Genomic DNA, 53,722 nt, shown 5'->3' on the forward strand with positions numbered 1-53,722 from the left:
TCGCTCGTCGCCGCGTTGATCACCGAGACGCGCAGGATGCGCTTGCCGGCCCAGGCCGCGCCGCCGACGTAGCAGACGCCCTCGCGCTGGATGCGGGCGATGGTCCGGTCGGTCAGGGCGTCGGCCCGCGCGTCGTCCAGATCTGAGCCCAGGCGGACCGCCACCTGGTTCAGCACCACGTCGTTCAGGATTGCGATGTCGGGTTCGGCCCCGAGGCGCTCGGCCATGCGCCGCGCCTGGGCGCAGTTGCGGCTGACCAGGTCGGCGACGCCCTTGCGGCCCAGGCTCCGGATCATCGCCCAGGTGGCGAAGCCGCGCGCGCGGCGCGACAGCTCCGGCACGAAGTCGGCGGGATTGGCCTCGCCCGCCGGCAGGTAGCTGGCGACGATGCTCATGGCCCGGCGATGGGCGGCCCGGTCGCGCACGATCACGTAGCCGCAGTCGTAGGGCGTCTGCAGCCACTTGTGGCCGTCGGTGGCCCAGGAGTCGGCCAGCTCCACGCCGCGGGCCAGGGGCGCGCGGTCGGGCGCCGCGCGCGCCCATAGGCCGAAGGCGCCGTCCACGTGCAGCCAGGCGCCCTTGGCGCGGGCGGCCTCGGCGATCTCGGGGAAGGGGTCGAAGGCGCCGCTGTTGATCTGGCCGGCCTGGGCCACGGCGATGACCGGGCCGTCCAGGTTGCTCAGCGCCTGGGCGAAGGCCTCGGGGCGCATGCGGCCCTGCGCGTCCACCGCCACGCGCACCACGCGCTGGTCGCCCAGGCCCAGATAGCGCAGGGCCGAGAACACGGTGGAGTGCGCCTCCTCGCCCAGCACCACGTGGATGGGCGGCGCGCCGAACAGGCCGTTCGCCTCCACGTCCCAGCCGGCGCGGCGCAGCACCTCGCTGCGCGCTGCGGCGAGCGCGGTGAAGTTGGCCAGGGTGGCGCCGGTGACGAACCCCACGCTGGCCTCGCGCGGCAGGTCCAGCAGGTCCAGCAGCCAGCCCGCCGCGACATGCTCCGCCGCCGAGGCCGCCGGCGTCGCCGCGGTCATGCCGACGTTCTGGCCCCAGGCGCTGGTCAGCCAGTCGGCCGCGACCCCGACCGGCGCGCTGCCGCCGATGACGAAGCCGAAGAACCGGGGACCTGTGATGTTGGCCAGGCCCGGCTCGGCCAGGGCCGCGAGTTCGGCGATGACGGCGGGCGCGGGCGCGCCGTCTTCCGGCGTCGGCGCCTCGAACGCGGCGCGGGACTGCGGATAGTCGCGCAGCGGCGCGTGCGGCCGCTCCGCCGCGCCGGCGCGGAACGCCGCCGCGCGGGCGGCGACGTCGGCCAGCAGCGCTTCGAGCGGGTCGCGCGGGGGCGGCGGCTTGCGACCGGACCTCCGGGAGATCGAGCCCAACCCGAACGCGGCGACGGCGCCTGCCGCCACGTAGCCGACCGTGTCCCAGGCGAGGGGGAAGGGCGGGTTCCAGCCGAACCGGAGCGCGCTCCACAGGCCCAGCGCCCCCAGCAGGACGACGACGCAGACGACGACGAACCGCACCAGTTGGTCCCCCCGAAGCTTTCAGGCGGCACCATGGGGTGGCGGCGGCGTCGTGGCAACTTGCGGGGGAGGGGCGCCTTTTGGCGCTCCGAAGAAGTCGTGCGTGTCCATGCTTTCCGCGGGGTGTCCGGGAGCTCACGGACACTCTGTGGGAATGGACGGAACGGCGGTGAATAGAAGGCGGGACGGGTGGCTCGGTTCGCGCGAGTGACGTTGTGACGACAGCTTTGGATTGATATGTGTCGGCCGCACTGAAGCTTGGCCGTTGGGCGCGGTCGCGCCCCGATCTTCTATCGGGTCGCGGTAATGGGGGGATTTATGAGGGCTCTACTACTCGGCGTCGCCGGGGCGGCGTTGGTCGCTGCGGGCACGGCTCAGGCCGCAGACGGGTACTCCGCTCGCGGCCGGCAGGCTGACGAAGCGATCAAGGCCGGGCGCTTCTTCGAGGCGACAACCTATCTGGAGCCCGAGATCTTCAATTTGGGGGATCGCGATCATAACGCCGCGCTACGCCGCTTCCAGAAGAGCAAGACCTTCGCCGCCGGCTTGGTAACCGAAGCGGCGACTTGGCAGGGGACGTCCGTGAGCGCCTTCGAGAAGGCGGCTGACACGCTCGAGAAGCTGACGCCCGGCGCGCTCTCGCCGACCCAGAAGGGCGAGGCCCTGGCCGCCCTGGCGGCGACTTACGGCCGGCTGACCGAGACTGGCGCCCTCAAGCCGACCGTTCGCACGAGCGAGGCCCTGCTGAAGCTGCTCGACCAGGAGACCGTGAACAAGGCGATCATGGCCAACACGGTCGCCGAGTTGAAGGCCAGCAACGCTGTGACCCTGGAGGCCTGGAATCGCGCCGAGGCGTTCGCGCGCGATCGGCAAGGCTCCGATGCTCTGAAGTCCATGCTCTACGGGGCCATGCCGCAGTTCCGCATGACCCGCGCGGTCCTGAGCGGCCCCTTCACGCGGCAGTACCCGCAACTCGCCCCGAGCGCGTTGGATTCGATCACCACCGACGTCTTCTTCGACGGTGAGATCGGCGACGGCCTGCTCGCGCTCGACCTGAAGAGCGCCCTGGCGGCCAATGAGAACATCCACCTTGTGGACGCTCCGGGCGAGGCGGAGGTCATCGTCAAGGTCAAGCAGATCGCGTTCGAGATCACGCCCCGCCCCGAGACCCAGCAGGTCGTGACCTTTTCCCGGGGGCAGGTCGACTTCTGGCAGGGCGCGCTGCTGATGCCGGACTACTCGAGCTATCAGTATGACCTGCGCCAGGGCGGCACCGACTACGAGTACGCCTTCGAGGTGTCGTACCAGCGTTCAAAGTCGGGTCCGTTCAAGACGATCATCCGCGACCAGGGCGCCGCCACCTGGAACCAGTGCAGCCCGGGGCGGGTGGTCAACGCCTTCGGTGGCGCGCAGCCCGCCAACTGGATGGCGAACGCGGCGATGAAGTCTCAGTGCACCGCGGCCGGCGTGCCTGTCGACAAGGGGGCCATGCGGCGGCAGATCGGCGCCAAGCTCGCCGACGCCATCGCCGGTTCGGAAATGCACGAATAGTCGTCGGTCGCGGTGGTTCGCGCGTCGCGTCTCCTGGGGCGCAGAACCCGGCTTAACCCCATGGCGGCATTGAAGCTCTCGGGACCAGGCGGCTCAAGGACGCGCCGAAGGCGCGCCGCGGCGCGGCCGGCCCGCCGGGCCGGTCCTTGACCCGCCCGGTCCCGAGAGCAGGCTCGCCTGCATGGGTTTTAGGCGCGGGGTGTCCTGACGGACGGGGGAGAAGGGCTTCGCCGTGGCGCCTCCAGCGTTCGGCGAACGAAGCTACACGATTGGCGTTCAGGGTGATTAGAGGTCGTACGCGTTTAGGTCGACCCGCAGTCCGCGAAGGACTTCTGCCGCTGCCGGCTTGCTGCTGCCCTCCGCTGCTTTGATGCTGCCGTCCAATAAAGCCGACAACTCGCCGTCTTCGAATTTTCCGGAGACGTAGAGGTACTTGAGGAGGTTTCGCGTGAGGAGGAAGTTGGCTTGGGCGACCGCAGTCGCGTCGTCAAACTCGTTTGTCATAGAGCACTCCTCAAGGCTTGTTCGCCGACAATAGGCGCAGTAGCGGCAGTCGCGCCGGTGTCCAAGTCCTCCACCGAGCAGTCCCCGAAGCTCCCCACCCAGGTGCCCGACTCGCGCTTGCCTAGCAATGTTAAGTGTTGCCCCTCGCGGGGGCCGGCCGAGATCGCCCCCGACCAGTTTGCGACGAAACCGGCCGCCTGACCCCCACCGTTACAACTCCGTAACGTGCCGCTAGCAGCCTTCGCTGCTAGCCCTTGTCCCCGAAACAACGCACGCGCGCCCGCGGCTCTGCCGTTAAGGTGGCGGCAAAACGATTCAGAGTCGGGGACGGAAGATCATGAAACGCGTGTCTCTCGCCGTGCTGGCCGCGGCGGCGTTCGGTGCGGCGGCTTCGCTGGCGCACGCCCAGGCGGCGGCTCCGGCCCCGGCCGTCGAGGCCAAGGCTGACGCCAAGAAGTCGGACGAAAAGCCCAAGTGGGACGTCAACAACCCGCCCGGGCCGCACCACGACGTGACCATCGACACCACCACCGGCACCTGGCTGTCGCTGGACGTCAGCCCGGACGGCAAGGAGGTCGCCTTCGACCTGCTGGGCGACCTCTACGTCATGCCGATCGGGGGCGGGGAGGCGAAGGCGCTGACCTCGGGCGTCGCCTGGGACATGCAGCCGCGCTATTCGCCGAACGGCAAGTGGATCGCCTTCACCTCCGACCGCGGCGGCGGCGACAACATCTGGATCATGGACCGCGACGGCTCGAACGTGCGGCAGGTCACCAAGGAGACCTTCCGCCTGCTGAACCAGGCCGACTGGTCGCCGGACAGCGAATACATCGTCGCGCGCAAGCACTTCACCTCGGCCCGTTCGCTGGGCGCCGGCGAGATGTGGCTGTACCACCGCTCCGGCGGCGACGGCCTGCAGCTGACCAAGAAGCGCACCGAGCAGAAGGACACCAACGAGCCGGCCTTCTCGCCGGACGGCCGCTACGTCTACTTCTCCGACGACGCCACGCCGGGCGGGCAGTTCGAGTACTCCAAGGACCCGAACAGCCAGATCTACGTGATCCGCCGCCTGGACCGCGAGACCGGCGACGTCGAGCCGTTCGTCACCGGCCCGGGCGGCTCGATCCGCCCGACCCCGTCGCCGGACGGCAAGTCCTTGGCCTTCATCCGCCGCGTTCGCTACAAGTCCGTGCTGTACGTCATGGACCTGGAGAGCGGGCGCGAGACGCCGGTCTATGACGGCCTGGACCGCGACATGCAGGAGACCTGGGCGGTCCACGGCGTGTACCCGGGCATGTCCTGGACCCCGGACAACAAGTCGATCGTGTTCTGGGCCGGCGGCAAGATCAAACGCATCGACGTCGGCTCCAAGAAGGTCGCCGACATTCCCTTCCACGTGAAGTCGACCCGCCAGGTCGAGGAGGCCGTGCGCGCCAAGGTCGAGGTCGCGCCGGACACCTTCGACGTGAAGATGCTGCGCTGGACCGCCCCGTCGCCGGACGGCTCCAAGGTGGTCTACGAGGCGCTGGGCAAGCTGTGGATCAAGGACCTGAAGGGCGGCGGCGAACCGAAGCGCCTGACCAGCCAGAAGGACCACTTCGAGCTGTATCCGTCCTGGTCGCGCGACGGGAAGTCGATCGTCTACACCACCTGGTCGGACACCGATTACGGCACGGTGCGCGTGGTTTCGGCCGCGGGCGGCGCGGGCCGCGTGGTCACCGAGAAGCCCGGCCACTACATCGAGCCCAGCTTCTCGCCGGACGGCAAGACCATCGCCTACCGCACCTCGGCCGACGGCTATCTGCGCCCGGCCGTGTGGGGCCGCCAGGACGGCATCTGGACGGTGCCGGCCGCGGGCGGCAAGCCGACCCTGGTCACCAAGGACGGCGTGCTGCCCCAGTGGGGCGCGCGCAACGACCGGCTGTTCTTCATGACCTACGAGCCGGAGCAGAAGCGCGCCCTGCGTTCGATCGAGGTCGACGGCTCGGACGCCCACACCTGGCTGATGACCACCGCCGCCACCGAGTTCGCCGTGGCCCCGGACGAGAAGTACGTGGCCTGGACCGAGCGCTACAACGCGTTCGTGGCTCCGTTCCCGGCCACCGGCAAGACGGTCGACATCGGCCCGGACAACAAGTCCATGCCCGTCACCCGCGTGTCGAAGGACGCCGGCGACTGGCTGCACTGGTCGGGCGACGGCAAGGCGCTGTCCTGGTCGACGGGGCCTGAGTTCTTCACCCGCGAGCTGAAGGACGCCTTCGCCTTCGTCGACGGCGCGCCCAAGGACCTGCCGGGCGTCCAGGACAAGGGCGTCAACATCGGCTTCAAGGCGACCTATGCGAAGCCGCAGGGCAAGTACGCCCTGGTCGGCGCCCGCATCATCACCATGAAGGGCGACGAGGTCATCGAGAACGGCGTCATCGTCGTCGACGGCAACCGCATCGAGAGCATCGGTTCGCTGGCCGCCACGACCCTGCCGGCCGGGATGAAGACCATCGACGTCTCGGGCAAGACCATCATCCCGGGCCTGATCGACGCCCACTGGCACGGCGCGATGGGCTCGGACGAGATCATCCCGCAGCAGAGCTGGGTGAACTACGCCGCGCTCGCCTTCGGCGTGACCACGCTGCACGACCCGTCCAACGACACCTCCGAGATCTTCGCGGCCTCGGAACTGTCCAAGGCGGGCGAGATCGTCGCGCCGCGCATCTTCTCGACCGGCACCATCCTGTACGGCGCGACCGCGGCCTACACGGCCAAGATCGACAGCCTGGACGACGCCCTGTCCAACCTGCGCCGCCTGAAGGCGGTCGGGGCGTTCAGCGTGAAGAGCTACAACCAGCCCCGCCGCGAGCAGCGCCAGCAGATCATCGAGGCCGCGCGCGAGCTGGACATGAGCGTGGTGCCGGAAGGCGGCTCGCTGTTCGAGCACAACATGACCATGGTCGTGGACGGCCACACCACGCTGGAGCACTCGCTGCCGGTCGCCAAGATCTACGACGACGTGAAGCAGCTGTGGAGCAAGGCCGGCGGCACCGCCTACACGCCGACCCTGATCGTCGCCTACGGCGGCAACTCCGGCGAGAACTACTGGTACCAGGAGACCGACGTCTGGGCCGACCCGATCCTGTCCAAGTACGTGCCCCGGCGCATCCTGGACGACCGTTCGCGCCGGCACGTCGAGGCCCCGCTGGACGAGATGAACCACATCGACATCGCCAAGGCCGCCAAGGAGCTGAACGACCTGGGCGTGTCGGTGCAGATGGGCGCCCACGGCCAGCGTGAGGGCCTGGGCGCGCACTGGGAGCTGTGGATGATGGCCCAGGGCGGCATGAGCCCCATGCAGGTCCTGCGCGTCGGCACCATCAACGGCGCCCGGGCGCTGGGCATGGACAAGGACATCGGCTCGCTGGAGCCGGGCAAGCTGGCCGACCTGGTGGTGCTGGACGCCAACCCGCTGGACGACATCCGGAACACCCACACGATCCGCTACACGATCGCCAACGGCCGGGTGTTCGACACCGAGATGAACGAGATGGGCAAGCCGGCGCACAAGCCCTTCTGGTTCACCCAGGACGGCGGCGAGGCGTGGAACCGCTCCAACGCCAACACCGAGGCCTCCACCGGGGCCCACGGCGAGGCCCACGGCCACGACGGTCACGTGGACTGACGACGGACGGCTCAGCCGGACGCGACGGGGAAGGGGGCCTGCGGGCCCCCTTTTTCTTTTGCTCCGTCGTCCCGGCCGGAGCGCGAAGCGCTTGCTGGGGCCGGCTCTCCGCTACGCTTCGCTGCGCTGACGCCGGGTTAGAAAATAACGTGAAAACCGCAGCTTAGGCGTCCCTCCCGCCACGCCGCGGGAACCTAATCAGCAGCCGGCGATTTCGAATTCGAGCCCAGCGGCGCAAGCATGAGCCGGCCCACCGAACCCGCCCCGTTCGAACCTTCGCCCCGCCCCGCCACGCGCGAGGCGGAACGGCGGATCGACGAGGGCGCCGGGCGCGAGGAGCTGGCCCGGCGGCTGCGCCAGCAGGCGGTGGTGTCCGACTTCGGCGGGCTGGCGCTGGAAGCGCGCGACCTGGACGCCTTGCTGCAGCAGGCCTGCGCCCTGTGCGCCGAGGGCCTGGGCGCGCGGTTCGCCAAGGTGCTGGAATGGCGACCGGCCGAGAAGCGCTTCCTGGTCCGCGCCGGGGTGGGCTGGAGACCCGGGGTGGTCGGCTCCGCCACGCTGGGGGCGGACCTCGAGAGCCCGGCCGGCTTCGCCTTCCATACCGGCAAGCCGGTGATCTCCAACCACCTGAGCGAGGAGACCCGGTTCCGCACCCCCGAACTGCTGCGCGAGCACGGGGTGAAGCGGGCGATCAACGTGCTGATCCGGGTCGGCGAGACTTCGCCCTACGGCGTGCTGGAGGCCGACAGCCCCGACCCGGGCGCGTTCGAGGAGGCCGACGTCGCCTTCCTGCAGGGACTCGCCAACCTGCTGGGCGGCGCGCTCGAGCGGGCGCGGGTGGAGGCGGAGCTTGCCGAGACCCAGGAGCGCCTGCACGCGGCGCTGGACGCCGCCGAGATGGGGGCGCTGGACTTCGACCCGCGCAGCGGCGAGCTGCACCTGGACGAGCGCTGCATGCGCCTGCTGGGCCTGCCGCCCGACGCCGAGATGAGCTTCGAGCGCCTGCTTCAGCGCGTCGGCCCCGACGACCAGGCGGCGATCCGGAAGGCGGTGGCCCAGTGCCTGGACCCGAACGGGACCGGCGAGTTCTACGTCGAGATCCAGGTGCCTTCGCCGCAGGACCGGGACGTTCACTACATCGCCGCGCGCGGACGCGTGCTGATCCGGCCACGAAGGGCCGCGCGGGTGGTCGGCATCGCCTTCGACGTCACCTACCGCCGGCGGGCCGAGGACCTGATGCGCGAGGCGCTCGAGCACAAGGACATGCTGGTGCGCGAGGTCAGCCACCGGGTGAAGAACAGCCTGCAGCTGGTGGCCGGCGTGCTGGCCCTGCAGGCGCGCGGGGCCCAGCACGAGGAGGTGCGCCAGGCCCTGACCGTGGCCCAGACCCGGTTGCAGACCATCGGCCAGATCCACGACCAGCTGTGGCGCCAGCCCGACGTGCAGGAGGTGGAGCTGGCGGCCTTCCTGCGCTCGCTGTGCGAGAAGCTGCAGGAGAGCGCGCCCGGCCACGTCCTGTCCTTCTCGGGGCCGCCGATCAGCATGACCACCGACCGCGCCGTGCCGGTCGCCCTGCTGGTCAACGAGCTGGTCACCAACGCCGTCAAGTACGCCTATCCGAACGGCGGCCCGGTGGAGGTGCTGCTGTCGGCCGACGGCGAGCGGCTGACCCTGGAGGTCGCCGACCGGGGCGTGGGGCTGCCGCCGGACCTGGACCTCAGCGAGCCGCGCGAGAGCCTGGGCATGCGGGTGGTCTCCGGCCTGGTCCGCCAGCTGGGGGCCGAGTTCGAGGCGCGCGACAATGCGCCCGGCGCGAGGTTCGTGCTGAAGTTCGATCGCGTCGAGCCTGCAGGCGAAGCAATCGCGGGCGTCTAGGCGAGCGGCCGCACCGCCGCGCCCGAGAAGCGCAGCCGGCCGCGGCGGTAGCCGCTGGCGGCGATGCGGAACTCCAGCGGCTCGTCGCCGTGGTCGTGGCGGAAGCGCAGGCTGCGTTCGGCCGCCCCCACCGGCGGGCGGCCGGCGAAGCGCCGCTCGGCCAGCAGGCGGGGGCCGGCCAGCACGTCGAAGGTGAGCTCGCCGCAGCCGTCCTCGACGTCCTCCCAGGCCAGGTCGAACAGCACCTCCCACGCGCCCGAGGGCAGGCGCTGGTAGGGGCCGTACACCAGAAAGCCGGCCGCCTCGGCCAGGTCGCGCCGGGCCGGCCCCGGCGCGGCGTGCGCGCCGCCGCGGGCGAACTGGAAGCGTTCGGCCGGAAACCAGCGCGCCTTCAGGCCGGTCGCCAGCGTCGCCGCCGGGCCGTCGGCGGCCAGCGTCCCCGCCGCCTTCAGCGCGCCGTCCAGCCGCTCGATCACCGCGTCGCGCGTGCGGGCGACCAGCGGCGCCAGCGGTTCGATGCGCCCGGCCGAGACCGCCTCCACCAGCGGCCGCCAGGGCCGCTCGATCGCACAGGTCGGCAGGTGGTCTTCCAGGAACCGGCCCAGCGCCCGGGCCTCTTCGGCCGGGTCGGCCGGCGGCGCGGCCAGGGCCAGGCGGTAGACCGTCTCCAGCGCACGGATCTGTCCGGCAAGGCCGGCCTCGGCCCGCAGGCGCGCGCTCACCTGGGCGGCGTCGGCGGGGTCGTAGGCGGCGATCGCCCGGGCGAAGCCGTCGGCGTCGGGCGGCCAGGCCAGGGCGGCGCGGCCGAAGTTCTGCGCCCGCCATCGCGGCAGGACGCGGGTGGTCAGCAGGCCCGCCAGGCCGCGCTGGTCGCCCACCACCACGGCGCAGCCGACGAAGGCGGCCTCCAGCGCGCTGCGGGCGGCGGCGAACACCAGGTCGTAGCCGGCCAGCCGCTCGCCCAGCTTTTCTGAGATGTCGCCGACCCCGGGGCCCAGCTCGTCCAGCGGCACCCCGGTGCGCCGGCAGGCGGCGCGCACGGCGCCCAGGTGTGCGGCGTTCTTGGCCACGGCCAGGGCGCGGGTGGGGCGTGCGGCCAGGCGCGCGCGGGCCGGATGGAGCGCCTCGTCCACCGCGTTGGGCATGAGCTGGACCGTCCCGGCCGGCACGCCGTCGGCGACCAGCCGGTCGCGGCACAGCTCGTCCACCGCCAGCCAGGCGCGCACCCGCGGATGGCGCGGGGCGGCGTCGAACGGGGCGGTCGCGTCGTGGCAGGTGTAGACCGCCGGCACGCCGGGCAGGGCGGCCAGGGCGGTCAGGGTCATGACGTTGTGGTGGCCGTGGATGACGTCGGGCCGCCAGGGCAGGTGCTCCAGCCGCTCGACCACCACGTGGCCGCGGTCGCGCATGGCCTCGGCCTGCGTCCCGGCCTTCGACACCCAGACCGCGGCTCGGTGACCGGCCCGGCGCAGGCCGTCGGCCAGCTGCTCGGTCACCACCTCGGTGCCGGAACGCTCGGCGAGCAGCAGGTTGGTGACCAGGACGTCCAGCGGCACGCTCCCTCGACCTTCAGGGAACGTACGGTGCAGCTTCGAAGTTCCTGGCCCCATGACAGCGTCGCCGATCCTGATCGCCGCCCATCCCGGCCACGAACTGGTGTTGTTCCACTGGCTGGAGCGGGTCCGGCCCACCGTCTTCGTGCTGACCGACGGGTCGGGCGGCGGCGGGGCTTCGCGGCTGACGCACTCGCGCGCCTGCCTGGCGGCGGCCGGGGCGCGGGCCGGGGCGGTGTTCGGCCCCATGCCCGACCACGCCTGGTACGCCGCGCTGGCGGTGGGCGACGCGGGGCCGTTCGAGGCGGCGGTCGAGGGCGTACTGGGGGCGCTGTCCGCGCCGCCGCCGCTGATCGTCGCCGACCCGGTGGAGGGCTACAATCCCATGCACGACCTGGCCGCCGCGGTGGCCGGGGCGGTGCGCCGCCGCCTGGCCGGGCGAGGGCCGGCGCCGGTGCTGGCGACCTATTCGCTGACCCGCCCGGCGGCGGGGCGGCTGATCGAGGCGGCGCCGCTGTCGCCGTCGGCGCGGGCCCGCAAGCGCGCGGCGATCGCCGCCTACGGGCCGTTGCGGGGCGAGGCGGCCGCCCTGCTCGCCGAACGGCCGGACAGCCTGAGCGTGGAGATGCTGGTCGAGGCGCCCGACCTGACCGCCTGGCCGGGGCCGATGGCGCTGCCGCCGGAGTACGAGCGGCTGGGCCGGCTGCGGGTGGCCGAGGGCCGCTATCCCGCGCCCCTGACCTACGCCGACCACATAGCCCCGGTCGCGCGCCGGCTGGAGCGGGTCAGCGCGGCGGAGATGGCCTGAGCCCGTCCGCGGACGTCAGCACTCGATGTGCTGGCTGGTCGGCTGCGCCGCGCCCGGCATCCAGGTGATGTCCGAGTACTCGCCCGCCACGGCGTAGGCGGTGCGGGTGGCCCCGGTCGAGTAGGAGATCGTGTAGGTCTGCTCGGTCGGCCCGACGTTGTGGAAGCGGATGTAGGTCTGGTTGCTCGCCATGCCGTACTCGACCGTGTACGGGCAATTCTCGTTGCTGTGGTCGTCGCTGTAGCTCTGGTCGTAGTAGGTCACGCCGTTCATGTCGTCGGCGGCGGCCGCCAGGCCGGTGGCGATGTCGCCCATGGACTCGCAGCCGGCCAGCGCCGGCGCGGCCAGGGCCAGGACGGCGACGATCGGAGTCAGACGTTGGATGTGCGCGCGCATTTCGAATCTCCCCCCGGAGATTCGGAAGGCTAGGCGCCCGGCCCGCGTCGCGCGTCTGCAAAATTGTATAGGCGGACCGTCTCAGGCCCGCGCCAGGGCCATCTCGCGCAGGCGGTCCGGGGCCAGGACGCGCACGCTGTCGCGGCCCCAGTCGACCACGCCGGCGCGGCGCAGGTGGGCGGCCAGACGCACCACGTGCTCGGTCGTCAGGCCCACGGCCGCCGCCGCCAGGCTGCGGCTGAGCGGCAGCTCCGGGCTGGTCTCGCCGTCGTCGCCGAGCTGGGCGGCGCTGCAGGCGCGTTCGTGCAGGTCCAGCAGGACGCCGCACAGCTTGGCGGCCGGGGTGCGGGCGTTCAGCGCCAGCAGCCGCCGACGGGCGCGTGAGGCCTGGTCGGTCAGGCTCTGCACGTACACCTGGCGGAACTCGGGGTCGGCGTTGAACAACTCGCCCCAGCGCGACCGGGGCACGGTCAGCACCCGCACCGTGGTCAGCGCCACGACGGCGTAGTCCGAAACACCCGCCTCGGCGTCCAGCCCGAACACGTCGCCCGGCATCAGCAGGTCCAGCAGGGTGGCCTCGCCCACGGTCGTGCAGGTCCGCGCCGCCCAGCCGGACAGCAGCACGTGCAGGGGCGTGGCGCCCGCGCCCTGGCGGACCAGGCGCATGCCCTTGTGGCCGACCGTGTCGGGCTCGGCGAAGTCGCGGATGCGCGTGCGGGTCAGCAATCGCTCGACCGCCGCCGGCCGTGCACGGAAGGCGAGGGGGGCTGGCGCGTCCGCGCCGGGCTCGAGGTTCATGTCCCTTCTCCGTCGTCGAACGGACCGCGCGCGCGTGGGTGGCGCGGCGGCTCAAGACCTGAGGAAATCGGACGAAACGCGTACTAGGGCGCGATAGCCGAAGGCAGACGCCGGTTTCGGCGGCTATCGCGCTCTAACACTAAGAATTTCAGAGCCTTCTTGTCCGCTTCGGAGACGCATCCGAAGCGGGAAGGCTCTGGGACGCAAAAGGCGGCGGTGGGAGCCGCGACGGACGAGAGGTTCGCCATCGTCGCCGCCCGCGCGCCAGCCCGTAAGTTAACGGATGCGGCGTGGCTTGGCACGCGCGGAACGCTGTCCGGTCTCGAACGTTAGCTCGGCTGGTTTCGCAGGAAACTCAGCTGTGAACGGGTCTCAGCTGTGAACGGGTCCGCCCGCGGCCCGGCGCCCGCCTTTCTCGCCGGCGGCGGCGAGATGGGCGCCCGCATGCGCGCTCTGGACTGGTCGACGACGCCGCTCGGCTCCGCCCAGGACTGGCCCGCCTCGCTGCGCACCGCCGTCAGCCTGATGCTGAACTCGCTCTACCCCATGTTCATCGCCTGGGGGCCGGAGCTTACCCTGCTCTACAACGACGCGTACCGCTCGGTGCTGGGCGCGCGCGACCGGAGGGCGCTGGGGCGGCCGCTGTCGGAGGTGTGGAGCGACGTCTGGTTCGAGGTCCGCGGCATGATCGAGCGGGCGCTCGCCGGGGAGGCGACCTTCCGCGAGGACCTGCACCTGGTGATCGAGCGCCACGGCTATCCCGAGGACAGCTGGTGGACCTTCTCCTACAGCCCGGTGCTCGACGAGCGCGGCGACGTCAGCGGCATGTTCTGCGCCCTCTCGGAGACCACCCGGCAGGTGCAGAACGAGCGGCGCCTGACTTTCCAGATCGAGCTGGCCGACCGGCTGCGCGGGGCCGACAGCCCCGACGCGGTCAAGCGGGAGGCGGCGCGCATGTTGGGGGAGGCGCTGCACCTGGGCATGGTCGGCTTCGCCGACGCCAGCCTGCAAAACGGCGAGATCTGGTTCGAGATCGACCCCGACTGGGGCGACGGGAGCATGGCGCCGGCGGGCGGGCGCTTTCGGCTCTCCGACTTCGGCCCGGCGGCGGAGGAGCTCAGCGCGGGACGCGACCTGCGCATCGACGACGTGGCGCACGATCCGCGCGTCGCCGAGTACAGGGCGGCCTTCGCCGGCCTGGGGGCAGGCGCGGTCGTGGCCGTGCCGCTGCTGCACGGCGGCGTCCTGCGGGCCGGGGTCTCGGCGCTGACGGCCGGGCCGCGCCGCTGGAGCGATTTCGACCTCCTGCTGATGCGCGACGTGGTCGAGCGGACCTGGCCGGAGGTGGAGCGCGCGCGGGCCGAGGCGGACGCGCGCCGCCTGGCGGCGGTGTTCGAGCAGTCCTCCAACTTCATCGCCACCAGCGCCGCCGACGGGGCCGGCGTCCGGCTCAACGCCGCGGGCCTGGCCATGGTCGGCCTGCCGCCCGACACCGACACCTCGCGCATGTCGTTCGGCGACTTCCTCGCCCCGCTGGAGCGCACGCGCATCGAGACCGAGATCGCGCCGGCCCTGCGCGAGACCGGCCAATGGACCGGCGAGGCCGAGTTCCGGCGCTTCGACGGCCCCGGCACGGTGCCGGTGGCCTGCCGCGCGTTCACGCTCCGGGACGGCGAGGGCGCGACCGTCGGTTTCGCCACCGTCTCGCGCGACGTCACCGAGGAGCGCCGCCAGGCCCAGGCGCTTCGCGACAGCGAGGCGCGCTACCGCGAGCTGGCCGACGCCATGCCTCAGGTGGTCTGGACCGCCGATCCTGACGGCCGGGTCGACTACTACAACCGCCGCCGCGAGGAGTACGCGGGCTTCACCCTGAAACGGGACGGCTATTACGACTGGGAACCCGTCGTGCACCCCGACGACCACGATCTGACGGTCGAGGCCTGGACGCGCGCCGTGACCACCGGCGAGCCGTACGAGTGCGAGCACCGGATACAGCGCGCCGGCGGCGACTACGCCTGGCACGTCAGCCGGGGCGTCCCCGCGCGCGACGCGGCCGGGCGGATCGTCAAATGGTACGGCACCGCCACCGACATCGACTTCGTCAAGCGCATGGAGCAGGCCCGCGAACTGCTGATCCGCGAGGTCGACCACCGGGCCAAGAACGTGCTGGCGGTGGCGCAGTCCATCGTCAAGCTGACCCGGGCCGATGACATCGCCGCTTATGTCGCCTCGGTCAGCGGCCGGATCGGAGCCCTGGCCCGCGCTCACACCCTGCTGGCGCGCGAGGGCTGGAGCGGCGGGGGCGTGCGCGCTGTGGTCGACGACGAGCTGCGGGCCCTGGCCAAGCCGGGCCAGTACACCGTGAGCGGGCCGGACGTGACCCTGGACCCCGGCGCGGTGCAGGCCCTGGGCATGATCGTGCACGAGCTGGCCACCAACGCCGTGAAGTACGGCGCGCTGAGCCGCACGGGCGGCTGCGTGCGGCTGACGTGGGCCCGCACGGCCGGCGGCGGCCTGGCGCTGGACTGGACCGAGACCGGCGGCCCGTCGGTGGCCGCGCCGGAACGGCCCGGCTTCGGCTCGACCCTGCTGAACGAGCTGGCCGCGCGCCAGCTGGGCGGGCGGCTGGACCTGCACTGGCGTCCCGAAGGCCTGGCCGCGCGGCTGGAGCTGCCGCCGGCCCTGCTGCGCCGGGGCGCGCCGGAGGAGGAGGGCGAGGCCCCGATCGAGGGACCCGCGCGGGCCGGCCCGGGCAAGCCCCGGCGCGGGACGGTGCTGCTGGTCGAAGACAACGCCCTGATCGGGCTGGACGCGCACGCGGTGCTGACCGCCGCGGGGCTGGACGTGATCGGGCCGGTGGCCGACGTCGCCACCGCCCTGCAGGTGATCGCCCACCGCCCGCTGGACGCCGCCTTCCTGGACGTCGACCTGCACGGGCGCACCTCGTTCGAGATCGCCGACGCCCTGTCCGCCCGCGGCGTGCCCTTCACCTTCTCCACCGGCTTCGGGCGCATCGATGCGGACAGCGGCCACGCCGGCCGCCCGGTCCTGCGCAAGCCGGTCAGCGACGAGGCCCTGCTGGGGGCCTACGACGCGATGGTGGAGAGCTGGGTGATCTAATCCGCCCCAAAGGGGGGGATTTGTCACGCCAGATTCAGCTGCCAGCTCACCCCGAAGCGGTCCGCCACCCAGGCGAAGCGCTTGCTGAAGCCGTAGTCGCCCAGCGGCATCAGCACGCCGCCGCCTTCGGCCAGCGCGCCGGCCAGGCGCTCGATCTCGGCCGCGTCCCCGACGTCCACGAACATCGACAGCGACGGGGTGAAGGTGAAGGCGTGCTTCACGAAGCTGTCCGAGCACATCACCTGCTGGCCGGCGATCTCGAAGAGGGCCTTCATCACCGTGCCTTCCGGGCCGGGCTGGCCGGGGCCGTAACGCACGACGTCGACCACCCGGCCGCCGAACTGGGCGACGTAGAAGGTCATGGCCTCCTCGGCGCGGCCTTCGAACATCAGGAACGGGCGGATCCGGGTCATGCGGAAAAGCGTAGTGGAGCGCACGGGGCGAGGCGAGCCCTGAATAGGGAAACGCCCCCGGTCCAGGCGGACCGGGGGCGTCGCTTACGCACCCTGGAGGGGTCTCTAGAAGTTGGCGGTCAGGCCGATGAAGAAGTGGCGGCCCAGCGCGTCGTAGACCTGCGGGAAGGTGTTGCCGTTGCCCAGGCCCGTGGGGACCGAGGTGCTGAGCGGCGGATCCTCGTCGAACAGGTTGTTGACGCCGAAGCGGAGCGTGAAGTTGTCCTCGACGTCCCAGCTGGCGGACAGGTCGATGTAGTTCTGGCTGTCCAGCTTGCTGTCGACGAGGGGCGCGCTGGGGTCGTTCAGCAGCGGATTGTCGTCCAGCCCGTCGAGGGTGACCTCGCCGATGTAGCGCCAGGACAGGGACGCATCGACGTTCCACGGCGTGTTCCAGACGATCCAGAGCTTGTTGCGCCACTCGGGCAGCGGCACTCCGCAGGTCGGGCCGTAGAGGCCGGCGCAGTCGTAGGTCCCCAGGCCGGGCACCGGCTCGACCTCGAACTTGTCCAGCCAGGTGCCGACGAAGTTGATGGTCACGTCGCCCGGGCCGCCTTCCCAGATGGTGTCCAGGTCGAAGCGGTAGTTGACGTTGACGTCGACGCCGGAGGTCTTGATCGAGCCGAGGTTCTCGTTCACCGCCGAGACGAAGCCGTTCGGATCGATCCACAGGCTGCCGCCGGCGCCGCGGTTGATGCGGTCGCAGAAGAACGCGTCGCCGGTCTCGCCGCACTGGCGCAGGGCCAGGTCGGGGGCGACGAAGCCGATCACGCCGTCGACCTCGATGTCGAACCAGTCGATCGAGCCGCTCAGGCCCGGCAGGAAGGTCGGCGTGAACACGACGCCCGCCGACCAGGTGTCGGAGGATTCCGGGCCGAGGTTCGAGGTGCCGCCGAACAGGGCGTTGAACTGGCCGGCCGGGTTGTCGGCGATCAGGCCGTACTGGGCCGGCGTCACCCCGGTGTTGACGCACTGCGCCAGGGTGAAGGTGGGGGTCGCGCCGGCGCACGGGTCGGCGTTCATGTCGAACAGGCCGACCGCCCGGGTGGAGAACAGCTCCTTCACGTTGGGCGCGCGCACCGCCCGCTGGTAGCTGGCGCGGAAGCGGAAGTCCTCGGTCGGGGCCCAGTTGGGGCCGATCTTGTAGGTGTCGGTGTTGATGCCGGTGGAGTAGTTCGACCAGCGGTAGCCGAGGTCCAGCGACAGCTCCTGGGCCCAGGGCTGGTCCTCCATGAACGGGACGCTGGCCTCGAAGAACAGGTCGTAGACGTCGAACGAGCCCGACACCCCGATCACCGGGCCGCCCTGGCCGGCCAGGTCGCCGCTGGCGAAGGCGGCGTCGGTCTTCAGGTCCAGGGCCTCGTAGCGGTACTCGGTCCCAAAGGCGACCTGCACCCCGCTGGCGGCCCACGGGAACTTCACGCCCAGGTCGGTGAGGTCGCCGGAGATCGAGGCGTTGACCACCTGCTGGGTGGTCGAGCCTTCCTGGAAGCCGGGCACCTGCAGGTAGTCCAGCGCCGCCTGGGTGACGCCGCCGTTCTGCCAGATGTTGTAGGGCACGCAGTTCGGGTCGGAGCCGTCCAGCACCGAGCGGCAGACGGCCGCGCCGGTGACCGGGTCGGCCACCACGTCCAGCGCGCGCCGGCCGCGGGTGATCGAGAAGTCGTTGCGGAAGTTCTCGGCGAACACCACCGAGCCGTACTGGGCGTAGATGTCGTAGTTCCAGGCCGGGCTCAGGTCCCCGCGCACGCCCACCACGCCGCGGTAGGAGGTGTGGCGCAGGTCGTCCAGGCGTCCGCCGCCCTCGACGTTGCGCCGGCCGATCTGCACCTGGGCCAGGCCCTGGTTGCCGGGCGCCAGCGGATCGGTGTCGACCACGCCGGTGCCGGTGCACAGGGTGGCGACCTGGTCGGCCGACAGCAGCGGGTTGTCGCAGGGCACGGCGAACTGGTTGATGAACAGACCGCTGGGCGCGACCTGCGCCTGGGTGTGGTCGTCCATGAACATCAGCTGGGCGTAGACCTCGGCCTGGTCGTTGACCTGGTAGGTGCCGAAGCCGCCGAAGGTGTAGCGCGTGTCCGGGCGCTGGAAGAAGTTCAGCGGGCCGTAGTTGAACAGGTCGGTGTCGAAGTCGAACGGCCGGAAGGTGTTGCCGGTGGCCGAGTCGATCGTCAGCGGGTCGCCGACCGGCAGGTCGGTGGCCGCGTCCACCGGCTGGAAGTAGCCCGGCACGCTGGTGGCCGAGCCGGCGCAGGTGAAGGCGGTGCCGTCGTCGTTGGTGCCCAGCGCGCAGGCGCTGAAGTCGCGGTCCGCCTGGATCACCGGCTCGACGTTGCGATAGCCGGCGTAGAGCTGCATCGAACCGCGGCCGTCGCTCGACCGGATGCCCATGATGCCGGTGAGGTTGGTGGTGGCGCCGTCGCTGCGGTCGCCCGGCACCGGCACGCCGGAGTCCTCCAGCAGGCCCTGGATGCCGTTGTCGTTGTTGTGCTGGTACCAGTCGTACTGGGCGTCGAGCTGCAGGCCCTCGAAGCTGTCGTTCATGATGAAGTTGACGACCCCGGCGACGGCGTCCGAGCCGTAGACCGCCGAGGCGCCGCCGGTGACCACCTCGATCCGCTTCACCAGCTGGGCGGGGATCTGGTTCAGGTCGGGGGCGATGTCGTCGGCGCTGGTGCCGCCCGGCGTGCCGCCCGGCAGGCGCCGGCCGTCGACCAGCACCAGGGTGCGGGTCGGGCCCAGGTTGCGCAGGTTGACCGTGGCCGTGCCGGTGGCGTCGTTGGAGATCGACCCGCCCTGGTTGGCGAAGGCCTGCGGCAGCTGGTTGACCAGGTCCTCGATCCGGGTCGTGCCGGTGAGCTCGATCTCCTCTTGGCCCAGCGTGGTCACCGGGCTGACGCTGGTCAGGTTCTTGCGCGGAATGCGCGAGCCGGTGACCACGATCTCTTCAACCTCGCCGCCCGGCTCTTCCTGTGCGGCCGGCGGCTCCTGGTTCGGGTCCTGCGCCCAGGCGTAGGCCGGCGCGAACGTCACCATCGTCGCCAGCACGGCGCACGAGGCGCCGCCCAGCAACACGCGTTGCAGCGGTTGCATGTAAATCCCCTCGAGATTTCAGACTACGCGGCGAGCTCCGTGACCGCGGCGGCGGCCGAAGCTTCACGGAAACGCGCGGTCAACCGGGGAGCTGAGCCGTTTGTTCCAATTCCCTCCGGACAAACCCGCAGGGGCGTGGGCGCAGGGGATCGCTACGCGGGGACAGGATGTCCGCCGGGGGATTTGCGGAGGGGAGGGGGCGCAGCGCAGCGGCGCGCGTTCGCAGCCTCGAGGTCGAGTTGCTGGGGCCCGGATCAGCGCGGACGCGCTGTCCGGAATGACGGCCAGATCAAGCCTACTGGATGCTGACCTTGCAGGTCTCGATCGGGCAGCCGGCGCGGGCGTACATCTCGCGCATGGCCGCCTGGCGACGGGCCCGGTCGGCGTCGGCCTTGGCCTCGTTGTCGGCGATCTGGGCGCGGATGCGGGCCCGGTCGGCTTCGATGGCGGCGGTCACCCGGGCCTGGGCGGCCGCGGCCTCGGCGTCGCGCTGGGCCTTCTGCGCGCGGCAGGTCGCGTTGCAGATCTCCTCGATGATCAGGGCGCCGGCCGAGCCGGACCCGGAGCCGCCGCTCGAGCCCCCGCCCGAGCCGCCGCCCGAGCCCCCCGAGCCGCCGCCGTCGCTGGCGCCGCCGTCATAGCCCCCCGAACCGCCGTCGGAGCTCCCGTACCCGCCCGAGTCCCAGTCGTAGCCGCCGGAAGACCCGCCGGACCCGGACGAGCCGCCGCTCGAACCGCCGCCGGAACCGGAGCCGCTGTCGTTCGAGGCGTAACTGCTGGACCCGCCGCCAGAGCCTCCGCCGGACCCACCGCTTTCCCCGCCGCCTGAGGACGAGGATCCGCCCGACAGGCCGTAGTACTCGTCGAGCTTGCCGGTCGCGTAGAGGGCGCCGACGTAGTCCACCTGGTTCTGCAGCTCGGCCTCGCGGGCCCGGTTGATCTCCTCGGCCGCCTCGCCGAAGGCGACCAGCACGTCCAGCGCGCCGTTCATGAACTCGGCCAGGCGGTCGCGCTGCTTCACGCCGGCCGCTTCCCAGTGGGCGAGGGTCTGCTGGGCCGGGCCGTAGCCCTGGGCGGCGGACTTGCGCAGCCAGGCGATGGCGTCGGGCGCGCCCTTGAGCTGGTTGAGCACCAGGGCCAGTTCGAACTGGCCTTCGGGGTCGTTCTGGGCGGCCGACTTGCGCGCCCACTTCTCCGCCTGGGCCAGGTCCTGAGGCACGCCGAAGCCTTGGTAGTACAGGTAGGCCAGCATGTCCTGGGACTTGGCGTGGCCCTTCTCCGCGGCGATGCGGTAGTGCTGGGTCGCCAGCTTCAGGTCCCCGGCGTCGACCCGGTCCATGTCCTTGACGAAGCGGGACACGGCCAGGGCGTAGTGGGCTTCCGGCCGGCCGGTCTCCAGGGCCTTCACGAGGAAGTCGTCGCGGTCGAACTCGGTCCAGCGCTTGACCTTCTGACCCGCCAGCATCGCCGTTCCGACCAGGTAGGCCGCCTCGGCGTCACCCTTCTGGGCGGCGTAACCGTAGGCCTCGAGCGCGCCAGGCTTGTCGACCGCCCCGCCCAGCCCCTTCTCGCGCAACACGCCCAGACGGCGGGCGCAGACGGGGTCGTACTGCATGCACAGGTCGTACCAGCGACGCGCCTTGGCGTAGTCGCGCGGCAGGCCGCGCCCGGACTCCAGGGAGCCGGCCACCTGCCTGGCGAAGGCGGGGTCGAAACTGTTGAGGGAGGCCCAGATGTATTCGAAGGCGCGGTCCACGTCCAAGCGGACCAGCCGGCGCGAGTACAGTTGGGACAGGACCCTCGCCGTCGCGGATTTGAGACCTTCAGCGCCGCCCTCGTACGGCAGGACCTCGCCGGTGAGGGCCGCGTCGCGCGCCTGCCTGTACATCGGTTCCAGCAGCGCCGCCGCCTCGGCCGGCGCGGGTTTGCCGCCCTTGCTGGAGATCAGCAGTTCCGCAAGGTCGATCCTGGCGTCCACGACCGCGGTGTAGGCGTCCTCGTAGGTGTCGCCGCCGTCCGGGAGGGGGAAGGGGGCGGAGGCGGCCGCGCGTCGCAGCAGCGCGAGCGCCTCTTTCGGCGACGCCTTGTCGGCCTGCCGCCGCATCGCCTGGACGTCGCCCAGCGCGATGGCGCGGCCGAACCATTCGGCCGAAGCCTGGGGGTTGAACTGGCCCATCAGGCGGATGGCGCGCACATAGCCCTGGTCGGCCGCGGCTTTCAGGTAGGCCTGCCCCTTGACCGGATCCTTTGGCGCCCATGGCGCGCCGTAGGTGAAATCGGACCACAGTTCGTACTGCGCCGGGGCGAGGCCGCGGTCGGCGAGGTCGAAAAGCTCCTTGCAGCACGGGTCGGTGGCGACGAACCTCGACCACGTGTCGCCGTTCTTCGTCGCCAGGTCGCGCCACTTCTTGGCCAGATCCGGATCCCGTCCCGGGCCGGGGGCGTCGAGCAGCCGCGCCAGCACGCGCATAGCGTGGGCCGAGCCGTTGATCGACGCCTTCTCGGCCCACACCCGCGCCTTGGCGCGATCGATCGGCGCGCCGGTTCCGGACTCGTAGGCCAGGGCCAGCAGGGTCATCGCCGTGGCGTCGCCGGCCCCGGCCGCAGCCAGGGCCGCGTCGAAGCGTGCTGGGAAGCCGGCCTTGGCCAGCAGGGCCCGGCCGGTCTTCAGCCCGAGGTCGTCGCGGGTGAGACCCCAGGGCTGCGGGTCGAGCGCGGGCGCCTTGCGGGTCGCCGGAGTCGCGAGGTCCAGCATGGCCCCGCTGTGGCCCTGACCGGCGGCGAGCAGCCACCAGTACTCGGCCACCGCCATGCGCTCCGCGTCGGGCATGGCGTATTGCTGGACGTAGTGGCGCCCGAGCATCCACTGCGCCTCGGCGTAGCCCTGGGTGGCGGCCTGGTAAGCGCGCTTCAGCCCCGGCTCGTCGAACACGAACACGTCGTGCCTGGCCGTGTTGAGCAGCGCCAGGGCGTTGCCAGCCTGGGCCGCCTGTTCGAGCAGGCGCGGGCTCACCGCCTGGTCGGTGGTGGTCTGCGACTGGACCAGCAGGGCGCGGCCGCGGGCCTCGGCGGCCAGGCCGTGGGCCTTCAGGGCCTTGGCGGCCCAGTCATAGGCCGCCTTGGGATCGCGCTCGCCGCCGACGCCGGCGTTCCGCGCGACGGCGACCAGCACCATGGCCGTGGCGTCGCCGCGCTGGGCGGCGGCCAGGGTCTCGGCGTAACGGCGGGGCAGGCCGGCGGCGGCCAGCAACTCGCTGTCCGCCAGCACGCTCAGGCCGTGGCCGCGCGGATCGGCCAGCACGCCGACGGGGATCTCCGGCGCAGCGCTCGCGGCGGCCGGCGCGGCCGTGGTCGGCGCCGCCTGGACGGCGCCCGCAAGCAGCCCGGCGGCCAGCGCTACGGCGGTGATCGAAACGGCGCGTCGCATCAGTGTTGCCCCGTGCCGCCGACGCGCTTGAAGCTCGCCCCGCAGCCCTCCTCGTGAAGACCGCCCAGCCACATGTCGGTCAGCTGCAGCTCTCCGTCGCGCCCGATGCGGAAGCGGCCCTCGAGGTCCAGCCGGTTGGGTATGCGGTTGCCGTTCTCGACGGTCAGCTCCAGGCGTCCGCGCGGTCCGGCCTTCCAGGTCCCCCAGTAGTCGACGTAGGTCTCGAACGGCACGAAGGTGACGTCGAAGCGCCCGTCGGCGTGGAAGATCAGCTCGCGCAGCGGCTCCTTCGCGATCCACGATTCCTCGCCGGTGCGGAAGTCCGCGCCCTTGCAGCTGAAGGCCTGGGTCTGGGTCCAGGTCCCGACCAGCCCCGCGCCGGGCGCGGCGGCCTGGGCCGTGGAGGCCAGGGTCAGGGCGGCGAGCGCGCCGCAGATCGAGCCGAGGGTCTGGGAGGAAAGCTTCATGGTCGCCGCGATTCCGGAAGCGTCGCAGCCTACCGGGCGGACGCGCCGGCCGCCTCTGCAATATTGTAGGCGCGTTCGCCGAGCGCGGGGTGCATGCTGACGGGCGGGCGTGCGCGCATCGAGGGGGCGACAGACATGAATTCCAGGGGCGTGAAGCTGGCCCTGATCGCCGTCGCGGCCGCGGCCCTGGCCGCCGGCGGCGCACGGGCCGAGGCGACCAGCGCCTTCGGGTCCGGTCCCACTCGCTTGGCCGCCTGCCAGTCCGCCAAGTCCGCGGGCGAATACACGGTTTCAGGCCGCGGCAGGGTCGAGGACTTCGGCAGCTGCGAGTGCGAGGACGCCGGGACCGACGGCCCCGACCGCTGGAGCTGCGGCGTCGACGTCTATTACCGGCCGAGCGCCCCGGCCTCGAGCTACGGCTACACGCCGTATTCCCCGCCGGCGCCGTCGGCCTACAGCTACGCGCCGAACTACGGCTACGGCTATTCGCCGCCGACCTACGACCCGTGCCTGGATCCGGCCGCGCCGCCGCCCACGACCTATGTCTGCGGCGGTCCGTACCGTCGCGACAGCTCGACCTCGGCGCGGGGAATCAAGTGATCCTGGCCGTGGCGGCTTTGGCGTGGGGGAGTCGGGCTTGAAGCGGATCTGGCAGGGGGCGGCGGCGATCGCGACCGTCATGGCGGCGACCAGCGCGCAGGCGTCGCTGGCGCCGGAGTACTACCTGAAGGCCCGCGCGACCGCGCCGCTGCACCTGCAGGTCCAGCTCACCTCGGTCGAGATCGGCAAGGGGACCTGCACCCTGACCGGCCGCACGGTCCAGAGCTTCCGCGAGCCGACGGCGGAGCAGGTGAGCTTCACCGTGGACTGCCTGACCCCGGACGTGACGCCCATGCCCGGTCCGGACGTCTGGTTCCGCCCCGAGCGCTTCGTCAAAGGCGCGGTGATCGAGGGCTTCTTCCAGCCGCTGGCCGGCGACGGCCGCATCGCCGCCGCCATGGGCCAGATGTCGGTGGTGCCCGCGGCGCGCGAGCGGCCGTGGTGTGCGGTCGACGACTTCACCTGCGAGCTGCCCTGAGGGGGCGGGGTTCGCGGGTATAGGCCGCGTCGCCCCGGGCGGCCTCGCCGATATTGTAGAGGTCGGACCGTGCTTGGTCGAAGGTCGACGTTCGGTTTGTCCTGGTTTTTCAGGCCGTTGTCATGAACACACGGTCCGCAGCGACCTGGGCGGTCTCTACAATATTGGAGAGGCGGGGCCGCGCGGGGCCGTGCTAGCCGTCGGGGCGACAGGGCGGCTCGATTCCGCGCGCCTCCGGGGGGACTAGACATGAAGATTTCCAGGGGCGTGACGCTCGCCTTCTTGGCGGGCGCGGCCGGCCTGCTGGCCGCCGGCGTCGCCTTCGCCGCCGATCCGTCCGTCGACCGCTCGATGGTGGTGAAGGCCGCCTACGGCGACGTGGTCTACCACTACTGCTATGTCGCCAAGGAACCCTACGGCGAGGTCGTCTACTTCTCGGAATCCTTCGGCGTGCCGGCCGACACCTACGCGGTCGGCATCGAGAACGCGTTCAACAGCTTCGTCACCGGCCGTTACGACTCCGACGTGATCTCCGGCGCCCAGTGCATGGGCCCGTACGAGACGCAGGGCGAGGCCGCCGAGCAGCTGAACGACCACATGGGCGAGCGCCGGCGCGCGGGCAAAAACGTCGTGATGACCTGGTGGCGCTATCGCGGCGACTGATCGGACGACGCGGGGGAGGGCGGATCATGGGGTGGACCAGAACCGGAGCGGCGGCGCTCGCCGTCGCCATGGCCGGGGCCGGCGTGACGGCCCGCGCGGCCGAGCCGAAGACGGAGCTCTACTATTTCGTGACGGGCGCGGGCGCCGAGGACCTCGACATCGACGGGCCGCACACGCTGACGCCCGCGGAGTCGAAGACGCAACTGGCGGCGCGGCTGGCGGCGGCGCGGGCCAAGGATCCGGCCGCCACGGTCCGGCTCATCAACACCTGGGGCGACTACCGCTGTCTGGTGGTGATCAAGGCGAAGGGTAGCCGGCGCTACGGCGAGCGGCGCTCGACCAACAGCGAGGCGGCCGAGCGGGACGCCAAGGACACCGACATCACCGGCGCGACCCTCGTGAAGGGACCGATTTGCGCGAACTGATGTGGTTCCTCAACAAGCACTGCGATCCGGCCGAAGCGAGCTGAGACGCTCAGAGGTGAGATAATGAAGATCCTGAAGTTCCTTTCCGCTGGCGCCATGTTCGCCGTCGGTCTGGCCGCGTCCGGCGCCGCGCAGGCTGAGCCCGACGTCGAACTGGAATGCGCCATGCACACTGGTTCGCAGAACGTCGAGGCGTACGGAACCATCACCCTGTCGCCGAACGGGTCGTGGCGGCTGTCCTTCAATCCGTCCCGGCGGACCGTCACCATGAAGAAGTGGTTCGCCTACAACGCGCCGGCGGTGACGGAGCAGCCGACCTCGGTGTCGATCACCGCCGATCAGATCAAGTTTTGCGTGCTCGCCTCCGGGTGCGGGGACAACGGCATGGTCGGCTTCGTTGAGATCGACCGCCGCACCCGGGAACTGCAGTGGAACTACATCGTCGGCCTGGAGCGCGAGAACGGCCCGATGTTCCGGACCGTGATGTACGGCAAATGCGACCTGTTCACGGAGAAGCCGCAGGCGTTCTGAGCGCCGGCGGCCATCTCTGTCGAAAACCGCCGGTCCGCCGCTGGACGGGCGCAATCGGGCGCCCCACCTTGGGGAGGCATCGAGGAGTCTTCCGATGAACCTCCCGCTTCCGCCGGCCCTGGCTGACGCCCTGGCGCGCGTCGCCCCGCACTATCCCACCCGCGGCGAGCGGCTGGCCGACGCCTGGGTGCACGGGGTGGGGATCGCCTTCGCCGCCATCGGCGGGCTGGTGCTGCTGGGCCTGTCGATCTTCGGGCGGCTGGGCGTGGCGGCGACGGTGGCGGTGTCGGTCTACGCCGGCTGTCTGCTGGCCATGCTGATCGGCTCGGCCCTGTACAACTTCGCCAAGGGCGAGCGGCAGCAGCTGTTCCGCCGCTTCGATCACGCCGGCATCTTCCTGATGATCGCCGGCACCTACACGCCGTTCACGACCCTGGTGCTGCACGGCGGCTGGTCGATTGGCATGACCACGGCGGTATGGACGCTGGCGGCGGCCGGCGCCTTGGGCAAGCTGTTCCTCCCTGGTCTGGGCAAGAAGCTGTGGGTGGCGCTCTATGTGGCGCTGGGCTGGCTGATCGTCATCGCCATCCGGCCGCTGGCCGACGGCGTGTCGCTGGCCGCCCTGGTGCTGATCGCGGTCGGCGGCCTGGTCTATTCGACCGGCGTGCTGGTCTATCTGAAGAAGACCCTGCGTTTCCGCCGCGCGGTCTGGCACGGCTTCGTGGTCGCGGCGGCGGCCGTGCACTACGCCGCGGTGATGACCGCGGTGGTGTTCGCGCCCGCCTCCTGAGCCCGGGGCGCGGCTTCGGGCGTTGAGTCCTTCGAAAGCTGCGGAGCCCTCGTTGGACGTGGTCAGCCTGATCGCCGGCTTGCGCGACGACTACCAGGCGCAGTTCGCCGGTTTCGTCGACGTGCAGGTCCGCGCCCATCCCGAGGGCGCGCCGGAGGTGAAGCTGCGCCTCAGCGAAGGCTCGGGCCTGCTGCACGACCTGTTCTGCGTCGACTTCCTTGTCACCAGCGACGGCGCGCCCGAAGCCATCGAGCTGCACCCCGAGCCGCGCCCGGCCTTCGAGCCGTTCGACGGCGGGGTGGCGGGCGTGCGGGTGCGTTTCGAGGACCTGCGCTGGGACGACGCCACCTTCCGCTACGCCGGCGGCGCGCCCGATCCGGAAAGCCTGGCCCTGTGGTTCCTGACCTGGTTCGACCCGCACGAGCTGCGCGGCGAGGCCGCCAACGACGAGGACGCCGACCTTTCGGGGGTGATCCATTCGGTGTCGCTGACCGACGGGGCCATGCACGTCGACTTCGGCACCGCGCCGCCCGAGGCGTTCTGGGAGCTGCTGCAGGTCCTGGCCGACGGCGGCGTCGCGGCCGTGACGGTCGGGGCGGGGAAGGACGGCGCGACCTAGGTATACCCCGGTTCGTCATCCGGCCGCAGCGGAGCGGAGAGCGGGGCCCAGGTCTCGCGGCCTTGAGGTCGAGCTTGCTGGGTCCCGGATAAGCGCTGCGCGCTTTCCGGGATGACGGTCATCTGAATGCGAAAGGGGTGGCTACCTCTGCGGCGCGCCTCGGCCGGTGTTGAAGCTCTCCATCGCCATGGCCGCCAGCTTGGGCGCTTCGCGCAGGTAGGCGTCGCCGCAGCGGGCCGCCCAGCGCTGCTGCACGTCCATCACGTCGGAGACGTCCTTGCACGCGGCCAGCGCCTGCAGCGTCTGGCGGTCGTCCTCCAGCCGCCGGGCCATGAAGGCGACGTACTCGCTCTGCATGCGGCGCACGCCCTCCCAGTAGGGGGCGCCGATGTCTGCGAAACCGCCGGAAAAGGCGGTGGGGCGTCGGTCGCTGTCGTCCGGGCGGGCCATGGCGGGTCTCCTCGTTCAGCTGTCGATGGGGGCGCGCGGCCCCGTTATTCCTGCACGTCCTCGTCGGGCGGCGCCTGCGCCTCGGCCGCGCCGGCCGGACGGAAGGCTTTCAGGCGCAGCTTGGTGCGGTGGTCGGCGGCGCCCGGTTCGCCGGTGGCGTCGACGCCGCGGTAGTAGTGCTTCTGCCAGCGGTCGGCCCCGGCCTCGGGCTGCTGAGCCGCCACCTGGGCCTGGAAGGCGTTGCGGTCGCGGCTCCACAGCTCGAACTGCGACTTCAGCTCCGGGTCTTCGTCCATCGAGCGGAACACCGGCTCGAAGCTCTCCACCGCCTCGCGCTGGACCGGGAAGATGAAGCAGATCGGCTCGCCCTTCTCGAAGCGCACCGTCCGCCAGGCCTTGGTGAAACGCCAGTTCATCGTGAAGGTGAAGGGGGCCCAGTCGGTCTCAACGACCCCGGTCAGCGGCTGGATGGCGTGCTTGAAGCGGTTGGGCGAGCCGCCGACCCACAGGTTCCAGCCCGGCGGCGTGCGGAACAGCCCCTGGATGTGCCAGGTCAGCACCGCCTGGCCGAAGATCGACACGGGCGCATCGTGCGGGGCGGTGCCCGCAGCGGGGCGCACGCCCACGCCGTCGGTCCCCATGGTCCCGTTCCAGGTCGCCTCCACGTCGCACGGCGAGAGCACCTCCCAGCCGTGCGCGTTGGCCACGTTCAGCGGCAGGCAGCGGTAGGGAAACTGCTGGGGCGCGGCGTCCATCCAGTCGCGCTTGGCCGGGGCCGGGCGGATGTTCGGCTCCCAGCCGGGGTAGCGATAGCAGATCAGCTCCATGGGCGGCGTAACCGGCGGGGAGGCCTTCGTGATCCAAATCCTCCCCTGAGCGAAGCGGTGGGGGAGGGGGACCGCGAAGCGGTGGAGGGGGCTCCAGCGGAGCGCGTCACCTCAGCTGCGCCGTCGCGCCAAGACGAGCCCCCTCGCATGGTCCCCCTCCCCCAAGGGGGGAGGATTGGGCGCCTCAGGTCTTCACCCGATAGCCGCCCCGAGCCCGGCGGTGTCTCCTCGCGCCCCCGCAGCCGGAGATCTCCCATGTCCACGTCCGCCGCGAGCGAGCGCCGTTTCCTGTCCCAGGACGAGCTGGAAGTGGTGGGCAAGACCCACTATCCGGCCGTCGCCGACCTCGACGCCGATGCGCTGCGCGAAACCCGCAAGCGCCTGCGCGACCTGCGCGACAAGGCCCGCACCCAGTCGCGCGACCGCAAGCGCACGGTGGCCCGCGCCAAGGGCGGCCGGGGCTCCGCGGCCGAGGCGACGAAGGGCGAGCCGCACGCGCGGCGCAAGCAGATCTTCAGCCAGGCCCTGCAGCGCACCAATCGCCAGCTGCAGCGCCTCGAGCACGCCGAGGCGCGCGCCGTCACCGTCGCCGGCAAGCGCCGGGCGCTGGCCATGGTGCGCCGGGCCGAGCAGCCGGCCCGCCCGGCCAGCCGCACCGCCGGCCGCGGCATGCGCGCCAACCCCAGCCTGCGCCGCGCAGAGGGCGTGCCGCCGGACAAGGTCGGCTCGGTCTCCGCCGCCGGGCGCCGGGCCCAGGCCAAGCGCGACGCCGGCTAACCCGGCGTGGTCGATCGGGCGCCGATCCGGCTGGACCTGGCGCTGCAGGGCGGCGGCTCGCACGGGGCCTTCACCTGGGGCGTGCTGGACCGGCTGCTGGAAGAGCCGTGGGTCGAGGTCGACGGCGTGTCGGGCACCTCGGCCGGCGCGATGAACGCCTGCGTGCTGGTCGACGGCCTGGCCGCCGGCGGCGCCGAGGGCGGGCGCGCCGCCCTGGCCCGGTTCTGGGGCGCGGTGGCCGAGGCGGCGAGGTTCAGCCCGTTCCGGCGCGCGCCGTGGGACTGGTTCTCCGGCGACTGGAGCCTGGACCGCTCGCCGGCCTACCTGGCCATGGACCTGACCGCCCGGCTGTTCTCGCCCTACGACCTCAATCCGGGCGGCGGCAATCCGCTGGAGGCGGTGCTGGCCGATTGCGTCGACTTCAAGCGGCTGGCCGCGTCGCCCGTCCGGGTGTTCGTCACCGCCACCAACGTGCGCTCCGGGCGGGGGCGGGTGTTCCGCAACGCCGAGCTGACGCCGGACGTGCTGCTGGCCTCGGCCTGCCTGCCCACCCTGTTCCAGGCGGTGGAGATCGACGGCGAGCCCTACTGGGACGGCGGCTATTCCGGCAATCCGACCATCACGCCGCTGGTGCGTGAGTGCTCCAGCCAGGACGTGGTGCTGGTCCAGATCAATCCGGTGGCGTGCGTCAAGCCGATGCGAAGCGCGCGCGAAATCCACAATCGGATCAACGAGGTGGCCTTCAATGCTACGCTTCTGAAGGAGCTGCGGATGATCGCGCTGCTGAAGCGCGCGGTCGACCCCGGTCCCGGCGAGCCGGCCAGCTGGGCGGGCATGCGCGTGCACCGCATCGCCAGCCCGGCGCTGGCCAGGCTGGGGGCCTCGTCCAAGCTGAACGCCGAGGGGGCGTTCCTGGAGCTCTTGCGCGACGAGGGGAGGGCGGCCGCGGACGCGTTCCTGACCGCGCACGCGGCGGATCTGGGCGTGCGCTCCACGCTGGACATCGACGCGTTGCTGGAGGGGGTTTGAGGCCGGCCGCAGGCGATCATCAACGACCGTCATCCCGGCCGTAGGTCCGCGCAGCGGGCCGGAGAGCCGGGACCCAGCCGGCGCGGCGCTCGTTGCAGCGCGGATTTCGCAGCGTGCAGGTCGAGCTTGCTGGGTCCCGGCTCTGCGCTGCGCTTCGCTCCGCTACGGCCGGGATGACGGGAGTAGGGCTTAGCGGTCTTGCTTTCGCGCGCGAACAAAACGGGAACATTCCCTTGCCTCCCGCCCCCGCGCGGCCGTAGGAGTCTCCCGTCCGTCTGCGTGGGAGAGTCCGATGTCCGAGGTCCGTCTGTTGGCGCGCTGCACGCGGCCGGCCTGCGAGGGGGCGGCGGCGCTGGATCCGGCCGCGGTCTACGGCGGACGGCGCTGGTGGCCGGCGGCCGGCACGGTGTCGGACCGCTTCCGCTGCCGCTGCGGCGGGCGCACCGCGCGGCTGCACTACGTCGCCCCGGAGGCGGCGAGCGGCGAGGGGGTGTTCCTGTTCGCGTAACTCAAGATCTCCCCCGCCGGGGGGAGCCGCCGCCCGCAGGGCGGCGTGGGGGCCTCCAGCGGAGCGCGCGGGATCCGTCGCGCCGACGGTCGCGCCAGTTGATGCCGGACACTCCGCTGGAGGCCCCCAAGCGGCTTCGCCGCCTGCTCCCCCCGAGGGGGGAGATCTTGACCTTCCAGCTCCCGATTTCGCTTCGTTCAGCCCTGGCCGGGCGCCATAACGACCGCCGGTTTCTGGAGTGCGCCCATGTCCGCCGCCGCCCGCCGCTTCTCCGTCATCCGGCGGTTCCTGGAGAGCGAGGCCTCCGGGGGCGTGGTGCTGATGGTCGCCGCGGGCCTGGCCCTGCTGGTGGCCAACTCGCCGGCCGGCGGGGAATACTTCCACCTGCTGCACCTGCCGCTGTTCGGCTCGACCCTGCTGCACTGGGTCAACGACGGGCTGATGGCCCTGTTCTTCCTGCTGGTCGGGCTCGAGATCAAACGCGAGATGCTGGACGGCGAGCTGTCCACCTGGTCGCGCCGCGCTCTGCCGGGCATAGCCGCGGTCGGCGGCATGGCCGTGCCGGCCCTGATCTACGCGGCGCTGAACTGGACCAGCCCCGAGACCCTGCGCGGCTGGGCCATTCCGGCGGCCACCGACATCGCCTTCGCGCTGGGGGTGATGGCGCTGCTGGGCAAGCGGGTCCCGTCGTCGCTGAAGGTGTTCCTGGCGGCGTTGGCCATCATCGACGACCTCGGCGCGGTGCTGATCATCGCCCTGTTCTACACCGAGGACCTGTCGCTGGCCTGGCTGGGCGGGGCGGCGGGCCTGTGCGTGGCGCTGTTCGTCCTGAACCGGCTGCGGGTCATGCGGCTGACGCCCTACCTGATCCTGGGCGCGGCGCTCTGGGTCTGCGTGCTGAAGTCGGGGGTGCACGCCACCCTGGCCGGCGTGGCGCTGGCCCTGTTCATCCCGTTGAAGCCCGCGCCGGCCGCGCCCGACAACGTCCACTCGCCCCTGCACCGGCTGGAATACGCGCTGGCCGCCTGGGTCGCCTTCCTGATCGTGCCGGTGTTCGGCTTCGCCAACGCCGGGGTGTCGCTGGCCGGTTTCAACCTGGCGACCATGCTCGAGCCGGTGCCGTTGGGCGTGGCGGCCGGTTTGTTCCTGGGCAAGCAGTTCGGCGTGTTCGCGGCTTCGTGGGCGGCGATCAAATTCAAGTTGGCCGAGCTGCCGGCGTGCGCGGCGTGGAACCAACTCTATGGCGTCAGCGTCCTGTGCGGAATCGGGTTCACCATGAGCCTGTTCATCGGCCTGCTGGCCTTCGACGACCCGCACCACCAGTCCGCGGTCAAGCTGGGCGTGCTGGTCGGCTCCGGCCTCAGCGGCGTGATCGGCTGGCTGATCCTGCGCCTGTCCAGCGGGCGGGCTCCGCAGGCATAAGCCCGGGCCGGGGCGAGATGTCGCGGGCGGCGCGCCGCCTTGGCTGTTGCTCGCCCTGGTTTCCGCCCTCAGTCTTCAAGTCAAGGCTGGAGGGCGACAAGTAGTTAATTCCCGCAATCATCGGGAGGATCACATGCGTTTCTATCAATTCTACGGACTGAATTCAGAGAACGACGTCGTCTCCGCAGACGACGTGCTGTGCCGCGACGACGAGGTGGCGCGCGGCCTCATCCAGGAGCGGCTGGAGCGTTTCCCCACGGTGGAGCTGTGGGACGCCGGGCGGCGCGTCTGCCGGCTGGAGGGCGGCTCGGGACCGTCCGGCTTCATCCTGTGACGCCTGGATTTTCCGCCTCCCCGTGCAGAACCGCGCGGGGAGGGACCCCCGGCCGGGCCTTGGACGTTCTTCTCGCATGACCTGGCTGGAGACCCTTGGGCGCGACGGCGGCGCCTGGCGGGTGGCCGAGCGCAGCGACGCCGGCTTCACCATCGTTCCCGCCGAAGACGACGAGGCGGGCTTCCTCGCCTTCCAGGCGGTGGCCCAGGACGCGCTGGACCGCGCCGACGACAGCTACCGCGCCCTGCCGCACCGCGCCGGCGACCACGAAACCGTGGGCTGGGACGCGGTGACGATCGAGTTTCTTCACTAGGTGGAGCGGGCGCTCCGCTCAAATCATCGTCACCCTCGGGACAAGCCCGAGGGTGACGTTTGTGTGTGGTCCCCCCCCCCCCGGGAACAACCTCCACCGTTCGCAGCTTTACCGTTTCGACGGCTGAGGGGCCGCCGCCGCGGGGAGGCGGGGGATGGACGACATCGGGGTTTCGGCGCTGGCGCCGCTGGCCTGGCCGGCGTGGGCGTTCGCCTGCGCCTTCCTCACGCGATCGGCGGCGGTGGCCGCCTGCCGCGGCGCGCTGGGGGTGGGGCGGGCCTGGCTGGTGGCCTACGCCCTGTGGCCGGTGCTGTTCCTGCTGGGCACGGGCCTGAGCGCGCTGGCCGGCGCGGGCCTGGCCGCCTTCGAGCTCACCGCCGCCTGGCTGGATCCGGTCTATGCGCCGTGGGGCGTGCCGCTCTTGTGCGGCGCGCCGGCGGTGATGCTGGCCGACGCTCTGCGCGGCCGGCGCGGACGCCTGGCCACCGCCATGCGCGCGGCTTCGGGCCGGGTGCGCCGCCTGGCCCGCGAGCGGGTGCCCGAGGCCTGGGTGTCCGGCTCCGACGGCGGCGAGGGCGTGACGCCCCGGCCGCCCGGCTGGTGGTTCCACGCCTCGACCGACGCCGAGCGCGACCGCCTGGCCGCCGATCCGCGCTTGGTCGCCGACGTGCGCGCGGCCCTGCTGGACGCCGGCTGCCCGCCCAACGAGGTCGCCCGCATGTGGTTCCGCTTCGAGAGCCAGGAGAGCGTGGATCGCGATTTCCAGGGCGACTGGTGGTGGGCGCTGGAGCGCTGAAAGAAACCAAGATTTTAAGTCCCGATTAGCCCAGATGGGCGAAGCTTGGCCGTGAGTGTGTGTGCGCGCGGGGGCGCGCGGGGGGCTGATCATGGGGCAGGCGTGGAGCGCGCGGTTCGACGCGCGCGTGAACGACGACGCAGCTGACGAGGCCGCGCCCGAGGCCGGACCGCCGCTGCGGGTGCTCGCCGCCGACGACCATCCCACCAACCGCCGTCTGGTCGAGGCCATGCTGGGCGCCATGGGCGTCGAGGTGGTCTCGGTCGAGGACGGGGCCCAGGCGCTGGCGGCCTTCGGCGGCGGCGGCTTCGACCTCGTCCTGATGGACCTGCGCATGCCGGTGATGGACGGCCTGACCGCGGTCGCCGCCATCCGCAAGCTGGAGGCCGAGGAAGGCCGGGTGCGCACGCCCATCCTGATCCTCAGCGCCCACGCCCTGCCCGAACACCAGGAAGCCGGCCGCGCCGCCGGCGCCGACGCCCACCTGGCCAAGCCGGTGGCGGCGGCGGATCTCTACGCGGCGATGGAGCGGTTGCTGGAGGCGGCGGCGTAGCCCACACCGTCACCCTCGGGCTTGTCCCGAGGGCCCAGCGTTCCGTTCGCACGCTCTCGTCGGGTTTCACGACGCCGCTATCCGCTGCGGACGGCCAAACCGCGTGCGTTCGCCACCCTGGGCCCTCGGGACAAGCCCGAGGGTGACGCTAAAAGGGGAAACGGGCGGTCGGGGCCGCGCACCCCTGCGCCTTGATCGGCATCTCAAATGGTCGTCACCCTCGGGCTTGTCCCGAGGGCCCAGGGTTCCGCTCGCACGATCCCGTCGGGTCTCACGCACTGCTATCGGCTGCGAACGGCCGAGCCGTGGTGCGGCTGACGGCTGGGCCCTCGGGACAAGCCCGAGGGTGACGCTAAAGGGCGAGGCTCTGCTATGTGGTCCCAACTGCAGGAGGGACCACATGCGCGAGAACGTCGACGAGATCCAGGGCGCCTGCCACTGCGGGACCGTCAAGTTCACTGCGCGGCTGAGCGACGGCCTGCGCACGGCGCGGCGGTGCACCTGCTCGCTCTGCCGGATGCGCGGCGCGGTGGCGGTGTCGGCCGAGCTGGGCGGGGTGACCGTGACCGCCGGGGCCGAGGCGCTGACCAGCTACCGGTTCAACACCGGCGCGGCGCAGCACTGGTTCTGCTCGGTGTGCGGGATCTACACCCACACCAGCGCCGCTCGAACCCCGACCAGTACGGCGTCAACGTCGCCTGCCTGGAGGGCGTCAGCCCGTTCGACTTCGCCGAAGTCGTGGTCATGGACGGGGTCGCGCACCCCACCGACACCGGCCGGGCGCGGGTGGCCGGCGTGCTGCGCTACGAGGCGGCTGAGGAGTAATCCTTCTCCCTGTGGGAGAAGGATGGGACCCGCGCACCGGAGCGTAAGCGCAGGTCCGCGCGGGAGGATGAGGGGTTAGGGACGGCGCCGGGCTTCGCGCCAGGTTCTGAACGCTCCCGTGACCCTCACCCTCCCACGCCGCTAAAGCGGCGCGGGCCCCTCCCTCTCCCGACCGGGAGAGGGGATCAGTGCGCCGCCGCTTCGATCTTCATGTGCGACGGCGCCTCGCCCTGCATCTCCTTCGCCACCGCCTCGACCCGGCGCATGACGCGCAGGACGTTCTCGCCGGTCAGCTTGCGCAGGTCGGCTTCGGTCCAGCCGCGGCGGGACAGCTCGGCCAGCAGGGCGGGGTAGGCGTCGACGCCGCTGAGGCCTTCGGGCGTGGAGGTGATGCCGTCGAAGTCGCCGCCCAGGCCCACGTGGTCGATGCCGGCCACGTGGCGCACGTACTCGATATGGTCGGCGACGTTGGTCAGGCTGGCGCTCGGCGCCGGGTTGTCGCGCTCCCAGGCGGCGAACTCGGCCGCCGCCGCTTCGGCGTCAGTCGGGTAGAGCTCGGCCAGCTTCTTCTTGACGGCGGCGGCCGCCTTGGCCCGCCCGGCCACCTCGGGCGAGACGAAGCCCGGCACGAATGTGACCATGACCACCCCGCCGTTCCCGGCCGCCGCCTTCAGCAGCTCGTCGGGCACGTTGCGCGGCACGTCGGTCAGGGCGCGAGCGGCGGAGTGGGAGAAGATCACCGGCGCCCTCGTGACCCTCAGGGCGTCGCGCACCGTGTCGTCGGACACGTGGCTGAGGTCGACGATCATGCCCAGCCGGTTCATCTCGCGCACCACCTCTTCGCCGAAGGGCGACAGACCGCCGTGGGCGGGGGTGTCGGTGCCGCTGTCGGCCCAGGCGGTGTTGGAGGTGTGGGTCAGCGTCATGTAGCGCGCGCCCAACGCGTGGAAGGCGCGCAGCACGGCCAGCGAGTCGTCGATCGAGTGGCCGCCCTCGACCCCGATCAGCGAGGCGATGCGGCCCTGGCGGTGGATGCGCTCCACGTCGTCGGCGGTGGTCGCCAGCTCGAACACGTCGGGGTGGGCGCGGGCCAGGTCGCGGACCAGCTGGATCTGCTCCAGCGTCGCCTGCACGGCGTCGGCCCCCTTCAGCTCGACCGGCACCCACACCGACCAGAACTGGCCGCCCAGGCCGCCCTTCCTCAGGCGCGGGATGTCGGTGTGCAGCGGGGGCGTGCGCGTCGCCGCGTCGGCCAGCAGGGTCGCGCGGGCCGGGTCGGAGCCGAAGTTTTCGCGGATCTCCCAGGCCAGGTCGTTGTGCCCGTCCACCAGCGGCGTGCGCTTCAGCACCCGCGCCGCCACGGCGTAGTCCTTGGCCGCGGGCTGGGCCGGCTCGGCCGCGTGGGCGGCGCCGGCGGTCAGGACGACGGACGCCGCGGCGAGCGCGGCTGAGAGCATCTGTCGAGTCATCGGTCCCCCCGATCTGTAGGCGGACCGTGCCACGGCCGCCGGCTTCACGCTACCGGGCCGCGTCGCCTCATGCCACCGTGATCCATTCTTCGACGTTCTCCACCCGCCAGCCGTCCCGGTCACGGACGAGGTGGAGCAGCGCCCCGCCGTAGCGACTGCCGCTCGAGTACCCGACGACGGCCGTGGCACCGTCGGCGGCAATGTTCGGGGTCGAGAAGGCGTTGATCATCCCGTCACGATCCGTCGGCCCGTGGGCGACCAATTCCACCCAGTTCGGCAGCATCTCGGGGACGTGGCAGGCCCGGAGGTCGACGACGTGGCGCGGGAAATCGGCGGCGCGAGGCAGCTTCAGCGCCCACGCGGAGGCGGTGTGGTCGCTGAGGGAGACGCGTCCATAACGGCTCGGATCTTTTCCCTTCCACAGACCGTCGCCTGCCGCGCGCAGGATCGCGCACTCGTCGGCGGAGGGCGCCTGGGTCGGCAGGGTCGCGCAGCCGCCGAGCGCGACGGTCGCCGCGAGGGCGGCGGCGAGCTTGAGTTTCGTCATCGGTCCCCCCGATCAGTCGGTGGACGGTGCCACGGCGGGCGGGCCGCCGCCACCGCCTGGGCCCATCCCGTAGATTTCCCGACTCGCGGGGCGGGGCCGGCGCGGCGTAAGCGGGGCGCCTGGGGCGAGGGCGGGCTGTGCGCAGGATCTGGTTGGCTGGGGTGGCGGTTGCGGCGGCGCTGGCGGCGGGAGGAGCCGAGGCGAAGCCGCAACCGCCTCTTGGTCCCGGCGAGCACCAGGTGGTCGTGAACGGCGTGCGGCTCTGGTACCGCGTGGCCGGGCGCCCCGACGGGACGCCGGTCGTGTTCCTGCACGGCGGGCCGGGTGAGGGCAGCCAGGCCTTCGCCAAGCTGGCCGGGCCGGCCGTCGAGCCGGGCCTGCGCATGGTCTATCTGGACCAGCGCGGCGGCGGGCGCTCCGAGCGGCCGTGGACCAACGCCTATTCGCTGGACCTGCTGGTCGAGGACCTGGAGGCCCTGCGCGCGGCGTGGGGCGCGCCGAAGATCGACATAATCGGCCACAGTTTCGGGACCATCGTCGGTCTGGAGTATGCGGCCAGGCACCCGGACCGGGTGGCCCACCTGGTGCTGGCCGCCGCCGTGCCGGACATCCCCGCGGCGCTTGACCTGCAGTGCGCCCGGCTGGAGCGGATCGACCCGCAGGCCTATCAGGCCGCCGTCGCCAGCCGGCCGGAGGGCCGCCGCTGCAACGCCTTCGGCGCCGGCAAGGCCTTCGTCGACGCCAACATGTATCCGGACCCGGCCACCATGGCCGCGGTCGACGCGGCCGACGCCGAGGGCGGCCTGCGCAACACCGGCGAGATCGGCGCCGCCCTGTTCGGCGCGGGGCTGGAGGCCTACCGGTTCGGCCAGCCCGAGCGGCTGACCATGCCGGTGCTGGTGATCGCCGGGGCGAAGGACTTCCAGGCCTCGATCGAGCCGCAGCGGGCGCTGGTCGCCAACCTGCCGAACGCGCGCATGCTGGAATACGCCGACGACGGCCACTTCATGTTCGTGGAGGAGCCGGACCGGTTCGCGCGGGATGTGGCGGCGTTTCTCAAACACTGACCCTTCTCCCCTTGCGGGAGAGGGTAGCGGACGCGCCGCCCCGCTTATCGTCACCCTCGGGCTTGTCCCGAGGGCCCAGCGTTCAGCTCGCAGGTCCGCCTGAGATGTTCGCGCACCGGAGGTCTGGACCCTCGGGACAAGCCCGAGGGTGACGAACCGGGGCGGGCAGCGCGGCGCGACCTCTCACCTTTCCGCAAGGGGAGAGGGGTGGCGTCTGACGAGGATCATCGCCCCCACCAGGCACACCCCGAACAGCAGGCCCTCAAGCGCCCCGGTGACCGCCTGGCTGAGCGGGCCGAAGCCGCTCTCGCCGAACAGGGCGCCGAACGGGGCCAGCCGCAGGCGCGAGTCCGGGAAGCCGCGGGCCACCAGCTGCAGGCTGCCGCCCATCATCCGCCCGCCCAGCGTCGGGATCAGCCCGCCGGCCAGCGCCCCGCAGAGGCCCGCCACCGCCACCCCGCGCCGCGCCGAGCGTGTCTCGGCGATCCGGTCGCCCAGCCAGGCGCCCAGCCCCACCGCGCCGCCCAGCAGGGCGCCTTCCGGCGCGCCGGTGATGTCGCCGGGCGCATGGCCGAACAGCAGGTTGAAGGCGTCCAGGCCCAAGAGCTTCACCACCGCGCCGACCAGCAGGCCGCCGAGCGCGCCGCCCAGCACGCTCCAGGGCGACAACCGCCCGGGCGCGGCGCTGGCCGCCGCTATGCCGAAGCCGACGCCGGCCCCGCCGAGCACCGCGATCACCGCGGTCAGGCAGACCAGCACCAGGGCCACCGACACCGCCCCGGGGCCGGCCAAAGATTGCGAAGCGCCGACCACGCCGTAGAGCAGGCCCCCGACCACGCCGGCCGCGCCGCCGCCGACCGTTCCGGCCGCGCCCAGCCACAGCACGCGCCGCCAGGCGGGCGCAGGCTTCGCGCCGGCCGGGGCGGGGGCCTCGACCGCGGCGACCGGCGCGATGAAGCGATAGCCGTACTTCGGCACGGTCTCGATGAAGCGCGGGCTGGTCGCGTCGTCGCCCAGCCTACGGCGCAGCGTGCGGATGCACTGGGTCAGCGCCTCGTCGGTGACCGGCACGCCGCGCCAGACCTCGGCCAAAAAGCGGTCCTTGGGCACCAGCTTGCCGTGCTCGCGGACCAGCAGGGTCAGGGCGTCGAGATAGCGCGCGTTCAGCTCGACCGGCGCGTCGTCGAAACTGAGCCGCCGGTCGCGCGGGTCGAGCAGGAAGCGGTCGAAGCGAAAGCCGCCGGGGGGCAAGTCTGCGTGTCCTTAGAGTGCGCGCGCCCGCGGCGCCGGCTGCTTCGGGAAGCGTCGCGCAGGGGCGGCGGAAAGGCAATGGCGGTCCCGCTTGCGCCGGCGCCCGCGCGGGCGGAGCCTCGGGGGCGTGAACGACGGCGAATGCGCGGCCTTCCTGCAGTGGGCGCTGCCCCGCATCGACCTGCGCTGGGCGGGCTTTCGCAAGGTGCGCCGCCAGGTGTGCCGGCGGCTGCACCGGCGTGTGGCCGAGCTCGGGCTGGACGGATTGGCGGCTTATCGCGCGCGGCTGGAGGCCGATCCGCCCGAGTGGGCCGTGTTCGACACCATGTGCCGGATCACCATCTCCCGCTTCCACCGCGACCGCGGGGTGTTCGAGGCGGTGCGCCGCGAGGTCCTGCCCGACGTCGCCGCGCGAGCCCAGGCCGAGGGGCGGGCGGCCGAGGCCTGGTCGGCCGGCTGCGCCTCGGGCGAGGAGGCTTATACGGTGCGGGTGCTGTGGGACCTGGAGGTCGTGCCCGGCGCGCCGCTGAACGTGCTGGCCACCGACGTCGACCCGGCGATGATCGCACGGGCCCGGCAGGCCTGCTATGCGCCGGGCAGCCTGCGCGAACTGCCCCCGGGCCTGGTCGAGCGCGCCTTCGAGCGGCGGGGGCGCGAGGCCTGCCTAAAGCCCGAACACCGCGCCGGCGTCGACTTCGCGGCCCAGGACCTGCGCGCGGCCATGCCCGAGCGGGCCTTCGACCTGATCCTCTGCCGCTATCTGGCCTTCACCTACTTCGCCGAGCCGCTGCAGCGCCGCGTGCTGGCGGCGCTGGTGGAGCGGCTGCGGCCGGGCGGCTGGCTGGTGATCGGCACGCACGAGCGTCTGCCTGAGACGCCGGAGCTGGAGGCGGTTAGCCCGCAGGTGTTCAAACGCGTTCCCTCTCCCCTTGCGGGAGAGGGAGGGGCCCGGCGCGAAGCGACGGGAGGGTGAGGGGCGCGCGAGCTGTCCGACCTTCGCCACGGTAGATTTGAACGGTCGCGCGACCCCTCACCCTCCCACGCCTTCGCTACGCTCCGGCGCGGGCCCCTCCCTCTCCCGCAAGGGGAGAGGGGAGCTTGACTTCGATCGGCCGACCGGCGCCCGTTCAGCCGGGAGATCGAAGCCGGGGAGGGCGCGGGGCGCGCCCCTAACGAAGGGGAAACTCGCATGCACAAGGGCGCCTGCCTCTGCGGCGCGGTCCGGGTCGAGGTCGAGGGCGAGCTCGCCCAGCCGGACGCCTGCCACTGCAGCCAGTGCCGCCGCCAGTCCGGCCACTTCTGGGCCTCCACCGACCTGCCGCGCGAGCGGGTGAAGATCGACGGGGCCGAGAACCTGAGCTGGTATCAGGCCTCCGAGAAGGTGCGCCGCGGCTTCTGCTCGACCTGCGGCGCGTTCCTGTTCTGGGACCCGATCGGCCGGGACAAGATCGCCGTGGCCATGGGCGCCTTCGAGACGCCGACCGGCACGCGCCTGGCCAAGCACATCTTCACCGCCGACAAGGGCGACTACTACGACATCGCCGACGGCCTGCCGCAGAACAGTCAGTAGGCCCTTCTCCCGGCGGGAGAAGGAGGGGCCCGCGCCGCGAAGCGGCGTGGGAGGATGAGGGGTTACGGACGGCTGCCGGGCTCGGCGCTTCGTCCTGCCCCCTCCCGTTTCCCTCACCCTCCCACGCGCCTGGCAGCGCGCGGGTCCCTCCCTCTCCCGACCGGGAGAGGGATTAAGCCTGCCGCCACACCACCACTTCGAATCCTTCCTCCGGCGTCGGGGGCGCGAAGTAGCTGGTGATCAGCTCGAACTCCGCTTCGGTCGGCGCGAATTCGTGGGCGCCGGCGGCGTTGCGGGCGTGCAGGCGGCTCTTGCACAGGGCGTCGTCGGCCTCGAGCAGGTGCAGGCGGTGGGCGGCGCCGGCGGCCTCGTAAAGCCCCCGCATCCAGGCGCGGTTGGCCGGCGTGTTGGCGGGGAAGTCCAGCACCACCGACAGGCCGGCGGCCAGCAGCGCCGAGACGTGCTCGCCCATCGGGCCGCGCAGGCCGGCGGCGCCGCGGACGTAGTCGGCCACGCTCAGCATCTCGTCGGGGTAGAGGTGCTTCAGCCAGCGGTCCTCGCTGATCAGCACGGTGGAGGGCTCGGCGGCCAGGCGGGCGGCCAGGGTGGATTTGCCGGCGGCCATCTTGCCGCACAGCAGGTGCAGGGTGGGGGTCATGCGGAGCTCGCATTGAATGGGCGGCGCGTCGCAGCGCGCGGCCCGGATCTCGAACAATAGGCGACGAAAAGGCGTCCCGGCCCGGCGTTCAGGCCGGGCGGCGAATTCGCCGCGTCAGGCGCGCGGATTGGGGCGCGTTCGGATCCATGCGCTCAGGGTAGCGGAGGGGCCACCTGCTGAAAACCCTTCTCCCCGTGGGAGAAGGAGGGGCCCGCGCCGCGAAGCGGCGTGGGAGGATGAGGGGTTACAGGCGGTGCGGGGTTCGGTGCCTGGATCTGCGCCCTCCCGTTTCCCTCACCCTCCCACGCGCCTGACGGCGCGCGGGCCCCTCCCTCTCCCGACTGGGAGAGGGGGCGTGAAACCTAGCCCGCCTTCGCCGCTTCCGCCTCGCGTTCCTTGCGCAGATCCTCGGCGTGCTTGGTCATGGTCACCGGCGCGGTCGGCGCGTCCAGGCGGACCGGCGGCTGGCCTTCGGCGCCCGGCTTGGTCCACGGGTTCATGGAGATGCAGAAACCGCTGTAGCTGCCGCACTGGCGGATCTCGCCGGTGGTGCTGTCGACGACGACGATCACCCGCTCGTCGTCTTCGGTGACGGCCGCCGCCGGGTCGGTCGGGGCCTCGGCCCGCGCGATCTGGGGCCACACCTCGCCGGGTTCGTAGGCCCCGACGCCCTGATAGCGTCCCTCCGCGGCCGGGGCCGCTTCTTCCTTCTTCACGCACCCGCCCAGCACCGCCGCGGCGAGCACGCCGGCCGCCACCATCGCCCTCATCGCCGAACTCTCCGCGAACCCCTCGTGCGGGCGTGATGCTGTGCTGATTCCGGGGCTTGCGTCCCGGCGTTCGAAAAACGGCGGTTTCAAGTTTTCCGCCGCTTCGCTGGAACGGGCGGGGGTGCGCGCACGCTTCGTGCGGGTGCGCTCGGGGCGCACGGTTTCTGTGGAGCGTAAGTGATGCCGAACCGTCAGAAGCAGGGCGGCAAGGGCGGCCAGCAGCGCGGCCAGCAGCAGGGCCAGCGGACCGAAGCTCAGTCCCAGTCCGACCTGAAGGCGCGCGAGTATCGCGACGAAAAGGGCCAGATCCACCACCACACGCAGAGCTACATGGATCAGCACAAGGGTGGCGGCGGCGGCAGCGGCGGCAGCAGCGGCGGCGGCGGCAGCCGGAACCGCTGATCCAAGACGGGGCGCTCCAAGGGGCGCCCCGTTCTTCTGTGGGCCTTCTCTTCAGCCTCGCCCCCGGGACAAGCCCGGGGGTGAAAGCGTGTTCAGGCCGCCGCCGGCGCCGCCGCGAGCGGCTGCGGGCGCATGGCCTGGCGCAGGTTGGCCAGCGCGCGGATCAGCTGCAGGGCGCCGGCCGCGAACAGGCCGGCCGCGATCCAGGCGCCCAGCTGGAAGCCGGGCTCCAGGACATGCAGCGGGTTCAGGCCGAAGCCGAGCGCGAGCGCCGGCGCGAACAGGGCCGAGGCCGCGTCGGCCAGGGCGCGCATGGCGCAGCGCAGGCGGACCAGGCCGGGCGTGAACAGGTCGGTCGTCGCGATCAGCGCCTGGCCCACGGAGCCTGCCAGGCACAGCATGTACAGCGTCACCCGCCAGCCGGGGCGCAGGCCCCAGCGCTCCAGGAGGTCGCCGATCACCTGCAGGATCACCCACTGGCCCCACAGCACCGGCAGCCAGATCCACAGGGCGGCCATCGCCCCGGTCAGCAGCAGCGCGATCACGGCCCCGACCACCGGCCGCGGCCCGGGCTTCCACCCCGCCAGCCACCAGGTCAGTCCGTCCGCCCACCGCGCCATCTCGCCCTCCCGCGTTCGTCCGGGCGAGCTTGGCAGGGACGGCGGGGCGCGGGAAGGGGGATCACCCCGTGGGCGAGGGGGCCGGGCCCACGCGGCCGGGCACGAAATCCAGCGGCGCGCCGGGGCCTTTCCTCGAAGGCGGGGCTACCGAAAAGCGCGGGGATCTAGCCCTTCGCGCGGCGCTTCCGCACCGCGAGCCACACGCCCGAGACCACGCCGCCGACCAGCAGGAACAGCAGCAGGGTCGCGGCCGCGCCCTTCTCGCCGGGATAGTTGGCGCTGACGATGGCCAGGGCGACGCCGGGGTGACGGGTGGCGGTGGACAGGGCCAGCACCGTGCGGTCGGACGGCTCAGGGCCGCCCAGCGCCCAGCCGACCGCCAGGCTCAGCGCCACGAAGGCGACGATCGCCAGCAGGGTGCCGTCGCCGACCTGGGCCATGATCGCGGGCCAGGCCTTCGCCAGCACCGCCAGCAGGCCCAGCGCCAGCGCCGCCAGCGCCAGGGTCGACAGCGGCCGGGCCAGCTCGGCGGCGAAGCGCGGGGCCAGGACGCGCACCAGCGCGCCGACCGCCAACGGGGCCAGCACCGTGACCAGCACGATTTTCGCCACCGCCGCCGCGGTCATCCGCAGCGGCACCCCCGCCACCCGTTCCACCACCTCCACCCAGATCGGGATCGAGACGATCGACGCCACGGCGGCGCAGACCAGCAGGCTGAGCGCATAGGCTTCCCGACCCTCGGCTTTCTTCTGCTTGCGCGGCAGCAGCGGCGGCACCGGCGCCAGCGACAGCGCCACCAGCATCACCTCCGCCATGTGCGTCAGCCGGAACACCAGGGCCGCGCCGGTCGCCAGCACGGGCGCGATCAGGATCATCGAGACCAGCGAGCGGGCCAGCAGGCCGGGCTGGCGCAGCAGCCAGGTCAGCTCGCCCCGGTCGGCCTGCAGCCCCATCGCGATCACCATGGCCGCGACGCTGGCCTTCATCAGCAGGGGGATCAGCTCGGCCAGGGTCATGGCGGCGTTCCGTCAGTGCACCGTCTCAACCGCCTCGACGTCGCCGGGCTTCCAGCTGGCGTCGAAAAACGCCTCGGTCGGGCCGTAGAAGCGGAACAGGGCGAACCAGCCCTTGCCGGGGACGGTCTGGATCCAGTTGGCCCCGCCGGCCGGGGGCTCAGGCCCGAACCAGATGTCGATGGAGCCGTCGGCATTGGCCTTGGGGCCGGTGTAGCTGCTGACCGTGGGGAAGGGCTGGCCGTTCCTCAGGATCGAGCGGCTGTCGGCGTCGTAGGCGACCACCGACCAGAAGGCCATGGCCGGGACGTCGGCCGGCACGTGCAGGCGGTAGCTCCTGGCGCCGTCCAGGTGCGCGCCGTCGGCGTCGCGGTAGGTGGCCAGGTACTGGGAGCCGGCCCCGACGTGCTTCTCGACCATCTGCGGCGACATGCCGATGGCGACGTAGGCGAAGGCTGAGCGCTGGTCGATGTCGACGAAACCCTTGCTGTCGAAGCGGGCGCTGCCGCCGATGAACAGCCGCTCCCAGCGGCGGTCGGGGTAGTAGCGCGCCTGCGGGTCGGCGTTGTCGAAGCTGTTCGCCCGCGCGACCGCCGAGGCGAAGCCGGCCGCCTCGTCCAGCAGGTCGCGCCGGCGCGCGTCGGGTTTGAACGGCTTTCCCTTCTGGATACCCAGCGCCGCCAGCCGGAAGCGCTCGGCGTCGCTGAACCGGTCTTCCGGCTCGCTCGCGACGATCTCGGCCAGGTCGTCGAAATAGCGCGCGTCGTCGCTGAACAGGGTGTCGACCGGCTGGTGCGAGGCGTTGAACACGGCGAGCGGCGGCCGTTCGTCGGCCTCGGTGAGGGGATAGATGCGGGCGCCGCGGATCAGCTCGGCCGCCCTGTCCGGCTCGCCGTCGACCAGGAAGCCGCGCACCCCCAGGGTCACGCGATAGCTCGGCGAGCGCAGGACGGTGTAGCCGTCGGGGATGCGGTCGGCGTGGTCGGGCGGGACCAGCAGGAACTTGCCGCCCTTTCCCTTGTCCACGCCGATCGGGCCGAGGTCGACGATCGGGGTCTGCCACAGGTCGACGATGCCGCCCAGCATGGACGGCGGCACCTCGATCACCACGGGGCCGTCGCGCGCCAGGTCGACCGGCGCGAAGCCGTAGACCGTCTCGGTGTTGCTGGTCAGGAGCAGGGTGTCGGCGTCCATCAGCCGTTCCCACAGCACCAGCTGGTTCGGCGCGCCGGGCCCCGCCTGGGCCACGCCGCGCCAGACGCTGAACCAGGACACCACCGGCATGTGGGCCAGATAGGCCTCCACCGCCCGGTTGAAGGTCAGCGCCTCGCGCAGGCGCGCGGCGGTGTCGGCCGACGGATAGCCGCCGACGAAGTCAAAGTCGCCCATGCGGGTCTGCAGGGTCTCGGTGCCCAGCCAGGCGTGCTCGGCCGCGACGTCGCGGGTGGGCGGCACGCGCGCGGCCTCCGCCTGCGAGCCGGAGCCGGTGCCGAGGTTCTGGGTCATGGGAGGTCTCCGCCGCGGGGTCGCGCCACAGGTGCGCCCGGGCGCGACGGCGGCCAATCGGGGGAACCCTGAGAGCGGGCGGGGGCGGAGCCCTAACCAGATCCGTCATCCCGGTCGTAGCGCGGAGCGGGGACCCAGCAACGCCACGCAGGCGCGCGCACTCTCACGCCCCTTGCGCGCCAGGGCCATGGCAGTTGCCGCCCGACCGACTCGTCCACTATACGAGACGCATGGACACTATCGTCGACGAGGCTGGCGCGCGGCTGTCCCGGCGGATCCGCCTGGAGCGGACGGCGCGGGACTGGTCGCTGGCTGAGCTGGCCCAGCGTTCGGGCGTGTCCAAGGCGATGATCAGCAAGATCGAGCGCGGCGAGACCAGCCCGACCGCCACCGTGCTGGTGCGGCTGGCCGTGGCCTTCGACCTGACCCTGGCCGGCCTTCTCGTGCGGGCCGAGGCGGACGCCGACGGAGGCCTGCTGTCGCGCGCGGCCGACCAGCCGACCTGGCGCGATCCGGCCACCGGCTACCTGCGCCGCCAGGTGTTCGCCCGGCCCGACCACCCGGTCGAGCTGGTGCGGGTGGAGCTGCCGGCCGGCGCGCGCGTGACCCTGCCGGCCTCGTCCTACGCCCGCATCCGTCCGGTGGTGTGGCTGATCGAGGGCGAACTGACGGTCCTCGAGGAAGCGGAGCGGCGGACGCTCCGCGCCGGCGACGCTCTCGCCTTCGGCCAGCCGGCCGACACCACCTACACCAACGAAACCGACCGTCCCTGCATCTATCTCGTCGCCCTGTCCCGGAGTTGACCGCCGTGATCGTCATCCGCCCGTTGTCCGACACCCCTGCGGTCCGCGCCGGCCTGGCCGAGCTGCTGGTCGAGACGGTGGCCCACGGCGGCTCGGTGAGTTTCATGCACCCGCTGACGCGCGAGGCCGCCCACGTCTTCTGGGCCGGGTCGCTGGCGGCGGCGGCGCGCGGCGAGCGGGCGGTGCTGGGGGCGTTCAACGACGGGGTGCTGGCCGGCACGGTGACGCTGCACCTGGACTGCCCGCCCAACCAGCCGCACCGGGGCGAGATCGCCAAGCTGATGGTGCGCGTGGCCCAGCGCGGGCGCGGCATCGCCGCGGCCCTGATGGGCGCGGCCGAACGGCTGGCTGTCGAGCGCGGCCGCTCGATGCTGGTGCTGGACACCGCCAGCGAGGGCGGCGCCGCCGGCCTCTACGAGGGCCTGGGCTGGACCTACGCCGGCGAGATCCCTGACTACGCGCTGAAGCCCCACGGCGGCCTGGTGGGCACGCGGCTGTACTGGAAGCGGGTGGGGTGATGAGCGCCGGCCTGCGTTGCAGGCTGGATGCGATCCCACGGCGGCTTGCGGGCGCCTGCTCCCCAGAAGGGGAGGTTTTATAGCCTCAGCACGTCGGAACCGGCCGGCCGTCGTCCTTGCGCGGCGGCTGGGGCGGCAGCTCCACCTCGATCAGGGCGCGGCCGCTGCGGGCGACGCCGTCCGCGCCGGTGCGGGTCTCGGCCCCGTCGGGGGCGACGCCGACGACGGTCGGGTCGGGCAGCGTACCGCCCATCAGCATGACGGCGTCGGTGATCGACTTCTGGCGCGCCGTGGCCAGCGCCTTGTCCTCGGCCGTCCAGGTCGCCGGATCGCGCGCGCCGGGCCGGTCGGCGAAGACCCGCAGCTTCAGCCACGGCACGGGGCTGATCGCCTGCGCCTGGCCCAGGAAGGCGGCCAGCTCTTCGCGGTCGACCGCGTCGAGCTCGGCCGAGCCTTCGGCGAATTCGATCACGGCGCTGGGCGCGATGGTCGTGCAGGCCTGGGCCGCGCCGGCCAGCGCCAAGGCCGCGAGCGTCCCGCCCAGGATGTGAATCGCGCGCATGCCGCCGCCCCGTCTGTCCCGAGGGGAGGCTAGCGGTCGGCGGCGTCCTGCGCCAGCGGGCTCGCCCCGGGGACCGGAAAGGCGACGGTGGCCACCGTCCCGACCGCGCCGTCGCGGCGGTCGAAGGTCCCGCCCAGCTGGGCCGCCAGGCCATCGACGATCCGGGTGCCCTGACCGGTGCCGCGGATCGCGCCGCCGCCCAGGCCCACGCCGTCGTCGGCCACCGCCAGCACGCAGCCGTTGTCGCCGGCCCGAAGAGTGATGGTCACCGCGCCCTCGCCCTGGGGGAAGGCGTACTTCGCGGCGTTGGTGACCAGCTCGTTGACGATCAGGCCGAGCGCGGTGGCGGCGTCGAGCGGCAGGGCCACGCGGGCGGCCTCGACGCTGATCCGCACCCGCGCCTCGCCCAGCGGCATGGCCGCCAGATCCTGGCCCAGGGCGGTCAGGAAGTCGGCGCTGTCCACCACGATCTCGTCGCCGGCCTGGCTGAGGCGCGCGTGCACCCGGCCCAGCACGCGCACCTGGTTGGCCGCCGCGGTCAGGGCGCCCGCCGCCGAGGGGTTGCGCCGGGCCGCCAGGGCCAGGCTGCCGGCCAGGGCGGCCAGGTCGTTGCGCACCCGGTGACCCAGTTCGTCGAGCAGCCGCTGTTTCTGGCGCTCGGACTGGGCGAGGGCCGCGAGGCTGCGGGCCAGGGCCTGCTCGCGTTCGGTCGCGGCCGTCGCGGCGCCGTGCAGGGCGTCCAGCACCAGGGCGCAGGCCGCGCCGGTGACGGCGAAGGTCGTGACCGCGAAGACCTGCTCGCGGAGGATCGCGAAGCTCTGCAGCGGCGGCACGAACCGCAGCGCCAGGACGACGCTGATCACCGTGGCCAGCAGGCCCGCCCCGCGGCCGAACAGGAAGCCGCACAGGATGATCGCCGGAAAGAACAGCAGGAACGGATGGCCGAGCAGCGGGCCGCGCAGGACGTAGTGCACCAGTCCCGTGGCGACCACGATGCCGACGGTGGCGAGGTTGCGCAGCCACGCCGGGGCCTCGTAGGCGCGCCGCGCCTGACGCAACGCCGCGGTGACCACCTGGATAGCGCGGCGATTGGAACGGCTCATCGAGGTCTCGGCGCCGACCGCTGGAAAACGAGCGCCTCGGGGGCGGGGTTTCCGCCCGCGTTCCGGAACAGCGCCCCGTCTCGCCCGTTTTCGCGCCAGCCAAAGGAGGAAAACCCCATGCGCACCGTCGCCGTCGCCTTCGCCGGCCTGGCCCTGCTGGCCGCCTGCGGCAAGCCTTCGGAGAAGCCCGGCAACCCGGCTGTCGACACCAGCCCGACCTCCGACACCGGCACCGCCGCCGGGGCCAACTCCTTCACCGAGGACCAGGCCCGCGGCGCGATCGAAAAGGCCGGCTACACCGACGTCACCGAGCTGGTGCAGAACGATCAGGGCGTCTGGGCCGGCAAGGCCATGAAGAACGGCAAGAGCGTGCCGGTCTCGGTCGACTACCGCGGCTCGGTCGTCGAGAGCACGGGCGCGCCCACCGCCGACCTCGGCGCCGGCGGCCCGACGCCTCCGGGGCAGGGCGCGAGCCCGCCCGCCGGCGCGCCGGTCGAGCCGGCCAAGAAGTAGGCCTGAAGCACTAGGAACGGGAACCGGCCCGCGGCGCCCCGCGGGCCGGGACGTCAGGCGGCCTTCGCGCGCGCCTTGTCGATGGCGGCCAGCACTTCGTCGCGGGCCTGTGCGCGCTTGGCCCAGGCGGGCAGGCGGGAGAACACCGAGGTGTTGCGCGGCCCGCTCTCGGTGAAGCTCTCGGCGCGCACCCGGTCGGCCAGGTAGGCGCGCACGTAGTCCAGGTGCTCGAGGTTGAAGAAGACGAGTTCGCCGTGCCGGGTCGGCGCGACCAGCCGCAGGGGCAGGCCCAGCGTCGGGTTGGAGACTTCCGTCGCCGGCTGCTCGCGCACCGCTGAACAGCGCGAACAGGTCATCCGCCGCGCCCCGAACGTCAGGCGCCGATAGCGGTCCTCGGCCGGCGGCTCGGTCACCCGCACGCTGGCGCAGGCGCCGCAGGCGGGACAGTCCACCAGCACGGGGTCCAGGAACTCCCAGGCGGCGCGGGCGGGATGGACGCGGGCGCGTTCGTCGGGGCGGGCGGGGCGTGACACGCGCCAAGGCTAGCGAGGCGCGCGCGCCGGCGCCACTGTGCGTGAAACAGGGGGGCTTTCCATGGCGCTGATCGCGGCTCTGCTGGCGGCGGCCGGTTTGGCGCACGGGGCGCAGGCCGCGCCGATCCGGGCGGACCTGGACCGGGGCTACTGGGCGGTGCAGGACCTGGGCCGCTGCCTGGCCGAGCTGCCCGACGGCGAGGGGCGCTACGAGACGGCCATGGCCCGCTTCTGGGCGGCCTACGAGCGGGCCGAAGGGCTTTACGGCCCCGATCCCGTCGAGCGGAGCGCGCCCGCCTCGCAGCCCGCGTGCGACGCGGCGTTCGCGGCGGCCTCGGAGACGCGGGCGGCCGACGCCTTCGCCGCGGCCGAGGCGCGGCTGAGCGCGGCGGAGGCGCTGATCTCGCGCGGCCTGTGGGCGGGGTCGTACCCGCTGTGCGCCGACACGGTTCAGACGGCCGAGCGGGTCCGGCGCAAGGGCGAGGGCCCTGCTGTCCGCCTGACCGTGAAGGACGCCGGCGTCGGCGCGCTCGCGGCCTGGGCGGGAACGGAAGACGCGCCGGCGCGGCTGGCCATCCGGCTGGACGGGCTCGTCGTGGCGGTCGTGCCTTTGCAGGCGCCGGTCGAGCCGAAGCTGGAGGTGGAGGGGCTCGACGAGCCCACCCTGGTGAAGCTGACGGTGGCGGCGAAGGCGGCCTGCTGATCCTTCTGCCTCAACAGACCTTGGGAACCGCTCTCAATCCGTCTGTCCCGACGAAAGTCGGGACCCAGATTCATCCGCAACGCCTTGTGGGCTTCACCTGGACCCCGACTTTCGTCGGGGCAAACGGCGAGTGGGGGCGCCGATTTCTCAACAGTCTTCTCGCGGGAGAAGGTGAGTTGGCCAATCCGGCGCAGGGGCGACGAGCGTTGCTATTCGAACGGCCGCGCATAAAGCTCGGGCCGTGAGTCCGAGGCGGGAGCTGGATTGAGCATGCGAGCCGATCGACCTTCCGCGGACGTCGTGGCGATGCGCGACGGACGCCGCTACGTTTACGCCAACTTTTTCCCGCCTAATGCGTCGGACGCCGACGACTGGCGGACGCGGCCGATCATGGTCTGCGACGGCGGTCCCTGGTTTTTCGGCGCTGAGTACGACGTGACGGCCGGGCGGATCACCCAGCTGGCGTTCAACGGGCGGGCGTGAGCCGGCCCCGGGATTTGGAGAGAGCCTCATGAAGGCGAAAGTGTATCTGGGACTGGCGCTGGCGGCGCTGACGCTGCAGGCCTGCGGCCGGGGCGAGGACAAGAAGGCGGCGCCGGCCGCCAAGGCGCCGGCCGTGCAGGGCGAGGCCGCCAAGACGCCGCCGGCGGCCGTCCCGGCCGTCGTCCTGCGCATGACCTGTAACGAGGGCGGCGCGCCCGCGGCCTACGAGCTGGCCGGCGACCGGCTGACCCGCGACGGCAAACTGATCTCCACCAGCGAACTGACCCACCTGGGCGAGACCCAGGAAGAGGAGGGCATGGAATCGGGCTTCGCCCGCCACCGGGTGGCCGGCCACGTGCTGACCCGCGACATCTTCTGGACCACCGGCGGCCAGGCCATGGACCTGGTCTCCACCCAGGTGTTCGACTTCGACAAGCAGACCCTGGTCGAGAACGGCAAGGACACCTGCCACCACGCGGCGGGCGCGAAGGCCGGGTGAGGCGTTCAGCCTGACGAAGGGCTGGCCGGCGCCGGCGCGAACGCCTTGCGCAGGCGCGCCGAGGCGGGCCGCTGGGCGCCGTCCTGGTTGACCAGAACGACCAGGACCAGCGGCGCGTCCTCGAACACGTCCAGCTGAGCCGCCGCGCCCAGGGTGCCGCCGTTGTGGCCGAAGGTCGGGCGGCCGTTGACCGTGAGCCGGCCGAAGCCCGCGGCGTAGGCGTCGATCGGGCCGCCGGGCCGGTCCATGCGCCCACGCTCGGCCTTGAGCTCGGCCAGGGTCGCGGGCTTCAGGAGGCGTCCCCCCGTCAGCGCGGCGGCGAACCGGAACAGGTCGTCGACCGTGGCTGCCCCGCCGCCGGCCGGACCGCCGCGGCTCCACTGGCCGCGGGCGTCGGTCCACGGGCTCGGCGTGCAGTTTGGCTGCATGAAGCAGCCGTCGGTGTAGCCGATGGCGAGGTCGGGGGCGGTCTCGTCGCGAAGGGGATAGCCCGCGCGGGTCATGCCGGCCGGCTGGAAAACGCGCCGGCGCACACTCTCGTAGTAGTCGCGCCGGTCCAGCCGCTCGATCACCGCGCCCAGCAGCACGAAGCCGGAGTTGCTGTAGCCGTAGCGGGAGCCCGGCTCGAACTGCAGCTGTTCCTCGCGGACCAGGTCGACGTAGTCGGCGACCGTGCGGATCGACCCGCGCGCCTCAGCCCAGCGGGGCGAGCCGAAGTAGCTGCCCACGCCCGAGGTGTGGGTCAGCAACTGGTCTAGCGTGATCCGGGAGGCGACGGCGGCGGGGAAGTCCGGCAGGTGGTCCGACAGGCGGTCGTCCAGCGACAGTCGGCCCTCCTGCAGCAGCTGGCCGATGGCGACCGTGGTGAACAGCTTGCCGGCCGAGGCGAGGTTGAAGCGGGTGTCGGGCCGGTTGGCGATCTGGCGCTCGCGGTCGGCCAGGCCCCACGCCTTGCGCAGCACCGGCCGGCCCCCGACCGCGGCCAGCGCCGCGCCGGAGAGCCGGCCCTCGGCGGCCAGGGCGTCGAGCGCCTGTTCGGCCGCCGCGGCCGGATCCTCGGCGCGGGCGGGGAGGGAAAGGGCCAGGGCGGACAGGCCCAGACCGGTGAGAGCGAAGCGACGGGTGATGATCATATGCCCAGCGTGGCCGTACGCTGTTGCGCGGGAATTTCGCCTCTGTTTCGCCGCTGCAACCCAAGCGTCGATTTCCCGGAAGGCGGCGGCCACCGGGGCGAGCCGCGAACCTCGACGCCGCCGCAGTCGTTGAGGGCGCATGTGGCGCCAGGCGGTCGAGGTGGCGGTGATCGGGGCCGGGGCGGCGGGGCTGGCGGCCGGGCGGGCGCTGGCGCGCGCCGGCGTGCAGACCCTGGTGCTGGAGGCTCGGCCGCGGATCGGCGGGCGGGCCTGGACGCAGGTCCTCGACGGCTTTGCGCTGGACATGGGCTGCGGCTGGCTGCACTCGGCCGACCGCAATCCGTTCGCGCTCATGGCTCGCGACCTGGGCTTCACCCTCGACGAGACGCCCCCGCCGTGGGAGGGCCAGGCCGGCGGCCAGGGCTTTCCGCTCGAGGCGCAACGTGAGTTCCACGCCGCCTTCGACCGGTTCGAGCAGCGGCTGGAGGCGGCCGCGCGCGAGGGGGAGGACCGCGCGGCGGGCGATCTGATGGACCCCGACTGTCCCTGGAACCCGCTGATGGACGCGGTGGCGACCTGGTATTCCGGCGCGCCGTTCGGGGCGCTGTCGCTGCAGGACTACGTCGCCTACGACGACGACGGGGTGAACTGGCGGGTGGTGGAGGGCTATGGCGCGCTGGTCGCGCGCGCCGGCGCCGGCGCCCCGGTGCAGACCGGAGTCGAGGTCACGACGGTGGACCGCACCGGGCCCAGGCTTCGCCTGCAGACCAGCCTGGGCGCGCTCGAGGCCGAGGCGGTGATCGTCGCCGTGCCGACCCCGGC

General features: G+C 72.3%; 55 protein-coding genes (2 of these 55 cut by a window edge). 32 read left to right on the plus strand and 23 right to left on the minus strand.

The features are described 5' to 3' along the window. Positions 1-1,523: the 5' portion of an aspartate aminotransferase family protein gene (locus H8B08_RS06010; protein WP_222934339.1), read on the minus strand. 67 nt of this gene lie to the left of the window's left edge; only the first 1,523 of its 1,590 coding nucleotides appear in the window; its start codon is at positions 1,521-1,523; its stop codon lies beyond the left edge, outside the window. A gap of 354 nt (positions 1,524-1,877) precedes the next feature. Between H8B08_RS06010 and H8B08_RS06015 the strand changes: the two genes are divergently transcribed. Next, positions 1,878-3,074: a hypothetical protein gene (locus tag H8B08_RS06015; protein ID WP_187449297.1), complete on the plus strand. Its 1,197-nt coding sequence runs from the start codon at positions 1,878-1,880 to the stop codon at positions 3,072-3,074. A 285-nt stretch (positions 3,075-3,359) separates the two neighbouring features. On the opposite strand, the gene H8B08_RS06020 is transcribed toward H8B08_RS06015, so the two are convergent. Continuing rightward, entirely contained in the window at positions 3,360-3,578 is a 219-nt protein-coding gene (locus H8B08_RS06020; protein ID WP_187449298.1) for a hypothetical protein, read from the minus strand. A 337-nt stretch (positions 3,579-3,915) separates the two neighbouring features. Between H8B08_RS06020 and H8B08_RS06025 the strand changes: the two genes are divergently transcribed. Further along, a complete protein-coding gene (locus H8B08_RS06025) occupies positions 3,916-7,248 on the plus strand; it encodes an amidohydrolase family protein (protein ID WP_187449299.1) in 3,333 nt (1,110 codons plus the stop codon). Positions 7,249-7,488: 240 nt separating this feature from the next. Then, positions 7,489-9,123, plus strand: a complete 1,635-nt coding sequence (locus H8B08_RS06030) for a sensor histidine kinase (RefSeq protein WP_187449300.1) — start codon at positions 7,489-7,491, stop codon at positions 9,121-9,123. On the opposite strand, the gene H8B08_RS06035 is transcribed toward H8B08_RS06030, so the two are convergent. Continuing rightward, positions 9,120-10,679 (minus strand): glycosyltransferase family 4 protein, encoded by a 1,560-nt coding sequence (locus H8B08_RS06035; RefSeq protein ID WP_187449301.1) that lies wholly within the window; start codon positions 10,677-10,679, stop codon positions 9,120-9,122. The two genes, H8B08_RS06030 and H8B08_RS06035, sit on opposite strands and share 4 nt — an antisense overlap. Positions 10,680-10,731: 52 nt before the next feature. Between H8B08_RS06035 and H8B08_RS06040 the strand changes: the two genes are divergently transcribed. Then, positions 10,732-11,484, plus strand: a complete 753-nt coding sequence (locus H8B08_RS06040) for a hypothetical protein (RefSeq protein ID WP_187449302.1) — start codon at positions 10,732-10,734, stop codon at positions 11,482-11,484. A 15-nt stretch (positions 11,485-11,499) separates the two neighbouring features. Here H8B08_RS06040 and H8B08_RS06045 read toward each other — a convergent pair whose 3' ends face one another. After that, complete coding sequence (locus tag H8B08_RS06045; protein WP_187449303.1) at positions 11,500-11,880, minus strand: hypothetical protein; 381 nt, start codon at positions 11,878-11,880, stop codon at positions 11,500-11,502. 81 nt (positions 11,881-11,961) lie between these two features. Further along, positions 11,962-12,678: a Crp/Fnr family transcriptional regulator gene (locus tag H8B08_RS06050; RefSeq protein ID WP_187449304.1), complete on the minus strand. Its 717-nt coding sequence runs from the start codon at positions 12,676-12,678 to the stop codon at positions 11,962-11,964. Between the two features lie 378 nt (positions 12,679-13,056). On the opposite strand from H8B08_RS06050, the gene H8B08_RS06055 reads away from it, so the two are divergent. Continuing rightward, positions 13,057-15,798 carry a PAS domain-containing protein gene (locus tag H8B08_RS06055; protein ID WP_187449305.1) on the plus strand — a complete coding sequence of 914 codons (2,742 nt, stop codon included), beginning with the start codon at positions 13,057-13,059 and terminating at the stop codon, positions 15,796-15,798. 23 nt (positions 15,799-15,821) lie between these two features. Here H8B08_RS06055 and H8B08_RS06060 read toward each other — a convergent pair whose 3' ends face one another. From H8B08_RS06060 to H8B08_RS06075, 4 genes are all read right to left on the minus strand, one after another. Further along, entirely contained in the window at positions 15,822-16,211 is a 390-nt protein-coding gene (locus tag H8B08_RS06060; RefSeq protein ID WP_187449306.1) for a VOC family protein, read from the minus strand. Between the two features lie 105 nt (positions 16,212-16,316). Beyond that, the gene (locus H8B08_RS06065) at positions 16,317-19,343 is read right to left on the minus strand and encodes a TonB-dependent receptor domain-containing protein (RefSeq protein ID WP_222934340.1); all 3,027 of its coding nucleotides are present in this window, start codon (positions 19,341-19,343) and stop codon (positions 16,317-16,319) included. 295 nt (positions 19,344-19,638) lie between these two features. Then, positions 19,639-22,770 (minus strand): tetratricopeptide repeat protein, encoded by a 3,132-nt coding sequence (locus H8B08_RS19100; RefSeq protein WP_187449307.1) that lies wholly within the window; start codon positions 22,768-22,770, stop codon positions 19,639-19,641. Continuing rightward, on the minus strand, positions 22,770-23,237 hold the full coding sequence (locus tag H8B08_RS06075; protein WP_187449308.1) for a hypothetical protein: 468 nt from the start codon (positions 23,235-23,237) through the stop codon (positions 22,770-22,772). Before H8B08_RS06075 ends, H8B08_RS19100 begins: the two co-directional genes overlap by 1 nt. Positions 23,238-23,372: 135 nt before the next feature. Between H8B08_RS06075 and H8B08_RS06080 the strand changes: the two genes are divergently transcribed. The 7 genes from H8B08_RS06080 (at position 23,373) to H8B08_RS06110 (ending at position 27,343) form a co-directional block, all read left to right on the plus strand. Beyond that, positions 23,373-23,837, plus strand: a complete 465-nt coding sequence (locus tag H8B08_RS06080; protein ID WP_187449309.1) for a hypothetical protein — start codon at positions 23,373-23,375, stop codon at positions 23,835-23,837. A 37-nt stretch (positions 23,838-23,874) separates the two neighbouring features. Continuing rightward, positions 23,875-24,315 (plus strand): hypothetical protein, encoded by a 441-nt coding sequence (locus tag H8B08_RS06085; protein ID WP_187449310.1) that lies wholly within the window; start codon positions 23,875-23,877, stop codon positions 24,313-24,315. 249 nt (positions 24,316-24,564) lie between these two features. Next, positions 24,565-24,978 (plus strand): hypothetical protein, encoded by a 414-nt coding sequence (locus H8B08_RS06090; RefSeq protein ID WP_187449311.1) that lies wholly within the window; start codon positions 24,565-24,567, stop codon positions 24,976-24,978. Positions 24,979-25,004: 26 nt separating this feature from the next. Continuing rightward, the gene (locus H8B08_RS06095) at positions 25,005-25,403 is read left to right on the plus strand and encodes a hypothetical protein (RefSeq protein ID WP_187449312.1); all 399 of its coding nucleotides are present in this window, start codon (positions 25,005-25,007) and stop codon (positions 25,401-25,403) included. A 63-nt stretch (positions 25,404-25,466) separates the two neighbouring features. Then, the gene (locus H8B08_RS06100) at positions 25,467-25,934 is read left to right on the plus strand and encodes a hypothetical protein (RefSeq protein ID WP_187449313.1); all 468 of its coding nucleotides are present in this window, start codon (positions 25,467-25,469) and stop codon (positions 25,932-25,934) included. A 94-nt stretch (positions 25,935-26,028) separates the two neighbouring features. Beyond that, positions 26,029-26,724 carry a hemolysin III family protein gene (locus H8B08_RS06105; protein WP_187449314.1) on the plus strand — a complete coding sequence of 232 codons (696 nt, stop codon included), beginning with the start codon at positions 26,029-26,031 and terminating at the stop codon, positions 26,722-26,724. 52 nt (positions 26,725-26,776) lie between these two features. Next, positions 26,777-27,343: a hypothetical protein gene (locus H8B08_RS06110; protein WP_187449315.1), complete on the plus strand. Its 567-nt coding sequence runs from the start codon at positions 26,777-26,779 to the stop codon at positions 27,341-27,343. A gap of 141 nt (positions 27,344-27,484) precedes the next feature. Here the strand turns inward: H8B08_RS06110 and H8B08_RS06115 are convergent, their stop codons facing one another. Then, a complete protein-coding gene (locus H8B08_RS06115) occupies positions 27,485-27,793 on the minus strand; it encodes a phasin family protein (RefSeq protein WP_187449316.1) in 309 nt (102 codons plus the stop codon). Positions 27,794-27,837: 44 nt separating this feature from the next. Beyond that, positions 27,838-28,620, minus strand: a complete 783-nt coding sequence (locus H8B08_RS06120; RefSeq protein WP_187449317.1) for a DUF6065 family protein — start codon at positions 28,618-28,620, stop codon at positions 27,838-27,840. Positions 28,621-28,875: 255 nt separating this feature from the next. On the opposite strand from H8B08_RS06120, the gene H8B08_RS06125 reads away from it, so the two are divergent. From H8B08_RS06125 to H8B08_RS18885, 9 genes are all read left to right on the plus strand, one after another. Further along, a complete protein-coding gene (locus H8B08_RS06125; protein WP_187449318.1) occupies positions 28,876-29,397 on the plus strand; it encodes a hypothetical protein in 522 nt (173 codons plus the stop codon). Positions 29,398-29,403: 6 nt separating this feature from the next. Beyond that, complete coding sequence (locus H8B08_RS06130) at positions 29,404-30,426, plus strand: patatin-like phospholipase family protein (RefSeq protein ID WP_187449319.1); 1,023 nt, start codon at positions 29,404-29,406, stop codon at positions 30,424-30,426. 292 nt (positions 30,427-30,718) lie between these two features. Further along, positions 30,719-30,934, plus strand: a complete 216-nt coding sequence (locus H8B08_RS06135; protein WP_187449320.1) for a hypothetical protein — start codon at positions 30,719-30,721, stop codon at positions 30,932-30,934. A 246-nt stretch (positions 30,935-31,180) separates the two neighbouring features. Further along, positions 31,181-32,356 (plus strand): Na+/H+ antiporter NhaA, encoded by a 1,176-nt coding sequence (gene nhaA, locus H8B08_RS06140; protein WP_187449321.1) that lies wholly within the window; start codon positions 31,181-31,183, stop codon positions 32,354-32,356. A 133-nt stretch (positions 32,357-32,489) separates the two neighbouring features. Next, a complete protein-coding gene (locus tag H8B08_RS06145; RefSeq protein WP_187449322.1) occupies positions 32,490-32,690 on the plus strand; it encodes a hypothetical protein in 201 nt (66 codons plus the stop codon). Between the two features lie 76 nt (positions 32,691-32,766). Continuing rightward, on the plus strand, positions 32,767-33,003 hold the full coding sequence (locus tag H8B08_RS06150) for a hypothetical protein (protein WP_163263621.1): 237 nt from the start codon (positions 32,767-32,769) through the stop codon (positions 33,001-33,003). Positions 33,004-33,157: 154 nt separating this feature from the next. Further along, the gene (locus H8B08_RS06155; protein WP_187449323.1) at positions 33,158-33,799 is read left to right on the plus strand and encodes a hypothetical protein; all 642 of its coding nucleotides are present in this window, start codon (positions 33,158-33,160) and stop codon (positions 33,797-33,799) included. A 91-nt stretch (positions 33,800-33,890) separates the two neighbouring features. Further along, complete coding sequence (locus H8B08_RS06160; RefSeq protein WP_187449324.1) at positions 33,891-34,352, plus strand: response regulator; 462 nt, start codon at positions 33,891-33,893, stop codon at positions 34,350-34,352. A 636-nt stretch (positions 34,353-34,988) separates the two neighbouring features. Beyond that, a complete protein-coding gene (locus tag H8B08_RS18885) occupies positions 34,989-35,177 on the plus strand; it encodes a hypothetical protein (RefSeq protein WP_222934341.1) in 189 nt (62 codons plus the stop codon). A 185-nt stretch (positions 35,178-35,362) separates the two neighbouring features. Here H8B08_RS18885 and H8B08_RS06170 read toward each other — a convergent pair whose 3' ends face one another. Both H8B08_RS06170 and H8B08_RS06175 read right to left on the minus strand, forming a co-directional pair. Continuing rightward, the gene (locus H8B08_RS06170) at positions 35,363-36,646 is read right to left on the minus strand and encodes a dipeptidase (protein ID WP_255500694.1); all 1,284 of its coding nucleotides are present in this window, start codon (positions 36,644-36,646) and stop codon (positions 35,363-35,365) included. A 67-nt stretch (positions 36,647-36,713) separates the two neighbouring features. After that, positions 36,714-37,193, minus strand: coding sequence for a hypothetical protein (locus H8B08_RS06175; RefSeq protein ID WP_187449325.1), 480 nt, complete (start codon positions 37,191-37,193; stop codon positions 36,714-36,716). A gap of 137 nt (positions 37,194-37,330) precedes the next feature. Here H8B08_RS06175 and H8B08_RS06180 point away from each other — a divergent pair, with 137 nt between their 5' ends. Continuing rightward, positions 37,331-38,260 carry an alpha/beta fold hydrolase gene (locus tag H8B08_RS06180; RefSeq protein ID WP_187449326.1) on the plus strand — a complete coding sequence of 310 codons (930 nt, stop codon included), beginning with the start codon at positions 37,331-37,333 and terminating at the stop codon, positions 38,258-38,260. 183 nt (positions 38,261-38,443) lie between these two features. On the opposite strand, the gene H8B08_RS06185 is transcribed toward H8B08_RS06180, so the two are convergent. Further along, the gene (locus H8B08_RS06185; protein ID WP_187449327.1) at positions 38,444-39,511 is read right to left on the minus strand and encodes a winged helix-turn-helix domain-containing protein; all 1,068 of its coding nucleotides are present in this window, start codon (positions 39,509-39,511) and stop codon (positions 38,444-38,446) included. A gap of 127 nt (positions 39,512-39,638) precedes the next feature. Between H8B08_RS06185 and H8B08_RS06190 the strand changes: the two genes are divergently transcribed. Then, on the plus strand, positions 39,639-40,484 hold the full coding sequence (locus H8B08_RS06190) for a CheR family methyltransferase (RefSeq protein ID WP_187449328.1): 846 nt from the start codon (positions 39,639-39,641) through the stop codon (positions 40,482-40,484). Between the two features lie 216 nt (positions 40,485-40,700). Further along, complete coding sequence (locus tag H8B08_RS06195) at positions 40,701-41,081, plus strand: GFA family protein (protein ID WP_187449329.1); 381 nt, start codon at positions 40,701-40,703, stop codon at positions 41,079-41,081. Positions 41,082-41,253: 172 nt separating this feature from the next. Here the strand turns inward: H8B08_RS06195 and H8B08_RS06200 are convergent, their stop codons facing one another. Continuing rightward, on the minus strand, positions 41,254-41,739 hold the full coding sequence (locus H8B08_RS06200) for an ATP-binding protein (RefSeq protein WP_187449330.1): 486 nt from the start codon (positions 41,737-41,739) through the stop codon (positions 41,254-41,256). Positions 41,740-42,101: 362 nt separating this feature from the next. Continuing rightward, positions 42,102-42,509 carry a hypothetical protein gene (locus H8B08_RS06205; RefSeq protein WP_187449331.1) on the minus strand — a complete coding sequence of 136 codons (408 nt, stop codon included), beginning with the start codon at positions 42,507-42,509 and terminating at the stop codon, positions 42,102-42,104. Between the two features lie 180 nt (positions 42,510-42,689). Here H8B08_RS06205 and H8B08_RS06210 point away from each other — a divergent pair, with 180 nt between their 5' ends. Continuing rightward, entirely contained in the window at positions 42,690-42,911 is a 222-nt protein-coding gene (locus H8B08_RS06210; RefSeq protein WP_187449332.1) for a hypothetical protein, read from the plus strand. Between the two features lie 92 nt (positions 42,912-43,003). On the opposite strand, the gene H8B08_RS06215 is transcribed toward H8B08_RS06210, so the two are convergent. The 3 genes from H8B08_RS06215 to H8B08_RS06225 all read right to left on the minus strand — a co-directional run bounded on the left by H8B08_RS06215 (position 43,004) and on the right by H8B08_RS06225 (position 46,050). Then, positions 43,004-43,531 (minus strand): hypothetical protein, encoded by a 528-nt coding sequence (locus H8B08_RS06215; RefSeq protein ID WP_187449333.1) that lies wholly within the window; start codon positions 43,529-43,531, stop codon positions 43,004-43,006. Between the two features lie 164 nt (positions 43,532-43,695). Next, the gene (locus H8B08_RS06220) at positions 43,696-44,547 is read right to left on the minus strand and encodes a bile acid:sodium symporter (RefSeq protein WP_187449334.1); all 852 of its coding nucleotides are present in this window, start codon (positions 44,545-44,547) and stop codon (positions 43,696-43,698) included. Between the two features lie 12 nt (positions 44,548-44,559). Beyond that, a complete protein-coding gene (locus tag H8B08_RS06225; protein ID WP_187449335.1) occupies positions 44,560-46,050 on the minus strand; it encodes a DUF1254 domain-containing protein in 1,491 nt (496 codons plus the stop codon). Positions 46,051-46,280: 230 nt separating this feature from the next. On the opposite strand from H8B08_RS06225, the gene H8B08_RS06230 reads away from it, so the two are divergent. Together H8B08_RS06230 and H8B08_RS06235 are read left to right on the plus strand one after the other, a co-directional pair. Beyond that, positions 46,281-46,853: an XRE family transcriptional regulator gene (locus H8B08_RS06230; protein ID WP_187449336.1), complete on the plus strand. Its 573-nt coding sequence runs from the start codon at positions 46,281-46,283 to the stop codon at positions 46,851-46,853. A gap of 5 nt (positions 46,854-46,858) precedes the next feature. Continuing rightward, positions 46,859-47,371, plus strand: a complete 513-nt coding sequence (locus H8B08_RS06235; protein ID WP_222934342.1) for an N-acetyltransferase — start codon at positions 46,859-46,861, stop codon at positions 47,369-47,371. A gap of 85 nt (positions 47,372-47,456) precedes the next feature. Here the strand turns inward: H8B08_RS06235 and H8B08_RS06240 are convergent, their stop codons facing one another. Beyond that, the gene (locus tag H8B08_RS06240) at positions 47,457-47,933 is read right to left on the minus strand and encodes a hypothetical protein (RefSeq protein ID WP_187449337.1); all 477 of its coding nucleotides are present in this window, start codon (positions 47,931-47,933) and stop codon (positions 47,457-47,459) included. Between the two features lie 29 nt (positions 47,934-47,962). Beyond that, positions 47,963-49,036: a sensor histidine kinase gene (locus H8B08_RS06245; protein ID WP_187449338.1), complete on the minus strand. Its 1,074-nt coding sequence runs from the start codon at positions 49,034-49,036 to the stop codon at positions 47,963-47,965. Between the two features lie 117 nt (positions 49,037-49,153). Here H8B08_RS06245 and H8B08_RS06250 point away from each other — a divergent pair, with 117 nt between their 5' ends. Then, positions 49,154-49,549: a hypothetical protein gene (locus tag H8B08_RS06250; RefSeq protein WP_187449339.1), complete on the plus strand. Its 396-nt coding sequence runs from the start codon at positions 49,154-49,156 to the stop codon at positions 49,547-49,549. A 53-nt stretch (positions 49,550-49,602) separates the two neighbouring features. Here H8B08_RS06250 and H8B08_RS06255 read toward each other — a convergent pair whose 3' ends face one another. Further along, the gene (locus H8B08_RS06255; RefSeq protein WP_187449340.1) at positions 49,603-50,082 is read right to left on the minus strand and encodes a hypothetical protein; all 480 of its coding nucleotides are present in this window, start codon (positions 50,080-50,082) and stop codon (positions 49,603-49,605) included. A gap of 61 nt (positions 50,083-50,143) precedes the next feature. Here H8B08_RS06255 and H8B08_RS06260 point away from each other — a divergent pair, with 61 nt between their 5' ends. From H8B08_RS06260 to H8B08_RS06270, 3 genes are all read left to right on the plus strand, one after another. Then, positions 50,144-50,785, plus strand: coding sequence for a hypothetical protein (locus H8B08_RS06260; RefSeq protein WP_187449341.1), 642 nt, complete (start codon positions 50,144-50,146; stop codon positions 50,783-50,785). A gap of 270 nt (positions 50,786-51,055) precedes the next feature. Then, on the plus strand, positions 51,056-51,268 hold the full coding sequence (locus H8B08_RS06265) for a hypothetical protein (protein ID WP_187449342.1): 213 nt from the start codon (positions 51,056-51,058) through the stop codon (positions 51,266-51,268). Between the two features lie 28 nt (positions 51,269-51,296). Continuing rightward, positions 51,297-51,767 (plus strand): hypothetical protein, encoded by a 471-nt coding sequence (locus tag H8B08_RS06270; protein ID WP_187449343.1) that lies wholly within the window; start codon positions 51,297-51,299, stop codon positions 51,765-51,767. A 5-nt stretch (positions 51,768-51,772) separates the two neighbouring features. Here H8B08_RS06270 and H8B08_RS06275 read toward each other — a convergent pair whose 3' ends face one another. Continuing rightward, complete coding sequence (locus tag H8B08_RS06275; protein WP_187449344.1) at positions 51,773-52,900, minus strand: serine hydrolase; 1,128 nt, start codon at positions 52,898-52,900, stop codon at positions 51,773-51,775. A gap of 139 nt (positions 52,901-53,039) precedes the next feature. Here H8B08_RS06275 and H8B08_RS06280 point away from each other — a divergent pair, with 139 nt between their 5' ends. Further along, positions 53,040-53,722: the 5' portion of an NAD(P)/FAD-dependent oxidoreductase gene (locus tag H8B08_RS06280; protein WP_187449345.1), read on the plus strand. It continues 556 nt past the right edge of the window; the window shows 683 of its 1,239 coding nt (coding positions 1-683); the start codon lies at positions 53,040-53,042; the stop codon falls past the right edge of the window.

This window comes from Caulobacter sp. 17J80-11, from assembly GCF_014349105.1.
Classification (GTDB): domain Bacteria; phylum Pseudomonadota; class Alphaproteobacteria; order Caulobacterales; family Caulobacteraceae; genus 17J80-11.

Bases quoted from the DNA above. Each gene is read 5' to 3' on its own strand.
- H8B08_RS06020 (WP_187449298.1), bottom strand. From the start codon at position 3,578: ATGACAAACGAGTTTGACGACGCGACTGCGGTCGCCCAAGCCAACTTC.
- H8B08_RS06025 (WP_187449299.1), top strand. From the start codon at position 3,916: ATGAAACGCGTGTCTCTCGCCGTGCTGGCCGCGGCGGCGTTCGGTGCG.
- H8B08_RS06030 (WP_187449300.1), top strand. From the start codon at position 7,489: ATGAGCCGGCCCACCGAACCCGCCCCGTTCGAACCTTCGCCCCGCCCC.
- H8B08_RS06040 (WP_187449302.1), top strand. From the start codon at position 10,732: ATGACAGCGTCGCCGATCCTGATCGCCGCCCATCCCGGCCACGAACTG.
- H8B08_RS06045 (WP_187449303.1), bottom strand. From the start codon at position 11,880: ATGCGCGCGCACATCCAACGTCTGACTCCGATCGTCGCCGTCCTGGCC.
- H8B08_RS06050 (WP_187449304.1), bottom strand. From the start codon at position 12,678: ATGAACCTCGAGCCCGGCGCGGACGCGCCAGCCCCCCTCGCCTTCCGT.
- H8B08_RS06060 (WP_187449306.1), bottom strand. From the start codon at position 16,211: ATGACCCGGATCCGCCCGTTCCTGATGTTCGAAGGCCGCGCCGAGGAG.
- H8B08_RS06065 (WP_222934340.1), bottom strand. From the start codon at position 19,343: ATGCAACCGCTGCAACGCGTGTTGCTGGGCGGCGCCTCGTGCGCCGTG.
- H8B08_RS19100 (WP_187449307.1), bottom strand. From the start codon at position 22,770: ATGCGACGCGCCGTTTCGATCACCGCCGTAGCGCTGGCCGCCGGGCTG.
- H8B08_RS06075 (WP_187449308.1), bottom strand. From the start codon at position 23,237: ATGAAGCTTTCCTCCCAGACCCTCGGCTCGATCTGCGGCGCGCTCGCC.
- H8B08_RS06080 (WP_187449309.1), top strand. From the start codon at position 23,373: ATGAATTCCAGGGGCGTGAAGCTGGCCCTGATCGCCGTCGCGGCCGCG.
- H8B08_RS06090 (WP_187449311.1), top strand. From the start codon at position 24,565: ATGAAGATTTCCAGGGGCGTGACGCTCGCCTTCTTGGCGGGCGCGGCC.
- H8B08_RS06095 (WP_187449312.1), top strand. From the start codon at position 25,005: ATGGGGTGGACCAGAACCGGAGCGGCGGCGCTCGCCGTCGCCATGGCC.
- H8B08_RS06100 (WP_187449313.1), top strand. From the start codon at position 25,467: ATGAAGATCCTGAAGTTCCTTTCCGCTGGCGCCATGTTCGCCGTCGGT.
- H8B08_RS06105 (WP_187449314.1), top strand. From the start codon at position 26,029: ATGAACCTCCCGCTTCCGCCGGCCCTGGCTGACGCCCTGGCGCGCGTC.
- H8B08_RS06115 (WP_187449316.1), bottom strand. From the start codon at position 27,793: ATGGCCCGCCCGGACGACAGCGACCGACGCCCCACCGCCTTTTCCGGC.
- H8B08_RS06120 (WP_187449317.1), bottom strand. From the start codon at position 28,620: ATGGAGCTGATCTGCTATCGCTACCCCGGCTGGGAGCCGAACATCCGC.
- H8B08_RS06125 (WP_187449318.1), top strand. From the start codon at position 28,876: ATGTCCACGTCCGCCGCGAGCGAGCGCCGTTTCCTGTCCCAGGACGAG.
- H8B08_RS06135 (WP_187449320.1), top strand. From the start codon at position 30,719: ATGTCCGAGGTCCGTCTGTTGGCGCGCTGCACGCGGCCGGCCTGCGAG.
- nhaA (WP_187449321.1), top strand. From the start codon at position 31,181: ATGTCCGCCGCCGCCCGCCGCTTCTCCGTCATCCGGCGGTTCCTGGAG.
- H8B08_RS06145 (WP_187449322.1), top strand. From the start codon at position 32,490: ATGCGTTTCTATCAATTCTACGGACTGAATTCAGAGAACGACGTCGTC.
- H8B08_RS06150 (WP_163263621.1), top strand. From the start codon at position 32,767: ATGACCTGGCTGGAGACCCTTGGGCGCGACGGCGGCGCCTGGCGGGTG.
- H8B08_RS06155 (WP_187449323.1), top strand. From the start codon at position 33,158: ATGGACGACATCGGGGTTTCGGCGCTGGCGCCGCTGGCCTGGCCGGCG.
- H8B08_RS06160 (WP_187449324.1), top strand. From the start codon at position 33,891: ATGGGGCAGGCGTGGAGCGCGCGGTTCGACGCGCGCGTGAACGACGAC.
- H8B08_RS06170 (WP_255500694.1), bottom strand. From the start codon at position 36,646: ATGACTCGACAGATGCTCTCAGCCGCGCTCGCCGCGGCGTCCGTCGTC.
- H8B08_RS06175 (WP_187449325.1), bottom strand. From the start codon at position 37,193: ATGACGAAACTCAAGCTCGCCGCCGCCCTCGCGGCGACCGTCGCGCTC.
- H8B08_RS06195 (WP_187449329.1), top strand. From the start codon at position 40,701: ATGCACAAGGGCGCCTGCCTCTGCGGCGCGGTCCGGGTCGAGGTCGAG.
- H8B08_RS06200 (WP_187449330.1), bottom strand. From the start codon at position 41,739: ATGACCCCCACCCTGCACCTGCTGTGCGGCAAGATGGCCGCCGGCAAA.
- H8B08_RS06205 (WP_187449331.1), bottom strand. From the start codon at position 42,509: ATGAGGGCGATGGTGGCGGCCGGCGTGCTCGCCGCGGCGGTGCTGGGC.
- H8B08_RS06210 (WP_187449332.1), top strand. From the start codon at position 42,690: ATGCCGAACCGTCAGAAGCAGGGCGGCAAGGGCGGCCAGCAGCGCGGC.
- H8B08_RS06215 (WP_187449333.1), bottom strand. From the start codon at position 43,531: ATGGCGCGGTGGGCGGACGGACTGACCTGGTGGCTGGCGGGGTGGAAG.
- H8B08_RS06220 (WP_187449334.1), bottom strand. From the start codon at position 44,547: ATGACCCTGGCCGAGCTGATCCCCCTGCTGATGAAGGCCAGCGTCGCG.
- H8B08_RS06225 (WP_187449335.1), bottom strand. From the start codon at position 46,050: ATGACCCAGAACCTCGGCACCGGCTCCGGCTCGCAGGCGGAGGCCGCG.
- H8B08_RS06230 (WP_187449336.1), top strand. From the start codon at position 46,281: ATGGACACTATCGTCGACGAGGCTGGCGCGCGGCTGTCCCGGCGGATC.
- H8B08_RS06240 (WP_187449337.1), bottom strand. From the start codon at position 47,933: ATGCGCGCGATTCACATCCTGGGCGGGACGCTCGCGGCCTTGGCGCTG.
- H8B08_RS06245 (WP_187449338.1), bottom strand. From the start codon at position 49,036: ATGAGCCGTTCCAATCGCCGCGCTATCCAGGTGGTCACCGCGGCGTTG.
- H8B08_RS06250 (WP_187449339.1), top strand. From the start codon at position 49,154: ATGCGCACCGTCGCCGTCGCCTTCGCCGGCCTGGCCCTGCTGGCCGCC.
- H8B08_RS06260 (WP_187449341.1), top strand. From the start codon at position 50,144: ATGGCGCTGATCGCGGCTCTGCTGGCGGCGGCCGGTTTGGCGCACGGG.
- H8B08_RS06265 (WP_187449342.1), top strand. From the start codon at position 51,056: ATGCGAGCCGATCGACCTTCCGCGGACGTCGTGGCGATGCGCGACGGA.
- H8B08_RS06270 (WP_187449343.1), top strand. From the start codon at position 51,297: ATGAAGGCGAAAGTGTATCTGGGACTGGCGCTGGCGGCGCTGACGCTG.
- H8B08_RS06275 (WP_187449344.1), bottom strand. From the start codon at position 52,900: ATGATCATCACCCGTCGCTTCGCTCTCACCGGTCTGGGCCTGTCCGCC.